The 57,671-nt window shown below is 45.2% G+C and carries 56 protein-coding genes and 1 CRISPR repeat array (1 of these 57 only partly in view); of the genes, 21 read left to right on the top strand and 35 right to left on the bottom strand.

Going from position 1 to position 57,671, the window contains the following annotated elements; all coding sequences use genetic code 11:
- Positions 1–200: 200 nt before the first annotated feature.
- Positions 201–635: a DNA-binding protein gene (locus QT998_RS07235; RefSeq protein ID WP_333092611.1), complete on the bottom strand. Its 435-nt coding sequence runs from the start codon at positions 633–635 to the stop codon at positions 201–203.
- A gap of 146 nt (positions 636–781) precedes the next feature.
- On the opposite strand from QT998_RS07235, the gene folD reads away from it, so the two are divergent.
- A complete protein-coding gene (folD, locus tag QT998_RS07240; RefSeq protein ID WP_333092612.1) occupies positions 782–1,657 on the top strand; it encodes a bifunctional methylenetetrahydrofolate dehydrogenase/methenyltetrahydrofolate cyclohydrolase FolD in 876 nt (291 codons plus the stop codon).
- Positions 1,658–1,855: 198 nt separating this feature from the next.
- On the opposite strand, the gene QT998_RS07245 is transcribed toward folD, so the two are convergent.
- Positions 1,856–2,620, bottom strand: a complete 765-nt coding sequence (locus QT998_RS07245; RefSeq protein WP_333116044.1) for a methyltransferase domain-containing protein — start codon at positions 2,618–2,620, stop codon at positions 1,856–1,858.
- A 69-nt stretch (positions 2,621–2,689) separates the two neighbouring features.
- Positions 2,690–3,178, bottom strand: a complete 489-nt coding sequence (locus tag QT998_RS07250; RefSeq protein ID WP_333116046.1) for a GNAT family N-acetyltransferase — start codon at positions 3,176–3,178, stop codon at positions 2,690–2,692.
- Between the two features lie 112 nt (positions 3,179–3,290).
- Between QT998_RS07250 and QT998_RS07255 the strand changes: the two genes are divergently transcribed.
- The 5 genes from QT998_RS07255 to QT998_RS07275 all read left to right on the top strand — a co-directional run bounded on the left by QT998_RS07255 (position 3,291) and on the right by QT998_RS07275 (position 7,077).
- A complete protein-coding gene (locus tag QT998_RS07255) occupies positions 3,291–4,178 on the top strand; it encodes a LysR family transcriptional regulator (protein ID WP_333116048.1) in 888 nt (295 codons plus the stop codon).
- Between the two features lie 189 nt (positions 4,179–4,367).
- Positions 4,368–5,294, top strand: coding sequence for a geranylgeranyl diphosphate synthase CrtE (crtE, locus tag QT998_RS07260; protein ID WP_333092619.1), 927 nt, complete (start codon positions 4,368–4,370; stop codon positions 5,292–5,294).
- A 14-nt stretch (positions 5,295–5,308) separates the two neighbouring features.
- Complete coding sequence (locus QT998_RS07265; RefSeq protein ID WP_194008601.1) at positions 5,309–5,767, top strand: divergent PAP2 family protein; 459 nt, start codon at positions 5,309–5,311, stop codon at positions 5,765–5,767.
- Positions 5,768–5,984: 217 nt separating this feature from the next.
- Positions 5,985–6,437: an AAA family ATPase gene (locus QT998_RS07270; RefSeq protein ID WP_333092615.1), complete on the top strand. Its 453-nt coding sequence runs from the start codon at positions 5,985–5,987 to the stop codon at positions 6,435–6,437.
- A gap of 160 nt (positions 6,438–6,597) precedes the next feature.
- Complete coding sequence (locus QT998_RS07275; protein ID WP_333092616.1) at positions 6,598–7,077, top strand: hypothetical protein; 480 nt, start codon at positions 6,598–6,600, stop codon at positions 7,075–7,077.
- Positions 7,078–7,165: 88 nt separating this feature from the next.
- Here QT998_RS07275 and QT998_RS07280 read toward each other — a convergent pair whose 3' ends face one another.
- The 4 genes from QT998_RS07280 to QT998_RS07295 form a co-directional block, all read right to left on the bottom strand.
- Complete coding sequence (locus QT998_RS07280; protein WP_194008600.1) at positions 7,166–7,669, bottom strand: YbjN domain-containing protein; 504 nt, start codon at positions 7,667–7,669, stop codon at positions 7,166–7,168.
- A gap of 271 nt (positions 7,670–7,940) precedes the next feature.
- Positions 7,941–8,936: a ferritin-like domain-containing protein gene (locus tag QT998_RS07285; RefSeq protein WP_333092223.1), complete on the bottom strand. Its 996-nt coding sequence runs from the start codon at positions 8,934–8,936 to the stop codon at positions 7,941–7,943.
- A gap of 36 nt (positions 8,937–8,972) precedes the next feature.
- Positions 8,973–9,197 carry a hypothetical protein gene (locus tag QT998_RS07290; RefSeq protein ID WP_194008599.1) on the bottom strand — a complete coding sequence of 75 codons (225 nt, stop codon included), beginning with the start codon at positions 9,195–9,197 and terminating at the stop codon, positions 8,973–8,975.
- Between the two features lie 2 nt (positions 9,198–9,199).
- Complete coding sequence (locus QT998_RS07295; protein WP_194066335.1) at positions 9,200–9,526, bottom strand: hypothetical protein; 327 nt, start codon at positions 9,524–9,526, stop codon at positions 9,200–9,202.
- Positions 9,527–9,602: 76 nt separating this feature from the next.
- On the opposite strand from QT998_RS07295, the gene QT998_RS07300 reads away from it, so the two are divergent.
- Entirely contained in the window at positions 9,603–10,043 is a 441-nt protein-coding gene (locus QT998_RS07300; RefSeq protein ID WP_333116055.1) for a hypothetical protein, read from the top strand.
- A gap of 282 nt (positions 10,044–10,325) precedes the next feature.
- Here the strand turns inward: QT998_RS07300 and glnA are convergent, their stop codons facing one another.
- Positions 10,326–11,747, bottom strand: coding sequence for a type I glutamate--ammonia ligase (glnA, locus tag QT998_RS07305; protein WP_194066336.1), 1,422 nt, complete (start codon positions 11,745–11,747; stop codon positions 10,326–10,328).
- A 359-nt stretch (positions 11,748–12,106) separates the two neighbouring features.
- Between glnA and apcB the strand changes: the two genes are divergently transcribed.
- Positions 12,107–12,616 (top strand): allophycocyanin subunit beta, encoded by a 510-nt coding sequence (gene apcB, locus QT998_RS07310; RefSeq protein WP_194008596.1) that lies wholly within the window; start codon positions 12,107–12,109, stop codon positions 12,614–12,616.
- 108 nt (positions 12,617–12,724) lie between these two features.
- Here apcB and QT998_RS07315 read toward each other — a convergent pair whose 3' ends face one another.
- Positions 12,725–12,913, bottom strand: a complete 189-nt coding sequence (locus tag QT998_RS07315; RefSeq protein WP_228049782.1) for a hypothetical protein — start codon at positions 12,911–12,913, stop codon at positions 12,725–12,727.
- 319 nt (positions 12,914–13,232) lie between these two features.
- On the opposite strand from QT998_RS07315, the gene QT998_RS07320 reads away from it, so the two are divergent.
- Together QT998_RS07320 and QT998_RS07325 are read left to right on the top strand one after the other, a co-directional pair.
- Complete coding sequence (locus tag QT998_RS07320; protein ID WP_333116060.1) at positions 13,233–14,075, top strand: TlyA family RNA methyltransferase; 843 nt, start codon at positions 13,233–13,235, stop codon at positions 14,073–14,075.
- A gap of 136 nt (positions 14,076–14,211) precedes the next feature.
- Positions 14,212–14,901: a hypothetical protein gene (locus QT998_RS07325; RefSeq protein WP_194066339.1), complete on the top strand. Its 690-nt coding sequence runs from the start codon at positions 14,212–14,214 to the stop codon at positions 14,899–14,901.
- 158 nt (positions 14,902–15,059) lie between these two features.
- Here QT998_RS07325 and QT998_RS07330 read toward each other — a convergent pair whose 3' ends face one another.
- The 6 genes from QT998_RS07330 to QT998_RS07355 all read right to left on the bottom strand — a co-directional run bounded on the left by QT998_RS07330 (position 15,060) and on the right by QT998_RS07355 (position 21,560).
- Entirely contained in the window at positions 15,060–15,719 is a 660-nt protein-coding gene (locus tag QT998_RS07330) for a type I restriction endonuclease subunit R (RefSeq protein ID WP_194066340.1), read from the bottom strand.
- Positions 15,716–17,260, bottom strand: coding sequence for a DUF697 domain-containing protein (locus tag QT998_RS07335; RefSeq protein WP_333116062.1), 1,545 nt, complete (start codon positions 17,258–17,260; stop codon positions 15,716–15,718). Before QT998_RS07335 ends, QT998_RS07330 begins: the two co-directional genes overlap by 4 nt.
- Positions 17,261–17,458: 198 nt before the next feature.
- On the bottom strand, positions 17,459–18,067 hold the full coding sequence (locus QT998_RS07340; protein WP_333116065.1) for a Uma2 family endonuclease: 609 nt from the start codon (positions 18,065–18,067) through the stop codon (positions 17,459–17,461).
- A gap of 129 nt (positions 18,068–18,196) precedes the next feature.
- Positions 18,197–19,645: a YcjF family protein gene (locus QT998_RS07345; protein WP_333116068.1), complete on the bottom strand. Its 1,449-nt coding sequence runs from the start codon at positions 19,643–19,645 to the stop codon at positions 18,197–18,199.
- A 459-nt stretch (positions 19,646–20,104) separates the two neighbouring features.
- Entirely contained in the window at positions 20,105–21,187 is a 1,083-nt protein-coding gene (locus QT998_RS07350) for an ATP-dependent 6-phosphofructokinase (protein ID WP_333116071.1), read from the bottom strand.
- A 130-nt stretch (positions 21,188–21,317) separates the two neighbouring features.
- The gene (locus tag QT998_RS07355) at positions 21,318–21,560 is read right to left on the bottom strand and encodes a hypothetical protein (RefSeq protein ID WP_194011923.1); all 243 of its coding nucleotides are present in this window, start codon (positions 21,558–21,560) and stop codon (positions 21,318–21,320) included.
- A gap of 386 nt (positions 21,561–21,946) precedes the next feature.
- On the opposite strand from QT998_RS07355, the gene QT998_RS07360 reads away from it, so the two are divergent.
- Both QT998_RS07360 and galT read left to right on the top strand, forming a co-directional pair.
- Complete coding sequence (locus QT998_RS07360; protein ID WP_333092235.1) at positions 21,947–22,453, top strand: hypothetical protein; 507 nt, start codon at positions 21,947–21,949, stop codon at positions 22,451–22,453.
- 289 nt (positions 22,454–22,742) lie between these two features.
- Positions 22,743–23,849, top strand: a complete 1,107-nt coding sequence (galT, locus tag QT998_RS07365) for a galactose-1-phosphate uridylyltransferase (protein WP_333116073.1) — start codon at positions 22,743–22,745, stop codon at positions 23,847–23,849.
- 334 nt (positions 23,850–24,183) lie between these two features.
- On the opposite strand, the gene QT998_RS07370 is transcribed toward galT, so the two are convergent.
- Positions 24,184–24,636, bottom strand: a complete 453-nt coding sequence (locus QT998_RS07370) for a clan AA aspartic protease (protein WP_333092237.1) — start codon at positions 24,634–24,636, stop codon at positions 24,184–24,186.
- A gap of 112 nt (positions 24,637–24,748) precedes the next feature.
- Entirely contained in the window at positions 24,749–25,783 is a 1,035-nt protein-coding gene (gene pdhA / locus QT998_RS07375) for a pyruvate dehydrogenase (acetyl-transferring) E1 component subunit alpha (protein WP_333092238.1), read from the bottom strand.
- Positions 25,784–26,044: 261 nt separating this feature from the next.
- Here pdhA and QT998_RS07380 point away from each other — a divergent pair, with 261 nt between their 5' ends.
- A complete protein-coding gene (locus QT998_RS07380) occupies positions 26,045–28,336 on the top strand; it encodes an IMS domain-containing protein (protein WP_333092239.1) in 2,292 nt (763 codons plus the stop codon).
- A 529-nt stretch (positions 28,337–28,865) separates the two neighbouring features.
- A complete protein-coding gene (locus QT998_RS07385) occupies positions 28,866–30,068 on the top strand; it encodes a glycosyltransferase family 4 protein (protein WP_333116075.1) in 1,203 nt (400 codons plus the stop codon).
- 7 nt (positions 30,069–30,075) lie between these two features.
- Positions 30,076–31,594: a CRISPR direct-repeat array (repeat unit 37 nt; unit sequence GTTTCAATCCCTAGAAGGGAGTGGAGTTTATTGCGGC).
- Positions 31,595–31,847: 253 nt separating this feature from the next.
- On the opposite strand, the gene cas2 is transcribed toward QT998_RS07385, so the two are convergent.
- The 9 genes from cas2 to cas3 all read right to left on the bottom strand — a co-directional run bounded on the left by cas2 (position 31,848) and on the right by cas3 (position 43,382).
- The gene (gene cas2 / locus QT998_RS07390) at positions 31,848–32,123 is read right to left on the bottom strand and encodes a CRISPR-associated endonuclease Cas2 (RefSeq protein ID WP_106150523.1); all 276 of its coding nucleotides are present in this window, start codon (positions 32,121–32,123) and stop codon (positions 31,848–31,850) included.
- A 2-nt stretch (positions 32,124–32,125) separates the two neighbouring features.
- A complete protein-coding gene (gene cas1d / locus QT998_RS07395; RefSeq protein WP_333092241.1) occupies positions 32,126–33,127 on the bottom strand; it encodes a type I-D CRISPR-associated endonuclease Cas1d in 1,002 nt (333 codons plus the stop codon).
- A 323-nt stretch (positions 33,128–33,450) separates the two neighbouring features.
- Positions 33,451–34,047: a CRISPR-associated protein Cas4 gene (cas4, locus tag QT998_RS07400; protein WP_333092242.1), complete on the bottom strand. Its 597-nt coding sequence runs from the start codon at positions 34,045–34,047 to the stop codon at positions 33,451–33,453.
- Between the two features lie 106 nt (positions 34,048–34,153).
- Positions 34,154–34,993: a CRISPR-associated endoribonuclease Cas6 gene (cas6, locus tag QT998_RS07405; protein ID WP_333116077.1), complete on the bottom strand. Its 840-nt coding sequence runs from the start codon at positions 34,991–34,993 to the stop codon at positions 34,154–34,156.
- 200 nt (positions 34,994–35,193) lie between these two features.
- Positions 35,194–35,898, bottom strand: a complete 705-nt coding sequence (gene cas5d, locus QT998_RS07410; protein WP_194070255.1) for a type I-D CRISPR-associated protein Cas5/Csc1 — start codon at positions 35,896–35,898, stop codon at positions 35,194–35,196.
- Between the two features lie 5 nt (positions 35,899–35,903).
- Positions 35,904–36,917: a type I-D CRISPR-associated protein Cas7/Csc2 gene (cas7d, locus tag QT998_RS07415; protein ID WP_333116082.1), complete on the bottom strand. Its 1,014-nt coding sequence runs from the start codon at positions 36,915–36,917 to the stop codon at positions 35,904–35,906.
- A 69-nt stretch (positions 36,918–36,986) separates the two neighbouring features.
- Positions 36,987–40,409, bottom strand: coding sequence for a type I-D CRISPR-associated protein Cas10d/Csc3 (cas10d, locus tag QT998_RS07420; protein WP_333116085.1), 3,423 nt, complete (start codon positions 40,407–40,409; stop codon positions 36,987–36,989).
- A gap of 270 nt (positions 40,410–40,679) precedes the next feature.
- Positions 40,680–40,877: a hypothetical protein gene (locus tag QT998_RS07425; protein WP_194070262.1), complete on the bottom strand. Its 198-nt coding sequence runs from the start codon at positions 40,875–40,877 to the stop codon at positions 40,680–40,682.
- Between the two features lie 324 nt (positions 40,878–41,201).
- Positions 41,202–43,382 carry a type I-D CRISPR-associated helicase Cas3' gene (gene cas3 / locus QT998_RS07430; RefSeq protein WP_333116088.1) on the bottom strand — a complete coding sequence of 727 codons (2,181 nt, stop codon included), beginning with the start codon at positions 43,380–43,382 and terminating at the stop codon, positions 41,202–41,204.
- 97 nt (positions 43,383–43,479) lie between these two features.
- Here cas3 and QT998_RS07435 point away from each other — a divergent pair, with 97 nt between their 5' ends.
- Positions 43,480–44,346: a WYL domain-containing protein gene (locus tag QT998_RS07435; protein ID WP_333116090.1), complete on the top strand. Its 867-nt coding sequence runs from the start codon at positions 43,480–43,482 to the stop codon at positions 44,344–44,346.
- 255 nt (positions 44,347–44,601) lie between these two features.
- Here QT998_RS07435 and QT998_RS07440 read toward each other — a convergent pair whose 3' ends face one another.
- Positions 44,602–44,817: a hypothetical protein gene (locus tag QT998_RS07440; RefSeq protein ID WP_194012571.1), complete on the bottom strand. Its 216-nt coding sequence runs from the start codon at positions 44,815–44,817 to the stop codon at positions 44,602–44,604.
- A gap of 260 nt (positions 44,818–45,077) precedes the next feature.
- Between QT998_RS07440 and grxC the strand changes: the two genes are divergently transcribed.
- Positions 45,078–45,392, top strand: a complete 315-nt coding sequence (gene grxC / locus QT998_RS07445) for a glutaredoxin 3 (protein WP_333092249.1) — start codon at positions 45,078–45,080, stop codon at positions 45,390–45,392.
- Here the strand turns inward: grxC and QT998_RS07450 are convergent.
- The 4 genes from QT998_RS07450 to QT998_RS07465 form a co-directional block, all read right to left on the bottom strand.
- Complete coding sequence (locus tag QT998_RS07450; RefSeq protein WP_333116094.1) at positions 45,372–45,506, bottom strand: hypothetical protein; 135 nt, start codon at positions 45,504–45,506, stop codon at positions 45,372–45,374. The genes grxC and QT998_RS07450 overlap by 21 nt on opposite strands.
- Positions 45,506–47,386: a 2-succinyl-5-enolpyruvyl-6-hydroxy-3-cyclohexene-1-carboxylic-acid synthase gene (menD, locus tag QT998_RS07455; RefSeq protein WP_333116096.1), complete on the bottom strand. Its 1,881-nt coding sequence runs from the start codon at positions 47,384–47,386 to the stop codon at positions 45,506–45,508. Before menD ends, QT998_RS07450 begins: the two co-directional genes overlap by 1 nt.
- Before the next feature lie 135 nt (positions 47,387–47,521).
- On the bottom strand, positions 47,522–48,955 hold the full coding sequence (locus QT998_RS07460; protein ID WP_333116098.1) for an isochorismate synthase: 1,434 nt from the start codon (positions 48,953–48,955) through the stop codon (positions 47,522–47,524).
- Positions 48,956–49,202: 247 nt separating this feature from the next.
- Complete coding sequence (locus QT998_RS07465; protein WP_333116101.1) at positions 49,203–49,493, bottom strand: hypothetical protein; 291 nt, start codon at positions 49,491–49,493, stop codon at positions 49,203–49,205.
- Between the two features lie 59 nt (positions 49,494–49,552).
- Here QT998_RS07465 and menA point away from each other — a divergent pair, with 59 nt between their 5' ends.
- From menA to QT998_RS07490, 5 genes are all read left to right on the top strand, one after another.
- Complete coding sequence (gene menA, locus QT998_RS07470) at positions 49,553–50,449, top strand: 2-carboxy-1,4-naphthoquinone phytyltransferase (protein WP_333092253.1); 897 nt, start codon at positions 49,553–49,555, stop codon at positions 50,447–50,449.
- 151 nt (positions 50,450–50,600) lie between these two features.
- On the top strand, positions 50,601–50,867 hold the full coding sequence (locus QT998_RS07475) for a hypothetical protein (RefSeq protein ID WP_333092254.1): 267 nt from the start codon (positions 50,601–50,603) through the stop codon (positions 50,865–50,867).
- Positions 50,868–51,057: 190 nt separating this feature from the next.
- Positions 51,058–51,858, top strand: a complete 801-nt coding sequence (menH, locus tag QT998_RS07480) for a 2-succinyl-6-hydroxy-2,4-cyclohexadiene-1-carboxylate synthase (RefSeq protein ID WP_333092256.1) — start codon at positions 51,058–51,060, stop codon at positions 51,856–51,858.
- Between the two features lie 149 nt (positions 51,859–52,007).
- Positions 52,008–53,030: an o-succinylbenzoate synthase gene (locus tag QT998_RS07485; protein WP_333116104.1), complete on the top strand. Its 1,023-nt coding sequence runs from the start codon at positions 52,008–52,010 to the stop codon at positions 53,028–53,030.
- Complete coding sequence (locus tag QT998_RS07490) at positions 53,009–54,508, top strand: 2-succinylbenzoate--CoA ligase (protein WP_333116106.1); 1,500 nt, start codon at positions 53,009–53,011, stop codon at positions 54,506–54,508. Before QT998_RS07485 ends, QT998_RS07490 begins: the two co-directional genes overlap by 22 nt.
- An 83-nt stretch (positions 54,509–54,591) precedes the next feature.
- Here QT998_RS07490 and QT998_RS07495 read toward each other — a convergent pair whose 3' ends face one another.
- The 4 genes from QT998_RS07495 to QT998_RS07510 form a co-directional block, all read right to left on the bottom strand.
- The gene (locus QT998_RS07495) at positions 54,592–55,563 is read right to left on the bottom strand and encodes a putative 2-dehydropantoate 2-reductase (RefSeq protein ID WP_333092259.1); all 972 of its coding nucleotides are present in this window, start codon (positions 55,561–55,563) and stop codon (positions 54,592–54,594) included.
- 334 nt (positions 55,564–55,897) lie between these two features.
- Entirely contained in the window at positions 55,898–56,311 is a 414-nt protein-coding gene (locus tag QT998_RS07500) for an acyl-CoA thioesterase (RefSeq protein WP_333092260.1), read from the bottom strand.
- Positions 56,312–56,496: 185 nt separating this feature from the next.
- Positions 56,497–56,943, bottom strand: a complete 447-nt coding sequence (locus tag QT998_RS07505; RefSeq protein ID WP_333092302.1) for a tellurite resistance TerB family protein — start codon at positions 56,941–56,943, stop codon at positions 56,497–56,499.
- A 237-nt stretch (positions 56,944–57,180) separates the two neighbouring features.
- Positions 57,181–57,671, bottom strand: partial view of an ATP-binding protein gene (locus QT998_RS07510; RefSeq protein WP_333092262.1) — the end only. The gene runs 814 nt beyond the window's last position; the window shows 491 of its 1,305 coding nt (coding positions 815–1,305); its start codon lies beyond the right edge, outside the window; it ends in the stop codon at positions 57,181–57,183.

Below are 57,671 nucleotides of genomic sequence, written 5' to 3' on the forward strand. Positions count from 1 at the left end.
CAACCGGATTTGATATCATTAGTCATTAATCATAAAGGTTTAGCGACTTAGGATATACGGAATCATTTATTGTCTATGGGGCGGTTTCACCAATAATATCGAACATCAACAAACAATTTTAATAAACCAGCACCCACCCCACAGACAATATCCCAACCACATCAAAATCAATCTTAATTAGCGAACAAATTCGCCTGTACCTATTGCGAAGCATCGGCCGCTGAAATGCGCTTTAATTGTTTCAGTTCCTCAACATAAACTTCACCTAAATCCTGTCCTGCCAATCCCTTTAGCGTAATACTTTTGTAGCGGACTTCTCCCTTCAGCAAAACTTCATCGCCAAGCTGGGGCAAAGCTTGCTTAGTTAAAATCCAAATCTTACCGGTACTGTCTTGGATTTGATAAGCCGCATTCCCCACAAAAGGAGCGCGATTTTCCACCTTTCCCCGGAGATAAACTTCACTATCGACTTGCCGCTTTTGTTGAATGTCCGCAATATTAGTAACATTAAAACCAAAATTGAGTTGAGACATCGGTAAATTGCCACAACTGAGCAAACCGCTGGTAAGTATTAGTAATAAAGAGCCAGTGGAGAATCTTTGAACCCAAACTTGCTTAATTGCATATGTAGTCATTAGGTCAACTGATTTGAGATTTGAGATACGACTTACTTTAACAGAATCTCCAGACTCGATCGCAAGAGGCGAAATTCCTCTAGTTTAGTCCGAGTCTGCGATTAAGGTAAAATCTAAAATCGTCAGCCCCTAACCCAGAGTCTACAATGGATTCCAAAACTGCTCAAATACTAGATGGCAAAGCTTTAGCGACAAAGATTCAAAGCGAGCTGAGCGATCGAGTCCGCGCCCTACAGCCCCAGATTGGGCGTCCTCCGGGACTTGCAGTGCTGATGGTGGGGGACAACCCAGCCAGCGCGGCTTACGTGCGTAACAAAGAGCGAGCCTGCGCTAAAGTTGGCATAGCTTCCTTTGGCCAGCATTACCCAGCAAATGCGACTCAAGCTGAGCTCGAACTTGCAATTAGGGCGCTCAACGAGGACGATCGAGTAGACGGCATTTTAGTACAACTCCCCCTACCAGAAAACTTAGATGCAATTGCGCTGCTGTACCAAATTGCCCCAGACAAAGACGCAGACGGATTGCACCCTATAAATTTAGGCCGCTTAGTGCGCGGGGAAGAAGGTTTACGCAGTTGTACTCCCGCCGGAGTGATGCGGTTATTGGAAGAATATCAGATTGATTTGAAAGGAAAAAATGCCGTTGTTTTGGGGCGCAGTATTTTGGTAGGTAAACCGATGGCGCTGATGCTGTTAGAAGCTGATTGTACTGTGACTGTAGCTCATTCGCGGACGAAAAACCTAGAATCAATTACCAGCCAAGCCGATATTTTGATAGCTGCAGTCGGGCGCACAGAAATGATTTCAGCTAATATGGTCAAACCGGGAGCAATAGTAATTGATGTAGGTATTAACCGCGTCGTAAATCCAGACGGTACTAGCCGTTTGGCCGGAGATGTAAATTTTGATGCTGTGAAAACAGTAGCCGAATTTATCACGCCAGTGCCGGGAGGAATCGGGCCGATGACTGTTGCTATGCTGTTGGAAAATACAGTTTCGAGTTATCAGAAAAAGATAGTTTAATGCGCCTGTAGCGGTAAGGTGCGCCTGCTGGACGCACCCTACATCATGCGGGTTATGCGATTGATTGTACCTCTTGCACTCACTCACAAATTATCTGCGTTTATTTGTGTTGATCTCTCTGACATCTACGGTTGCAGGATCGAGCATTTATGCAAAAAGTCTATTAAATACCGTACAGGCTAATTGTGGCTGCGGCGACTATTGTTTGACAGCAACAACGCGAATTCGTCGATAATCCGCAATCCAATTACCATCGCGGTAAAGAGTTGGCCGCAAACGTTCTTCAACTGCGTTAATTACGTGCGATCGCACTTCCGGCGACAAACCCGACAAAAACTCGCCTGCAAACATCTCAATCCAATTTACCATACCCGCGCTGCCGCCGGCTAGGGGAGTCGGGCGATCGAACAAAACCGCATAAACCACCTCAAAACCCTGCTTTTCCAAAAGTCCAGCATACTCGCCGACACTCGGAAAATACCAAGGATTAAGCGATTCAGGCTCCGACAAGCCAATTTCTGACAAAACACTCAAAAGCGTCCGGGCGATCGCCCCCACATTCCCCTTACCGCCAAACTCAGCAACAAAACGCCCTCCCGGCCTCAGCGCTTTTTCCACACAATCGATCGCAGCATCCGGCTGTTTAATCCAGTGCAAAACCGCATTAGAAAACACAGCATCTAACGGCTGTTCCACTTGAAAATCCCTAGCATCCGCCACCGCAAAATGAATGTGAGGATAGTTAACTTTTGCCGTAGAAATCATCGCCAAAGACGAATCAATACCTTGCACAAAAGCACCGCTTTCAGCAATCTTTCCAGTTAACTGTCCCGTACCGCATCCCAAATCCAGAATTTGTTCACCAGCCTTCGGAACCAGCAACTCCAAAAGCGATTCACCGTACTGCCAAACAAAAGCATGATTTCCCTCATAAAGAGCTGAATTCCAAAAAGCTTGTGCCATCTCATCTCTCCTCTTCTCTTCTTTTCTCTTCTCTTCGCGTTCTTCGCGCCTTCGCGGTTCGTTATTAAATCATTTCCCAGCAAGCAGATTAATTCCATCCCCCTCAATTCTGCAAACCCTAATATTTTCCAAAATGCGCGCACCCTGCTTTTCATAAAAAGCAATACCAGGCGCATTCCCAGTATTAACAGTCCATTCAATCCGCCCGCAATTTGTGGACTCAGCAATTTGTGCCAAATGTTTCAACAAAGCTGTACCCACTCCCATACCGCGCATAGGAGCTTGCACAAACAAATCATCAAGCCAGAGGCACGGCTGCGCCAACAAACTTGAATAGGAAGGATAAAACATCGCAAATCCTACCGCTTTTCCTGCAACTTCCGCCAACAAAACCCGCACTAGCGGACGATTGCCAAATAAAGTTTCCTGCAATTTATCTGTTGTTGCTGCTAACAGATGTCTGGCTCCATCAAACTCGCTTTTTTGCGAAATAAAAGCCAGAATGAGTTCCAAATTTGCTAGCTCTGCTTCTCTAATTTTGATATCCAAATTAGCCATTATTTGAATTCTCAATTTCACCTATTAATCACTGTATTAAATGCCCTCATAAATGTCCAATACTTGTTTAAACAACAACTTATACTTTTAAAATATTAATGATTTAAAATGTATGGAACTGCGACATTTGCGTTATTTCATTGCGGTTGCAGAAGAGTTGAATTTCACTCGCGCAGCCGAAAAACTGCACATGGCTCAACCTCCGCTGAGCCAACAAATTCAGCATTTGGAGGCAGAGTTGGGCTTTCAACTGTTTCGCCGCACCAAGCGGACGGTGCAGCTAACGGCTGCGGGACAGGTTTTTTTTGAGGAATCACAAAAAATTATGCAGCAAGTCGATCGCGCAATTCAACTCGGCAGACAAACCAGCCGCGGCGAACTCGGCCAACTAACTGTAGGCTTTGTGAGCTCTGCCGCGCACAATGTGGTTCCACCCATTTTGCAGGCGTTTCGCACTCGGTGTCGGGCCGTCAAACTCGAATTGCACGAACTCACAACTAACGAACAGTTGCAGCGGTTGCGGGAAGGGCGCATTGATATCGGCTTCGTGCGCCCTCCAGTCGAGGAAGACGGGATAAATTCCGAAATCGTGTTTCGAGAACCTCTGATGGTGGCGCTACCAGAAACGCATCCTTTGACCGATCGCCCTTACGTGGAATTGCGCGAACTCTCAGGCGAACCGTTCATCTTATTTGGGCGTTCCCAGGCTCCGGGATTGTACGATGCGATCGTCAGTCTTTGTCAACAAGCCGGTTTTAGCCCGATCGCCGGTCAAGAAGCAATTCAAATGCAGACAATTATCAGTTTGGTAGCCGCCGAGATGGGCGTGGCGATCGTCCCGGCATCGATGCAAAATTTCCAGCGCAGGGGGGTTGTTTACAAATCTTTGCCAGAATCAACCTGCATGGTGGCGATCGCCCTAATTTGGCGCAACCATCCTACGGCAGCGGTGCAGCGGTTTTTGGAAGTTGTCAGGCAAAGTGGCGGATTTGAGATTTGAGATTGTAGATTTTAGATAAACGGGTAATTTCACAAAGTTATCAAAACTCAAAGATTTTCTGTGCAACAACACCCTTAGAATGATTAATTGATACTCGGAGTGCGGATAACCACCGCCCTAAAAGTCGGCCAGATTCGACCTGAACAACTCAAAGTATCTCCATTCACATTCAGTACAAGAGAGCAAGGGATGGTATTGGCAACAGAAATGGATTCTTCCACACCGGAATCCGCTTTCGACTTATCTACTTACTTAGTCGAGCAAAAAAGGGCGATCGAGGTAGCTCTCGACAATGCACTACCGGTCATCTACCCAGAGAAAATTTACGAAGCCATGCGCTACTCGCTGCTAGCGGGCGGCAAGCGCTTGCGTCCGATCCTGTGTTTGGCTAGCTGCGAACTCGCCGGCGGCACTACCTCTATGGCAATTCCGACAGCTTGCGCTTTGGAAATGATCCATACAATGTCGCTAATTCACGACGATTTACCGGCAATGGACAATGACGACTACCGGCGCGGCAAACTGACAAACCACAAAGTCTATGGCGAAGATATCGCTATTTTGGCTGGGGATGGTTTGTTGACCTATGCTTTTGAATTTATAGCCAGTAAAACTCAGAACGTACCCCCCCAGCAGGTGTTGCAGACGATCGCCCATTTAGCGCGAGCTGCCGGGGCTGGTGGACTCATCGGCGGTCAGGTGGTTGACGTGGAGTCGGAAGGAAAGACAGATGTTTCTCTGGAAACTTTGAATTATATTCACGCTCACAAAACCGGCGCGCTGTTAGAAGCCTGCGTAGTTTGTGGGGGAATTTTGGGTGGGGCTTCGGCTGCTGATTTGCAGCGGATGTCTCGTTTTGCCAAGAATATTGGGCTGGCTTTCCAGATAATTGACGATATTCTGGATATTACGGCTACTCAAGAAGAATTGGGCAAAACTGCTGGGAAAGATGTTATAGCAGGGAAAGTGACTTATCCGAGTTTGTGGGGAATTGATGAGTCTCGGCGCCAAGCTTCGCAGCTTGTTGCTGATGCTAAGTCTCAACTGGCAGTGTTTGGGAGCAAAGCTCTACCGCTGCTGGGGATTGCTGATTTTATTACAAGCCGCAGTAACTAGAAATACCAAACAGTATGCAGGAAATTTGCAGCGGCATTTTAAACAATCATGTACTGATAGTGGCTTTGATCGCTTGTCTGGCGGCTCAAGTATTAAAGTTGCCGATCGAATTAGTCAAAAATCGTAAATTCAATCTTCGGAATTTAGTAACCACCGGCGGAATGCCCAGCGCTCATTCTTCCTTTGTCGGCGCTTTAGCGGCTGGTGTGGGACAAACGATGGGGTGGGAAAGTTCCGAGTTTGCGATCGCCACGATTTTTGCAATTATCGTTATGTATGATGCTGCTGGCGTCCGCCAAGCCGCCGGCAAACAAGCCCGCATTCTCAACCAACTAATTGACGAGTTTTTTGAGGAAGATCACAACCTAAATGAAGCTCGCCTGAAAGAGTTGCTGGGACACACTCCCTTTCAAGTGGTCGTCGGTTTGGGGCTGGGAATCGCGATTTCTTGGATTGCAGGGCCTGCCTATTAAGTTTTAAGTACGGAGTAGACTTGGATCAGTGGTGTTTTTTTGACAAGTTGGAGGTAAATGTCGGCTGCGGGAATTAATATTTCGGCAACTAATCTGTCTCAAGATCAGAAAAACACCCGAATTTTTGGGAATTTTATGGCAATACCTATTATTTAATTAAGCAGTTTAAAAGGTTCAAAAAGTTTTTTTAGTTACCGCTCCTTGGAGTAGTTTTGTTATGATCCAAAGACTATATATAAACAACTTCAGATGCCTAGAAAACTTTGAACTGAAGATACAGGGAATGCCATCGGCTCTTTTGATTGGAAAAAACGGTGCAGGTAAATCAACTATTGCTTCTGCATTAGAAGTCCTTCAGAAGATTAGTCGAGGCATCAATAGAATGCGCGAACTTGAAAAACTGAAGCTGATTAGCCCGAAAGATTTCGCTCGTGGGAGGTCTGATGTCCCGATCCGCTTTGAAATAGAAGTATTACTTGAAGATAAATTATACAAATATATCCTGGCGTTTGATTTGCCAGAAAAATTTAACTTGTGTTGGCTGCTAACAAATCCTATGGCCCTCTTTTTTGCTTCTGGGATGAACCTGACAACTATCTATCCTTATCGGAGGTTGGACATTTTGTCACATCACTGCGACGCTCATTTAAGAATAGCGGACAAATCTTAGTGACATCGCATAATCCTGAAGCAATCCGAAAGTTTTCAGATGAAAATACCTTTTTATTATATCGAAACAGCCACTTAGAGCCAACTTTAGTCAGACCGCTGAGTGAAATGTCTGTTAAAGGCGACCTGATAAATCGCTTGATTGCTGGCGACATAGAGCTATGAGTAATAATTATCTACCGCACATTCATGTGTTGGCCGAAGATGATCATAATCGCCAGATTGCCAACGGATTTCTTCTTGAGCTAAACGATAACCGTGCTGTTAAAGTCCTGCCACTTGCTGGTGGTTGGAAAAAAGCTGTGGAGGAATTAACTAATAAGTATGCGTCTGAAATGCGACAATTCCCAGAAAGAATGATGGTTTTGCTCATTGATTTCGACGATAGTAAAAATCGGTTGAGTTATGTAGAAAGTCATATTCCAGACGATCTAAAAGCAAGAGTATTCGTGTTGGGAGTGCTATCAGAACCCGAGAATCTAAGGACAGACATCAAAAAGACTTTTGAGGAGATTGGAGAAGCTCTTGCAAAGGATTGTTCTGACAATACAAATGAGTTATGGGGACATAATCTTCTCAAACACAACAAGCCAGAACTAGATCGTATGGCGAAGTTTGTCAAACCATTTTTGTTTAAATAAATAGCTAAAAGTCACGCACCCACTTAAATGTGAGGTACGCAACTGCCAATAATTTAGCGGAGTATCGATGGCTTAAAAGTCGTGCGCCCTATTGACCGAATTCTGCTTGTAGCAAGTCGTCGTTGTCATCGGCGATGGTGGCGACAATAGTAATAATTCTAGAAATTTCCCCGGCAGAGATTTCGGCGATCGTCCGAGTCGAGATTACTGCAACTTGATTGTCCACAATCGCAAAATGAGATTCCAAGGTAGACAGCCAATTCATTTCTAGAATTTTCCGCATTAATTGAGCTTCATTCTTTGCCGGCAACTGCAGTACAAAAGCCCAAACAGTCAAAGTATCATCTTCGGTTTCGCCGCTGAGTTGTACGAATACTTCGACGCTGCCGTACTTGAATTTCCAAAGATGCCCGCCAGCTTCATTTTTTCCCACCATGACTTTTTGGTCTACAGCCATGCTGGCAATCACAGTCTCAATTTCTTCTGCATAGGTTACTGCTGTGGCTTTTTCAACCTGGGCATCGGCGATCGCGCTTTCACTAGATTGGCTTTCTGCGGAAGCTGTTTGTATGTTCGGTTCGCTGTTAGTCATGATTAATATTTATAAGAAAAACTATTCCAACAATCAGTTTACTTCCTATTTAGGACTTACAAAAATACGACTCACTTACAAAAACCCTCATCAACCCGGTTTATTGACAAAAACCGCTCCCCAAAAGGCTTCTCCCAGACAAAACATCGGAGTCAGAGCCTCCCATGTTGCGTCACCAAGCTTTTCCTGGTAACGAGTAGAACGAGTCTATTACTGGTTCCCAGGCTCTGCCTGGGAACCCATATCACTCTTGCTTTGCCTCCCTAGATGTTTAAGCCTTGGGTTTAGCCGCCGGCTTCTTCTCAATGTTTTTCATCCCGTTGAGGAACATCGGCACAAATTTCTCCACAAATGCCTGCGGGTCGCGGTTCCAGGCGCGCTGAGCCACATCGACTCTAGTCATTTGCAAGTCGGGGGCCAACAGAGTTGCGGGCAAGCGCTCCATCAAATATTGCGGGCGTTCCCACATCGGCATCGTGTTGGCAATGTCTACCAAGCGGGTGACGCGGCGGAGTTCTGCCCCCAGCATAATATCCATTCCCGATTCAAATGCTGCTTGTTCGATCGCCACATACTTGCGTTTGGCCTGTTCCACCTTCTGGCGGTGTTCCGGGCTTTTAGCAGCAATTGCGCCCAACCAGCGATTCCCCCAGCGGACGTGGCCTGCTTCTTCGGGAAAAATCTTTTCGATGGTTTCGCGAATTTTGATGTTTTCGTCGGTTTCAGGAGCCTTTTTCAGGGCGTGGATGTGGGCTGAGAAATACTCGCATCCCCGCTTCTCGGTGACATTAATCGCCGCTAGGGAAGAAATTACAAAATCTTCGCGGTCTTTGGTAGGGTCTTGTTTCTCGCTGTCGAACAACCTTTCAAACTCGTCAATGTAGGATACTCCCGGCGGCTTGCCCACATTCTGGCCCAAGTCTACCAGCAAATCTGTCAGCCACATGGCGTGCCGCGCTTCGTCGGAGATGTGCCGGGAAAGATCGCGCACAAGTTCGGCCGGTTCGCCGTCTAGCTGCTCGATCAAGTCGGTGAGGTCTTTGCAACTGCGCTGTTCGCTAAACCGATAGCGGTTGAGGGTGATCAGGTGAATTTCGCGATCGCGCACCACTTGAGCTAAAATTTCGCGTGCTCCCATTGCGTTGCGGAGCTTGCGGGGATAGGCAACAGTCATGATTTTATGTTGTTTTGTAAAGATACCTATATAAGTGTAACGCAATTTTTCGGCTTGCTCATTCAATAAAGCAATGCAGAAGTTGGTTGTCAATCCCCAATTCCCAATGCCCTATTCCCAAAATTGATATCAAGTCTCAGTTGAGTCTGAAACCAGAACCGAAGCCGACTCTTGTTGAAATTTTTGTGCTTCCTCCACTTCCAATCTGGCCAGCGTACTCGCCGCATCCGCCAACTGCAAAGCCAAATTCATTCGACCAACTGGGTTTTTTTCCTTCCAAAGGTCTTTTGCCAAGAAATGCACTCGATAGCGAAACATTTTAATTGATTGTGATGGAATAACATTAGCTGTCATGGTTATAGTCTATCTTCAACAGTAGCTAGAATGCGAAGGAGTACCCGTTCCGGTTCTAGATAAACAAATATCAGTATGATGACTCGATCTTTTTTGCCAATCGTGACATCCCATTTTGCAGATTGTGGTTCAACCTGTTCGTGCCTAACTATTACAGTATATTGTCCTGGTGCCAAGTCATCAAATCCCGCATCTGCCTCCATCAAAGCAACCGTTTCCTCGGCCAGTACCCGTCCGTCCTGATTCAGTAAAGTAATGAAGGCAATGCCATCAACTGAAGTCATGGCGACGTTATTTTGATTGCGAACCATCACAAAAATATCAGACATCGTTTGGTAATTGCTAATCGCTAATTGCTACTTTATACTGACAGCAGCATTTAACACACAAACAAGGATAATTACTGTGAATAATTTTAAGATTTTGTTAATTTTTACAGCTTTTGCAGCGGTTCTCGGTTTAGAAAAAAGTGGGGCGCTAGCTGCTGTCTCAAATATCTCTGAGACAAAGCCTTGCGTCCAGCTTCACAGTCTACAAATATCAGAAAAGAGCGATCGCAATTTAAGTAACTCGAAAGGTACATTAAAAGAAGGCAGTGCCCTCTCTGTCGATCCTGATGAAGTTACGGGGATACCAAAAGCTGAGGCGCGACAGCGTTTCATTTTGAATAAGATATATCGGGTTCAAGAAGGCACTACCGCTGACGATTTGTTTATTGTCGATGAGAAAGCAAATAAATGGGCTGTAGAGGATGTCTCGGACGCTACTATGGGGCCTACCACTCACAGCGTAGCCCTGATGGTTTCCGGTAACGGCAAAGTTTGGGGGCTAATACAGATGTTCTAAAATTTGGGAATTGGGAATGGGTAATTGCGAATTGGGAATTGGAGTTCGGATTGATTTAATATAAAAAAAAATCGCCTGCAACGGCGACCTTTTTTAGAATCGTATCATGTTCGGTCGATCGCCCAAAATAAAAGTGGTTTGTAGTGAGGACTGTAGTCCTTCGATTGTCAAGACTAAATTCCTCACCACAAACTCATCCGATCGCGATCGTTCGATTGCACATGATATCACACCTCAAAAAATGATAATTTTAATTTTTTTGAGGTGTGATTTTTAACTTATCTAACAGTCGTAGTAGAGAGCAAACTCGTAGGGGTGAGGACGCAAGCGCATCGGGTTGACTTCGTTGTCGAGTTTGTAGGAAATCCAGGTTTGGATGAATTCTTCGGTAAATACGCCGGTTTCAGTTAAGAAACTATGGTCTTTTTCCAAAGCTTCTAAAGCACCTTCCAAGGAACCGGGAGTCGAAGGAATCTTGTTCAATTCTTCCGGCGAAAGGTCGTAGATATCCACGTCCAAAGGTTCACCTGGATCGATTTGATTTTTGATGCCGTCTATGCCGGCGCACAGCATGGCTGCAAATGCTAAATAGGGGTTGGATGTGGCATCGGGACAGCGGAATTCTAACCGCTTGGCTTTAGGGTTGGTTCCCGATAACGGAATCCGTACTGATGCCGATCGATTTCCTTGAGAGTAAGCTAGGTTTACAGGCGCTTCAAAGCCTGGAACTAAACGCTTGTAGGAATTAGTCGTCGGGTTGGTGAGTGCCAAAAGTGCCGGGGCGTGCTTGAGAATGCCACCGATGTAATGCAGTCCCATTTGACTGAAACCTGCATATTGATCGCCTGCAAATAGAGGTTTGCCGTCTTTCCAAATCGACTGGTGAACGTGCATCCCGGAACCGTTGTCGTTAAACAGCGGTTTGGGCATGAAGGTGATGGTTTTGCCGTATTTTTTGCCGACGTTTTTGATGACGTATTTGTATGTCATCAAGTAGTCGGCGGCTTGTACTAATGTGGCAAAGCGGAAACCGAGTTCGCATTGCCCGCCGGTGGCGACTTCGTGGTGGTGTTTTTCGATGGGTACGCCGCATTTTGCCATTGTCAGCAGCATTTCCGTTCTCATGTCTTGAGAGGTATCGGTTGGTGCTACTGGGAAATAACCTTCTTTGTAACGCGGTTTGTAGCCGAGGTTGCCGCCTGGTTCTTCTTTGCCAGAATTCCAGCGACCTTCGATCGAATCTACGTAATAGTAGCCGGAATTTTGGGTTTGGTCGAAGCGAACGTCGTCAAAAATAAAAAATTCTGCTTCCGGGCCGAAGAATGCTGTATCGCCGAGACCGGTTGTCAGTAAGTAGTCTATGGCTTTTTGAGCTATGGTGCGGGGACAGCGATTGTACGGTTCGCCGGTGCGGGGCTCTTTGATGCTGCAAATGAAGCTGATGGTGGGTTCTGCCATGAACGGGTCGATCCAAGCGGTGGTCGGATCGATGACCATCGTCATGTCTGATTCGTTGATGGCTTTCCAGCCCCGAATGCTGGAACCGTCGAAGGGTATGCCGTCTGTGAAGGCGGTTTCGTCGATTTGGTCGTGGTACAGGGAAAGGTGTTGCCAGATCCCCGGCATATCGATGAATTTTAGGTCAACGATCTGGATTTTATTTTCTTTTATGTAGTTTAGGGCTTCTTGGGGTGTCTGGAACATCACTTACTCCTGATATTGGTGTGGTTGCGGGCGATTCTCTTCTGCAAGCTTCGCTAACGGCAGATTTCAGACTGTTTGGGCGATCGTAGGCCTTCAGCTATCAATTTTTTGTAGCAAAAGATACAATAATTCAAAATTGAGCCGATCGCGGTTGGGTAGTTTGTGATTCTTATTTGGTCTGTGTTTCGGCTGTTTATACAAAACGAACGGCAGAATTTTGCGGCTATTGGTCGGGGATTGACTGCCGATCGTGCAAATCCTATCTCAAATCTTAATCAAAGGCCGATTTGTAGTAGTCTACAATAGGCGGTCTATCTCAGATAGCAAAGTATTGATAAAGATTTTTGGGAGACAAACTAATGCGCGATGCAGTGACGAGTCTGATTGAAAATTATGATGTTGCTGGCAGGTATTTAGACCGGGATGGTATCGATCGGTTGAAATCTTATTTTGCAACCGGCACAGCACGGGTACAGGCTGCAGCGGCAATCAACAGCAATGCTGCGTCAATTGTCAAGCAAGCTGGTATCCAGCTATTTGCCGAACAGCCGGAACTGATCCGTCCCGGTGGAAATGCCTACACGACTCGCCGTTACGCGGCTTGTCTGCGGGACATGGACTATTACTTGCGCTATGCTACTTACGCCCTGGTTGCGGGAAGTACGGATGTGCTCGACGAGCGCGTGCTGCAAGGTTTGCGGGAAACTTACAATTCTCTAAGCGTGCCCATTGGCCCTACGGTGATGGGGATTGGCATTATGAAGGAGATGGTTAAGGCTGAGGTGGAAGCTGCAGGCTTGTCTGTGGGGCCTTTTCTGGAGCAACCTTTTGATTACATGATTCGCGAATTGAGCGAACAAGATATTTAAGTCAAGCAAGCTCTTTCTTGTAACAGAAAATTGCATCTGTAGCTTGCAGGTAGCACTATCTCGATCGCTTTTTTGGCATCACAGCCTCTAAGCGATCTTTTTTATTGGTTAAAAATCGCCAACACATCCCCAGACGAGGCATTTGTCGAGGGGATTTTTGGTTTGGCGGCGATCGATTTGCTCGGTTGTTGTTACTTCTACTTCGCCGTTGGGATAAAGAATGTGGATGATGTTACCGCTGACGAAGGCTAAGGGATTTTCTTGACAAATAGTCGGATTTTTGATAGGAAAGTTCATTGTTTTCATGCTCGATCGCCCTGATTGTGTGTGTGGCGCATTCCCCTGTATTTACATAATCCGCTACTAGCCCAAGTTTTTGTGTGATTCTAAGAATGTTTATTTGTGATCGAACTATCCACAAAAAGCGCTCTGTGTCACATCATGCAAGATAAGGGGTCTCACCCCGCAGCTATCTCAAGCACGGAAAAAATGACAGCGGGCTCGTGGCGGTACTTCTGCTGGAAAAGCAAAATAATCGCCAAAAATCCGCAGTCGGGTTTTTGCGTAAGTGGTAATCTGGTTACTGTCAACAACCGTGGCGTACAGATTAAAAACCTTGGCTAAACAACGAATAGACACTTTATTAGTAGACCTAAATTTGTGCGCTTCCCGACAGCAAGCTCAGGCATTGATTCGGACGGGGAAAGTCTCGATCGACCAACAGGTAGTTGACAAACCGGGCACTGAGGTTGACATTGCAGCAAAAATTAAGATTAAAGAGCGATCGCGCTACGTTTCCAGAGGCGGCGACAAACTAGCCAAAGCTTTAGAAGTGTTTGCGATTCCCGTAGCGGGCAGAATTTGTCTTGACGGTGGCATTTCCACAGGCGGCTTTACCGACTGTCTGCTGCAAGCCGGTGCAGCCCTCGTCTACGGCATAGATGTTGGCTACGGTCAAGCTGACTGGGGCTTGCGTAACGATCCGAGGGTAATTTTGAAAGAACGCACCAATTTGCGCTACATGACTGCTGCTGAGCTTTATGGGGAGTCACCGCGAGCCGATTTGGCGGTAGTCGATGTGTCGTTTATTTCCCTAGATAAGGTTTTACCGGCGCTGTGGGAATTGTTGGCACCGCCGCGAGAAGCGGTATTGTTGGTAAAGCCGCAGTTTGAAGTTGGGCGCGATCGTGTCGGGAAAAAAGGCGTAGTGCGAGACTCAGCAACTCAAGCCGATGCGATTTTTCAAGTGTGGAAAGCAGCGACAGCTTTAGGATGGCAGCAACGGGGTTTAACGTGGTCGCCTTTACTTGGCCCGGCCGGTAATATCGAGTATCTTTTATGGTTGGGGATCGATCGCCAAGAGGAACCAGAGCCGGGGGCGATCGAAGAAAGTGTTGTCAAGGAAAGCATCGCACAAATAGCAAAAGCGGCAGCGCGGGAACTTGTCAATCGATTTTAGATTTTAGATTTGAGATTGACTTCAACCCATCGAGCTAATCAATTTTAAAAGTCAAATTTGGAGAGCAAAACTTATCTAAAATTTGAAATTGTTTTGTCAATCAGACTCCTAAACTTTCACAAGAGTGAATAATTTCATGCAGCCATTAAAACAAGCCGGTTCAATTTTTCTGTACATTCTAGGGGGCATCGGGTATTTAGCGATTGCAGCTACTATTGTAGGCGTTTCAATTCTGATCAAATTCGCAGCCCTGCTGCTAGCGGACAAATTATTATATACAATTCTGATTATCGGTGATTTGTTGAGAGGCATCGAAATTATTGAACTGTTAAATATTTTAATATTTGCTTTTATCGGCATGGGATTTGGGGTAGCTACAAAACTTTTGATTCCTCAATACGGACGCAAAATTAGTGCAGCATTATTAATAGTTGTAGTTCCCTTAGTTTTCATGATTACGCCAGTAATTAGATATAATTCTTGGTTAGAAAAAGTCGGAGAATCGGATAACTTATTGCCTGCAGAAACAGCAACATTAACTAACTCTTTTTTGCAGAGAAAAGTAGGATTGCAAGGTTTTCTCGGTTATTACGTATATACTGGTCAGTTTCCAGTAATTCCGACCAAACAATCGGAGATGAAAGACTTAGACAGCTTTGAAAAAAAAGTTAATTCCAGATTTGTGCAGTTAACAGGTGTGGCTCCTACCATTGTTACCTGGTCAATGCGGATTTGTTTTTGGCTGATCAGACTGTTTTACTTTTCAATAGCGGTAATTGCCACGATCGCCCATTTTAGGGAAGGTGTGAGAATCGCCGGAAGGTAATACGATTTTAGATTTTAGATTAAAGAATTGAAGAATTGGGAATCATATCAAATCAGGTAGCATCGGAATTAATATTACCCACAATCAGGACACGGCAATGCCGTGTCCCTACAATTAATCCGGGTAGGGAAACGGCACTGCCGTGTCCTCCGTTTATATCATTCCGGTGCCACCGGAATTAATATCAGTTGACCAATTTTTCTCAAGACTTGAAGAACCGTATAAAGTTCGTTGGTTAGAGGAAGCGGTGAAAATATTCTTGATAAGTCATATTGAGGTGGATTCTGAAAGTCTAGCTTGACGAATACAATTTCACTGCCATTTGTCATCGCAGCAAAACTCGGTCTATCCTTCCGGGGATTGGCTGTCATGTATGCTAGTGTTTGGGGAAGTGCAGACCTTACTGAGATGGTGGTGCGCTTCGACTCTAAAAGTGTCACCCAAAACTGATTTTGCATCACTAAAACATCAATCCTTCCTTGGATAGTTTCTATTTCTTCATCTTCCTCATCTAAAACAATTTGTACAGATTTTTCACCAGTCATTTTAAAAGGTGAATCGTAAAAACCCGCTCGTTCCAAGAGAGGTGAACCCATGATTAGCGTGACGGTTCCTTCTGTCAGACTTCCATCATTTAAATGATAGAGATATCTGCGCCGGAGCGAATTAAGACCGGCTCGATCCGCTTCTGTAATTTCGGGCAAATCTGTATACCATTCTGGGAAAAATCCCTCGGCTTCTGTTCGTGTAATATTGAATCGAGATTCAACATCTGCTAAAGTTTGGATGATTTCAGTAATGGCTGTTGTTTGTGTCATATTTTAAATTCTTGCTGGAGGCGATCGATAATTGTATTGCGCTCGATAGTGGCGAGAATTTCTTGAATTACCGTATCTTGTCCCAGAGGGCCCCAAGTGCAGCCTTTTTCTAAATAAACTTGAGCCGCCCGACCGACAGCGTAGGTTCCGTAAGCTGCTAAACTAGCTTGAGTGACAGCGACTCCGGCAAAAGTAGAAAAGCCAATTTGTGGAGCAGCAGCAGCGGCACTTTTGCCAAATCCCAAGAGGAAACTGCTACCTAATTCTCCCAAAAGTACGCCGCCTGCGCTGGAGAAAATAGTCTGCCAAAGTTTCCCCGCTTCGTAACCAGTCATGGGTAAACCGTAAAGTCTGGATAAGGAGCGAATTAAGGCTAAATCTGCGACAGTTGCTCCCATGACATCTAGGAAAGCAATGGGATTTATCCCCACAGCCAAAGCTTTGTATTTGGCAAATTGCCAGATTAAATCGTCGGCTTCTGTTTGCCGCAATTTGAGAACTTGACGAGCAATGTTTGCTTCGGCATCTCTAGCTTCTACTAAAGCATTGAGAGCGAGGAGCGATCGCCCTTCTCTGTTAAGAATTGTCAAAATTTTGTGCTTGAGTTGGTCTATCTGGGGGGGAGGCGACTCCCATTCGTGGGTGACACTTCCATCTGACCATTCGACGCGCACTTGCACCGGTGCGGGTTCGGCGGCTACCATGACTATTTCTAAAGATTTAGCAATTTTAGGAGCGGATTTTGGTGTAGATTGATCGGAAGTGTTGTTTGGTCGATCGCCCGAAATTTCCGTATCTGTGGCATCTGCTACCGAATCTGCTGCTAAGCCTTCAGAATTTCCCAGTGATTGCAAACTTTGGTAAATAGCTTTTCTGTCTAATTCTGGATACAGGTCAATTTTATTAAAAACTAAAATCAGCGGTTTTTGAGCTGTTTGCAATTCGCACAAAGCTTGATATTCAGTGCGGGTGATATCGCCAGCCACGACAAACAGAATTAAGTCAGCTTGGCGAGTGACTTGTTTTGCCATATCGCCGCGCACTTCGCCGCCAACTTCATCAATTCCGGGAGTATCAATTAACTCTACTTGAATCCCCCCTTGTCCCCCCTTACTGAGGGGTGGTTCCACAGGCACGCCCTGACCAAGGGGCGGTTCCATAAGCCCCCCCTTACCAAGGGGGAGTTGGGGGGGTTCTACACTGTCAAGGAGGGGCAAAGGCACGCTCCAGCGCACGGAACGCGGCCACTGAGTAACGCCGTTGAGAGGGCCTGTTTGCAAGATTTTTTGACCCAGAAGCGCGTTTAATACCGCTGATTTGCCGCGGCTGACCATGCCGAAAGTGGCAATGCGAATCACATTGCGATCGAGCTTTTCTGAGGTGTAACTTAAGATATCTAACTGAGCTTGCAGCGCCGCTTCTAATTCTGTGTTGTTCGAGTTTTTTTTGCCTTGGCGCAAGTGAGAATACCGCGCGAGGGCTTCGCGCAAACTGGCACGGGCTAGGGACAAGCGATTTTCTTGGATGGAATTGTCAGCCATTGGCGATCGGCTTTTTTAAGCAATGTAATTGAGCGTCGAAATATAACATTCTATTTCTTATTTTAATACAATTTTTGATAAAAATCTAGTTTTTTATTGGGGAGTTTTTCAAAAAATATTGAACGGGTTCTCCGGCCCGTTCCACAATAACAAAAAAAAATGTGGCACAGGCCGGAGAGCTTGTTCTTTTCCCTAACACTAGGCTCCGCCTCTGAAAATTGTATCGACGTTGAGCTCCATATTAGGAAATGTAGGTGAAATAATGCGATCGCTCCCTCTGAATTGTGTAATCCTATACTCTCCGTCCACAAGCTGGCAAACCGAGAGGGTGGGTTGTTTGGGGTCGCCAATATGACGTATTCCGCCGAATGCAGCATAATCCGCAATCCAATATTCGAGGATTCCCATCATTTCGTAATCTGCCAACTTTTTGAGATAATCGTCGCGCCAGTTGGTACTGACGACTTCAACAAGCAGCGGGATAGATGTTCCTTGGGTGATTGTTGCTGACTTCAACCATAAGGGTTCGGAGGCTAAAGCCTGACGGTTTAATAGCAAAACATCAGGGATATATCCTGTATCTTTAGCTGGTGGCTTAACTAGCGCTTTCGAGGGAATGCGGTATGGGAGTTGCAGTTGGGTGTAGAGCAGCGTAAATTCTTGAACAAGGTATGCTGTGATATCTTCGTGTTCTCCTGTGGGCTGCATTTCAACCATTACCCCATCGTGAAGTTCGTAGGATTTGTTATCGGGTTTGTCTTCTATAAATTGTTCAAAGGTTAGTATTTTGGGTTGAGTTTGTATCATCGTGCCAACCTTATTTAGGAATAACAAAAAAGGAAAATATTAGCTGGTTCCGTAACGGGAAAGATGCCCGTTCCACAATAAAAAAAAATTCTTGTGGAACAGGCATATTGCCTGTTGCTTTATTTCAACTTAATTGACGGCTGAATTTACTGCCTCGGACTGAGACATTTGAGGCGCGAGACGACTTGCGATTTGGTTGATGAAACCTTGCAAGAAGGAAACTTGCTGATTTTGCATAAATACTGCTTGCAAAGTTTTCGTCAGTTCCGTAAGATTGAAGATGCCTTTAGCATTTTCCAATTCTTGAGTTGAGAAATATTCAATCAAACTCAGTCCGGCTATTCTGGTAAAGTAGGCTGCACTAATTCCCTGCACCGCGCCTCCTGCTGCATAGGTGACGGCATTGCTTTTCAGCAGTCCAGTAATAGTTTGGGTAGACAGTTCTACTAATCCGAGTTTGAACATTTGGGTTGCTAAGGTTCCCGCTACTGTTTTAGCTTGGTCTAAAGAAAACTTTTGCTGGTAGATAGCGCCGAGGTCGATGACGAGTTGGGTGCTGATGGCGGTTGTTGCTAGCAAGTCTAAGGCGGGAACTGGGTTAGCAAAAACGGCGGCGGCGGCGATGTACTGATATTGTTCGATGATGGGAATTGCCCGATCGCGCCTGACTGCATTTAACAAAGTTTTTGCTTCTAATTTAATAGTTGCAGCTTCGCGCACCGCACTCGCCCAGACCAACTGTTGCCGTTCTTCGGTTACGATTTGAGTCAATCTTGCTGTCAGCGGTTCGAGTTGAGAGACTTGATTTTCGATCCGTTCTTTAACAGTGCCGTCTGCTTGGTGCTGCCGCACTTTAATAGAATTTGGGGAAGCTGCGATCGCAATTATATCTTCTGTTCCCAATATTCCTTGCATTCTTTGGTGCAACTGCTGCAAAACTTGCGACTGCTGCGTTGGCAAATATTGGTCTAGTTTGTTCCAGACTAGCAGCACGCGCTGACCTGCTGAAATTAGCTGAGATAATGTTTTAAATTCAGAATCCGTAATGTCGCCCGCTGTCACAAACAACACTAAATCACCGCTGATTTTAGCATCGACATTTGTGGTATTGGTAAACAGCGGTGCTGTTTCTGAGAAAATCTGTTTTGACGGTTGTTGGGATGCCCAATTAGAATTTAAAACTTGAATTAAGGCAGTTTTGCCGACAGCTTTGCCGCCGCTTACGGTAATCCGCAAGTCTTGTCTGTCTAATTCCGCTTTGAGCCGATCGAGCTTTGCTGTTAGATTAGCCGGATTTGCCGAGTTTTGAGCTTCCTGAGCTAGCAAATTAATCGCGGCGGATGCCGTGGCGATCGCTTTTTCGGCTGCTTCGCGGTTGACCAGGGGTTCCGCGAGTGCGAGTTCGAGTTTGGGGGATTGTTGCTTCCACCACCAATAACCCGCACCAGCGGCCGCCAAGCCGATGAGTGCCGTTTCGCCCATTTCTGAACCCGAATGCTGTAAAGTTTCCAGCAGCCACAGCGCCGCTGAAAGTCCTATTCCGCCTATCAAAATCGGTCGCCGCAAGTTAAGTGTCATTGTTACCTTCCTGTGGGTATTATTGCCAAGCTTAACCTTAACGGGCTTGGTCTTTGTCCCTATATTCCATCGTACCTCTGGGACATCGAAACTGGCAGGCGGGCTACCCGTGCGGATTACACCCTCAAGTTTTTGGACAAGTGCCAAATCTACTTTCAGCATAAATCACAGGATCGATCGCAGTTGTCAAGTCTATCGACACAGATACACACCGATGGTTTTCTGATGGGAAAGTGAAAAACATGGGGCCAGAAACCGGGTTTTTTAACTAATACCAATTTCAAAAAATAATGCAACAGTATTCTTGTCCCCCCCCTTGCTAAGGGGGGGCTAGGGGGGGTCGGAGAGTATTGCATGATTTTAGAGAAATGGTATAAATACTAGCCAAAAACCCTCTATTGCCAAAAAACCCGGTTTCTTGATTTTTGCTACTGTTTGAGAACTAAGACAAATAATTGTCTAATCTCCCAAACAAATTCCCAAACCGCGGGCCGTTTTAACCAAAGTACCGTTGAAGTCTACCGGTCTATATTTGGAAATCGCATCTTCCAACGGAACGCTGACAACTTCTCGCTGCTGCCAAGATACCATGCAGTCGTATTTCTCTTCGGCAATTAAATCAACTGCTGCGACGCCAAAAGCAGAAGCAATTAATCTTTCTAGCGAAGAAGGTGTTCCCCCGCGTTGAGTGTGTCCCAAAACCGTGACGCGGGTTTCTGCACCGCTACATTCCGAAATTGTATCAGCTAAATACTGACCGATTCCGCCTAATCGACTTTGACCTAAGCGATTTGTGTGCATTACTAATTCGCCTGCTTCTGTGCGAACTGCCTCCGCTACTACAACTAAACAGTAGTTTTTTCCGCGTTGTTGGCGTTCTTGAATTTTGGCACAGATTTCGGAAATTTTGTAAGGAATTTCGGGAATCAAAATGATATCAGCTCCCCCAGCAATTCCGGCACTAATTGCAATATGTCCGGCGTCGCGTCCCATGACTTCAACAATTATCACGCGGCTGTGACTTGCCGCAGTAAAATGCAATCTGTCTAGTGCTTCTGTAGCAATATTGACAGCAGTATCAAAACCGATCGAACGCTCGGTAACTCCGACATCATTATCAATAGTTTTAGGAATAGCAACTAAATTCAAATTACCTTCGAGAGCAATCTTCCTGAGAATGGCGAGACTACCATCGCCACCTATGCCAATTAAGGCATCCAGACCGAGTTGATGATAGCCTTGAATAATATCATCGGAGCGATCGCGCACAGTTCCGTCAGCCATCGGGAAAGCAAAAGGGTTGCCCTTATTTGTCGTGCCCAGCATTGTACCGCCAATGGTGAGCCAAGAGTCTACTTTCTCAATATTCAAAGGAATTGCTTCCGGGGGACGACTCATCAATCCGTTGGTGGCTTGACGAATTCCCATTACTTTCCAATTGTAAGTTCCCGTTGCGCGGTAAACAACGGCTCGTATCACGGCATTTAAACCTGCACAGTCACCTCCGCTAGTGAGAATGCCGATACACTTTTGTTCTCCCATAATTTATGCCAGACTTTTGTTACTCAGAACATGGGTTGATTTTTTGAGATCCCGATCGTCCAATCCTTATTTGCGACGTAATTTAGCGGCTCTAGCCTCCCAAATCACCGTCTCAAATACAATATAAATTTTACTTGGGATTGAGGCGTTTAGAAACTTGGTTAATGATACCGCTGAGAATTGCACCGCCCATGAGAATTCCGAGGGCGGGATTGAATACGGGCTGCCAGAGACTGTACCACAAATCGAAACCGAGATTCACTCCGGTCGATCGCCCAACTACGGCGATCGCAAACCACCCAAAAATAGCAAAGACGAAAAACACATCAGCTACTAAAATCAAGTTGATAAAGTTAAGAATTTTATCTTTCATGGTCAATAGTTCCTTTTGAGTGTATATGTGTCAACTGTTGACTGTTGACTGTTGGCTGTTGACTGATGACTGTTGGCTGTTGACTGTTGATTGTTGACTGTTAACTTTTGACTCGATTTTATGATTCCGATGCAACCGGAAACGATGTCAGTCGATTTTAGATTGGGGCGTTGAAGATTTAAGATTTGCTCTCCCGCTGAATCTGGAATCTTCAAGCTGGAGCGAAAAATTTTCTTTCTCCATGACTTAAATTGGGGGCTTGCATCCATTTTAAGGGCGTCAAATTTTGGCCAGCGGTGGGGAATGGAGCGGAACGATCGCTGCAACAGGCGATCGAATAAAGATAAAATATCATTCAATTGTTGTCGCACACTTGTGGTCAAAATATGGTTCGCTATACACTCCCTCAAAGCCCCGAAATTATTTTAACTGTCAGAGGGAAAGATTCAGTCAAAGCCCGCGAACAAGCGATGGATAAGCTGATGCTGCTGATGGATGAAGGTCAGCTACCTACAGAGCTCGCAGAAGGATTTGGGCCCAAGCAGTTTGTTGAAGTTAAGGAGATCGAAGATGCCGCGTCGGATGGCGAAGACGCAATTACTGAAGCGGTGCAGATTTTGAGCAATTTGGCAAGTCTCAAATTGAAAGTCATGGAATCCCGCGAAGAAGCACTCAAAATCCGGGAGGCGATCGACATTTTGTTTACAGATGAGTCTGTGACGGCAGAAGAAATTGGTCGTCTCAAAGACGGTTTCAAAGTTCTCAAAACCTTCGCTCAAGCTAACGTCCGCTATCGAGAAGCTAGGAGCCAAGCTGAGGAAGCGCGGACAATTCTCGACGGAGCTTTGCAATCAGTAGAACCCGAAAACAAGGCGCAAAAATCGACAAAATAAAAGTACAAAGAAAGCAGTTTTTACAGGGCATATCGCAGAGATATAGCCTTTCGATCTCTCATCTGAGGTACTATCCGGGATAGGGGATAGGGGATAGGGCATAGGGCATAGGGCATACCTCACCACGCGATCGAACCGCTATACCGCCCTCTGAATACTAGCCATATCCCATTAATTAACAGTCATCAAAAGTTCGGACAGTTTTTTTAACGGGCCTGTAAGCCGATCGCGAGCAAGCCCGGTCATTTTTAACACATTTGAGGAAACTTAGGAATAAAATATATTAAAAATGCTCGATCGCCCACAAAAAATGTACCGCCAAACATTGCGAAAACCCGACGGCCGCCCGATCGCACTGTACAGCCGCCACCCAATTCCAAAAGGCATCGCCGCCGTAAGTCCCAGCAATGAACCTGTAAAAGCCAACCCGCACTTTCGCTGGCATCCCTTGCGGGGGGAATGGGTAGCATATGCCAGCCACCGTCAGGAAAGAACTTTCATGCCACCGCCGGAATATAACCCGCTGGCTGCTACAATTAATCCCAGATTTCCGACAGAATTGCCACGAGGAAATTACGATATAGCTGTTTTTGACAACCGCTTTCCATCGATGAGTTTCCAGGCAAATAATGCGCCTACACATATTGTGGAAACTGCGCCGGCTAACGGCGTTTGTGAAGTTGTCGTTTTTACTCAAGATCCGCTGGCTTCGTTGGGTTCTTTGGAATTAAGCCACTTAGAATTGTTGTTAGAAGTGTGGGCAGATCGCACTTCAGTTATCAGCAGCAATCCCGAAATTCAATATGTCTTGCCTTTTGAAAATCGCGGCGTAGAAGTTGGAGTAACTTTGCACCACCCCCACGGTCAAATTTATGCTTATCCGTTCGTGCCACCGGTGCCGGCGCGGATGTTAGAATGTCAGTCGGTTTACTATCAAAAAAACAGCAGCGGTTTGCTGCAAGATTTGATTCAAAAGGAAATTTCAGACAAACAGCGAATTCTGTATTTAGATGAATATGCGATCGCCTTTGTGCCCGCTTGCGCCCGCTACCCTTACGAAGTGTGGATTGCGCCGATCGCACCGGTTGCCACATTTATCGATCTTAGCGAAAAACAGCGTCAAGGACTTGCCAAGGCCTTAAAAACAGTCGCCCTTAAATATGATGGTTTGTGGCACCGCCCATTTCCTTATTTGATGGCTTGGTTTCAAGCGCCCACAGACGGAAAGCCTCACCCAGAGGCACATTTGCACGCTGAGTTTTATCCACCCTATCGATCGCGCGATCGGCTCAAATACCTAGCGGGAACCGAACTCGCAGCGGGAATGTTTGTTAACGATGCTTTACCGGAAGAAAAAGCTCAAGAATTGCAAGCCGTATCTGTCAATCTCTATTAATAACCTCGCTCAATTTAGTTTGTAGTGATGACTTTAGTTCTTCTTTATTAAACACTTTTTTAAGAAAAACTAAAGTCCCAGGGGGAACCTTGCTCGTTACTTTCGCTCTGCCTAGTAATGCAGGTGCGGAGGCTCTGCCTCCTTTGAGGAAGGCAACTTACAGTAGAGAGAACTGTAGGAGGTATTTAAGTTATTAAGTTGTCGATCCTAAAATCCTTACTACGAACCTTTTTTCAGAAGAAGTGAAGTCCTCACGACGAACCAATACGGTTCACTTAAGATTGTCATATATCTATGAAAAAACCGGGTTTATGAGGTGTCATGAATATGGTTTTTATACTCTCAACACAGCTCTTTCGGGATTTTCGGGATTTGGAACTAAACGCTGATTTTTGCAATCTACCAGCAAGTCTAAAGTTTCTAAGACAGTTTGACCTATCAGCACGATATCGCCTAAAACCATTGCGGCCTCGATCGTCTCCCGCCCTGCCATTTCAATAATCATAGGCCCAGTCAATCCTACTGTTTCTTGTCTGCCATCAGCATATTTTGCTATTTCCTGACTCCGAATTCTCAAACCAAGGTGTTCGCAAACTTCTACAGGAATTGCTGTGCGTACTGCACCAGTATCTATCAGTGCTTCTGCTTCGTACACTCGCACAAGATTTGGTTTGAGTAATCCTCGACTCACTAAGCCTTCATCAATGGCATTCGTTAGCTTGACCTTGACTCGAACTGCACCCATATTTTTGGTTATTTGACTCCAATTGCGATCGATATTTATCATAGCGCCTCTCTTTTTCTACAGAAAGTCTACCTTCGATTATAGCTTGAAATGCGGGCAGCCACAGGTTAACACCTGCGGCTGCAATTCAACGCAAATTATCGCGAACTAACTACTAATCTTCAGCATAGATATACCGATACAATTCGCTCGGGTCGGGTTCGGGACTCTTCTCGGCAAAATCTACCGCATCATCAATTACAGCTTCGATCTTTTTGTCGATCGCTTTTAATTCTTCAGCAGTAGCCAAAGTGCGATCGATCAAATCAGCAGCCAACTTCTTAATCGGATCGCGGGGGAACCAATATTCCTTCTCTTCCTTAGAGCGCAACTCATCAGGATCGGCCAAGGAATGACCCCGAAAGCGATAAGTCAAAGCCTCGATCAAAGTCGGGCCTTCGCCAGCCCGCGCCCGCGCTACAGCTTCCTTGGCGACTTCCCGCACCGCCAAAACATCCATCCCGTCAACCTCGAATCCAGCCATGCCAAAAGCATGAGCTTTTTTGTAAATCAAGGGGTCAGAAGTGGCTCGCTCGTGGGCCATACCGATCGCCCATTTGTTGTTTTCCACAACATAAAGAATCGGCAACTTCCACAAAGCAGCCATATTCAAACATTCAAAAAATTGCCCGTTATTTGCAGCACCATCACCAAAAAAACAAGCAGTCACGCCATCGGAACTCTCATCGCCCAAAGCTTCGCGCCGGTACTTCGATTGAAAAGCCGCCCCCGTAGCTACCGGAATTCCCTCAGCCACAAAAGCATAGCCTCCCAACAGCCGATGTTCGGCCGAAAACATATGCATCGAACCGCCCCGGCCCTTCGAGCAACCGGTTTCCTTCCCGAACAACTCCGCCATCACTTCCCGCGCTGGTACGCCCGCGCTCAAAGCGTGAACGTGATCGCGGTAGGTGCTGCTGACGTAATCCGTACTATCGCGGCGCATCGATCGAATCACGCCAGTAGACACCGCTTCCTGGCCGTTGTACAAGTGGACAAAACCAAACATTTTGCCCCGGTAGTACATCTCAGCACACTTGTCTTCAAACAAACGCCCCAAAACCATATCCTCGTAGAGCATCAAGCCCTCTTCGCGAGAAATAGTTACGCTCTGTGCGTCAAAAACTGGTAAAATCCGTTCCTCAGCCATAAAAAATTAATACCCGATCGCCTACTTAAACATTTAAATGTAAACCGACAGAGGACACAACCCAGCAGAAAATGGTCGAAAATTTTCTCGCCCTGCTGTTGGGAAGTTGTTAAAATCAGGGAAGCAGGGGGCTGGCGTGCCGCTCCGACAGCACGGACTCTTGCAGAAACCCGACTAAGTTGTCACTAATGCTTTTGTTAAAAACCAACCTTAGCTAAGATAGGCTAATTTAGTTGCTAGCGCTTTGGGGAAGTGGACGTAGTGTTAATTCCACTAGATTACTACCGGATTTTGGGTCTACCGATTCAAGCTACTGCCGAACAGTTGCAGCAGGCTCACCGCGATCGAACTTTACAGCTTCCGCGTCGGGAGTATTCCGAAGTTGCGATCGTCGCCCGCAAACAATTGATCGATGAAGCCTGCGCCGTTCTGTCAGACTCAGACGCGCGCAAAGCTTATGATGCGAGTTTTTTAGCCAAAACATACGATCGAGAGTCGGAAGCAGCAATTGCAGCCAAGCAGAGGTTAAAAACCTCAAATGGGCCGGCCACTGTTTTGCAAGATGCAGGAGAAACTGCTCCGGCAGAATCTAAGGCTTTAGACGCCGCTCCCGACCCCCACACTCCAAGTATTGAAATCGATGACAACCAATTCGTAGGAGCCCTGCTCGTACTGCAAGAACTGGGAGAATACGAACTCGTACAGAAACTGGGTCGCCCGTATCTCAACAATGGCAGCATCGCGATCGAGGAAGGCCGCTTCGGCGAGCCCCAGCTCGTGCGGCCGGATATAGTTTTAACAGTAAGTCTTGCGTGTCTAGAACTCGGTCGCGAACAGTGGCAGCAAGGTCAATACCAAAATGCCGCCAAATCATTAGAAGCAGGTCAAGAACTGCTGCTGCGCGAAAGCCTATTTCCAAGCGTGAGGGGTGAAATGCAAGCCGATATATACAAACTCCGTCCGTACAACATTTTAGAATTACTCTCGCTCCCGGAAGAAAAAGTCGCCGAGCGCCGTCAGGGACTGCAAATCCTGCGGGAAATGCTCGAAGAACGGGAGGGCATCGACGGCTCGGGGGACGATCGCTCCGGTTTAGGCATAGAAGACTTCCTCCGCTTCGTCCAGCAACTGCGGAAACACCTAACCAGCAGCGAACAGCAGACTCTATTTGAAGCCGAAGCCGGTCGCCCTTCAGCAGTCGCTACTTACCTGTCGGTTTACACCCTGTTAGCCCAAGGATTTGCCACCAGAGCACCTGCGATGATCCGCCGCGCTAAGCTGATGCTGATGCAGCTCGGCCGTCGCCAAGACGTTCACCTCGAAAAAGCCGTGTGTTCGCTGCTGCTGGGCCAAACAGAAGAAGCCAGCAGAGCCCTAGAACTCAGTTCCGAAAAAGAACCCCTCGCTTTTATTCGCGAACATTCCCAAGATTCTCCCGATTTGTTGCCGGGACTGTGCTTGTACGCTGAACACTGGCTGCAAGAAGAAGTGTTTCCACACTTCCGCGACTTGGCAAATCAGCCAGTCTCCTTGAAAGATTACTTTGCTGACCCGAAAGTCCAAGCTTATCTAGAAGCTTTGCCTTCGGATGCAGAAACGGCCAACGAATGGGTTGTGGTGCAGCCCCGATCGGGCAAACCCCAGGGACGACTGCAACCAACGGGCGATCGCCGATCCGCACCCCCACAGCCCCCAGCAGCCCAACAGGGAGCCAGTAGCGTTACCTTGACCCCCGTACCGGCAGACAGCTCTACCGCAGCCTCAGCCCCGAAAGACCACGCAACGGCAGCAGCACTAGGCGCGGTCTCCGCCGTCTCTCTCCCGACAACTACAGCGCCACGACCCACAGCCTCGACCTCCACCCGGAGGCGCACAGGTTCCAGCGGGCGCAGCGGAGCGACTGGCCAGGGTCTAGCAGGCGATTTAGTCGATCGGACACGCACCAAAGCAGCACAAATTTCCGCCCAAGTCAAGTCCATGCCTCCAAACAGGCTAGCTCTGTTTGTCGCCGGAGGTGTCCTGAGCCTCTTAATCCTGTGGTTAATACTCAGTTTGTTGGCGAATGCCCTACAATCCGTGCGAGAAGAGCAACCCTTGCTCAGCCTAGAAGCACCGCCCATCGAAATCCCGGCGGCTTCCCCGGCTCCTGAGGCGAACGCGGCAGTGTCGGGAGTAGTCACTGAGGCAGCAGCCAAACAAATAGTTGAAAGCTGGCTGTCGGCGAAAGCGGCGGCTTTGGGCCCTAACCACGCTGTCGAAGAATTAAAGCAAGTTCTCACAGAACCTGCTTTGTCTCGCTGGCAACTGATGGCAGACGCTCAACAGAAAAACAACGCCTACCAGAGTTACCAGCACAGCCTGCAAGTTAAAGGGGTTACGACAAATCCGACTAATCCCGATCGCGCGCAAGTAGAAGCCCAAGTAACAGAAAAAGCTAAAGTGTTCGATGGCGATCGGCTAGTTAGTTCTCGCAACGAAGACCTGCGCGTGCGCTACGACTTAATCCGTCAAGATGGACAGTGGCGGATTATGGATTGGCAAGTGATGAAGTAGGGAATTGGGAATTGGGAATTGGGAATTGGTGTCAAATTAAGCCTAAAACCTTTGTAGTTATCGTTTACAGCCGAGCCTCGATCCCCCTAAATCCCCCTTAAAAAGGGGGACTTTGAAAAGGCTCCTGTACCCCCTTTTTTCAAGGGATCGAAACTTAACTAAAAGCGAGATTTTTCAAAGGTTTTAGCCTCAAGCGGACACAAATTAGTAAATAGGTAAAGATAAAAAACATAGGATATTGTAGGGGCGGCTTTAGCGAAGAATATCTGATACAAGCTAGAAGATGAATGCAAAACTCGCCCTCCCCATCGAATGTGTATTTGTAACTACTTACTTGATTTATATAGCAATCCTAAATCATTATCACGTGTGGCGAACATAAATGTGATTTCCCCAAAATCCATCTGTAGGGACACGGCACTGCCGTGTCCCTACAGACAATCATTTAGGATTGCTATACTTGATAATGGCTAATTACCAATTGGTGATAATTATTTAAAATTTTAATTCTAAAAGCGGGAGTTGTAAAGTGCAGATTATTGTTGAAGGCTGGCGTTTTATATATCATTCCTACTGCATAGCAAATCAATTTCAACTGCTAGAAATGCTGGCTCGCCCGCGAAAAGAAATAGAACTTTTCCACCGCGATATGCCCTACATAGACGCAGCTTGGGAAACAAAAATTAGTTTGTTCGATCGCCCAAATGAAACATTACTCCGCAGCATTCCGAGCCCTGCGGTAAATCAGTCAGCCGACGTGACGCTGCGAATGCACTGTCCGTGGGACTTTTCAGTATCCAGCAGCGCCGAAACTTGGGTATTTGCAGCGACAGAATGGGGGATTGTTACCCGCAGTGTATTGGATGCGATGGGGGTAAGGTCGATCGCCCAAACTCCGGTTAATTCACAAGTAAAAATTATTACACCTTCGGCGTGGTCAAAGGCGGGCTTAATTCGCAGCGGGGTTGAGGCCGATCGCATTGCTGTTGTACCTTTGGGAGTCGATCCTCAGATTTATTATCCGGCAAAGGGCGATCGGCGTCAATCGCTCAGGGACAATTTGGGCTGGTCAAACTATTTTATATTTTTAAACATCGGCGGACAAACGGATCGCAAAGGTATTCGCCCTTTATTAAAAGCTTTTGCTGCGGTGGTTGACAAATATCCCCATGCGAGATTGGTTTTAAAAGGTTCTGAACTGCTTTATCCTTCCAGAGATGAGATTGCGGAAGCCTGTCGAGTGGTGCTCGACGATGCCGAAAGAGCGAGGGTTTTACCGAGGTTGATTTATACTGGGACGCAGCTATCTTTTGCTCAAGTCGCTGAGTTGTACCAAGCTGCGGATGTTTATGTTTCTCCCTATTTGGCGGAAGGTTTTAATCTGCCGGTGTTGGAGGCTGCGGCTTGCGGTTTGCTGGTCATCTGCACTGCTGGCGGCCCTACGGATGATTTTACGCGATCGGATTTTGCGCTGCGGATAGAGAGTAAATTTACGGCTGTGGTTGTTGATGGGGAAACCTTATTTATGTTAGCTCCTGAGTGGGAACATTTGACTGATTTGATGCTCCGGGCGATCGAACAGCCTGGAATAGCTGCCAAAGCTAGGGTTGCGGGGCCTGGTTTTGTGGCTGAACATTTTTCTTGGCGCTGTGGAGTCGATCGATTGTTTGAGGTTATTGGAGGGGATAAACAGGGTGAGGATCGATCTATTTTTGAGCCAATAATTTTATAGTTTGGCAGTTTCAATCCCTAGAAGGGAGTGGAGTTTATTGCGGCATCACTGCTATCACTGCTATCACTGCTATCACTGCTAACAACGTTTCAATCCCTAGAAGGGAGTGGAGTTTATTGCGGCAGGAGGTTTCGCAAGTTTCAAGGAAACTAAAATTTCATTAAGTTTCAATCCCTAGAAGGGAGTGGAGTTTATTGCGGCGCGATTAAAGAATGAGAAAATAAATGAGAGCTTAAGTTTCAATCCCTAGAAGGGAGTGGAGTTTATTGCGGCTTTTAACGCTCAAGCAGGAGCTTCCAACTCCGGCTTGGTTTCAATCCCTAGAAGGGAGTGGAGTTTATTGCGGCTTATATGTGCTGGCTTGCAATCAATCATGCTATGAGATATTGCAGTTTCAATCCCTAGAAGGGAGTGGAGTTTATTGCGGCTTTTGACTTTGACTCAACGCAATCGACCTTTGAATGGTTTCAATCCCTAGAAGGGAGTGGAGTTTATTGCGGCTACTATTACTGGCCAAACATTTCAGCTTTGCTATATAAATAGTTTCAATCCCTAGAAGGGAGTGGAGTTTATTGCGGCGTTCGACGACGAGATAACCTATCCCAACCTTCAGTTTCAATCCCTAGAAGGGAGTGGAGTTTATTGCGGCCCTTAACAAAAGAATTTACATAGTTCACCATCAGTTTCAATCCCTAGAAGGGAGTGGAGTTTATTGCGGCTAAATGAAAATCTGAAGTTAGCTAATGCTCAATTAGTTTCAATCCCTAGAAGGGAGTGGAGTTTATTGCGGCGAAACCCAGTCACCACAACAGTTAGAGTCTTATGTTTCAATCCCTAGAAGGGAGTGGAGTTTATTGCGGCAAAATTGGCGATCGTGTGAGCTTTAGGCAATGAATTTGTTTCAATCCCTAGAAGGGAGTGGAGTTTATTGCGGCTCCCGAGAAACTGATAGACGCTAATAAATTTTTAAGTTTCAATCCCTAGAAGGGAGTGGAGTTTATTGCGGCGCTATCGTTTTGAGATCGAGCAAGCTGTAGTCGTCTGGGTTTCAATCCCTAGAAGGGAGTGGAGTTTATTGCGGCTTGAAAAAATGGATCTAAAAAATTGCTGTTGTTAAAAGTTTCAATCCCTAGAAGGGAGTGGAGTTTATTGCGGCATGCCAACAGCATAAAAAGCAGACCAGCAATAATGTTGTTTCAATCCCTAGAAGGGAGTGGAGTTTATTGCGGCTGTACACATAATACTAACTGGTAAGTTTACGAACGTTTCAATCCCTAGAAGGGAGTGGAGTTTATTGCGGCTAGAGACGTTGAAAATTTTCTCGTGATTCGATCAGTGTTTCAATCCCTAGAAGGGAGTGGAGTTTATTGCGGCTAATTTTGTCAGCAGCCCAAAACCCAAATATTCAGGTTTCAATCCCTAGAAGGGAGTGGAGTTTATTGCGGCAGGAAAACTTACCAATCCCCGACCCATTAGAGCGGCCAGAATTGTTTCAATCCCTAGAAGGGAGTGGAGTTTATTGCGGCCGCCGGTGTGTGAAACCATTGCTCTATTTGGTTTTCAAGGTTCAGTTTCGCCAACCTCCTCAGAGAATACCATTTCAGCTTTCGCTCTGTCAATACCATAGATCGCACCTCAACTTAAAATCCTTATCCAGCAACAGTCCTAGCGATTTCGCCAACCTATTTTTCGGAGAGGGAGCATCAAACCCTTACTCTATATAGATTAGAGCCTACAAATTTGACCCCCCAAATTTTACACCTACAGGTTGGCGAATTTTTATGCAAAGAAAATAGTTCGATCGATCGGAACTACCCCACCAATGCGCTCAATTTTACCTTGACAGCAAGCGCACAACGGAAAAAATAGGATACTGTCCTCTGGAGGCTTGATGAATTTAGCCAAGCGCGATCGCAACTTAGCATACTGCGTTTCGCTCAAATCCGCACACTCAAACACACTGTACTGCATCCACTGCCCGTAGGATTTGAGAATTTTGTGAACTTTAGTCCGCCGCTTATCTTCCGGGATATCGTAAGAAATCAGAATGTGCATAATTATTTCAAAACTAAAGGTGGATATTGGTCGATTTCGCCCATCAGATATTTCGCCAACAGTCGCGCTTGAATTTCAAAAGCTTCGCGATAAGTGCACTTGCGCCCCACAACAGGATGCTTGAACTCTGACTGTTTTTTCTTTTCATACAGCTTCAGAAATTCTTTGCGCCCACCTTCTGAGAGTCGCACCACATTGCTCAGAGGTTCTACAGTAAAATCATTGGGAGTCAATATCCGATTGTTGATAGCATTTAAAATCACGCTATCGACAACTAAAGCCCGAAATTCCTCCATCAAATCAAAAGCCAGTCCAACGCGGCCGTAGCGCTGAACGTGGAGGTATCCTAAATAAGGATCGAAACCAACAATATTGATCGCACTTTGCACATCGCGACGCAAGAGAGTGTAACCGAAATTCATCAAAGAATTTACTGAATCTATCGCGGGTCTGTGTCGGGGTTTAAAAACAAATCCCTCAGCGCGAATTAGTTGATTGAAAACTCCAAAATAAGCTGCACTTCCCGCACCTTCCAGCCCGCGCAGAGAATTTATATTATCAACCTTGTTCAGCTTGTTGATAACATGCTGAATTACAGTCATCGCTGGTTGCAAATTTAGTTCCGAATAATGACCTTGAGTTTTGTACAAACTGTAGCGGTAATTTTTCAGTTTACCTCGAATAAATCCGCGAACAGCGTGAATAGCTTGAGGAGTTTCTCCCGCAGCTTTCCATTGAGCATCGCGGACGAAAATGTTTTTGGTTAATTCCGGTTCTAGCGTGCCGAGATATTCGCCCATCTCCGAGATAAAAGTCAAGGAAACTTTGTGTTTGAGAAGTTCTGCAATCGCCGCTGGGGAAACAGTAGCCCGTCCCAAAATAACAATTGCATCTAAATGAATTAAAGGCACTTCTTGCAATATTTTATTATTGCATTTTACCACAATGCGTTCGTCAACTTTGCCGATAAAAGCGTCTTCTTGATTGATGTAAAGTGTTCCCATCTTTGAGTCCTCAAGTTATATATTAGTTGTCTTTTGATTTGTGAGCCAGTCCGCCAGGGGATGCTTGGCTAGTCCGCAAGTCCGCCAGGGGTTTCATATCGTTTCCGTTTGGATTGGAATGATTTAACCGCAGAGTACACAGAGTCCGAGAATATATATCTGAGTCATTCCGATGCTACCGGATTTGATATCAACCCCAGTTTCATAGATCGAGTCGGTTCTAACACTCGCCAACAATTGAAATAAACCCGGCATTCCCCACCCGAAATACCCAATTAAAATCGATCCAACTTTTCAGTTAAAACAAACTGCAATTTATCAACTTAGCTGGCTTCTTGATAGCGAAGAATCTTGTTACTCACCTGCGGCAAACATTGAGCGTACAAACTGCATCCCTGACAGCGTTTACTGTAATTTGCAGGCGGCATTTTGCCAGTTCCCAACAAAATTTGAATAGCCGAAATAGTCACCACAGCCTCCTGTCTCAAATCCTCAGAAATCTCGACTTTTTGCCGCTGGTGCGACTGCGCGTAATAGACGTATCCGGTTTGAATTGTTTTCCCCGTCATCTCTTCCAAACACAAAGCTTGCGCGCACACTTGCAACTCGTCATTATCCCATTCCCCCTTCTTACCGCGCTTGTATTCAACCGGATAAATCTCGCCATTCTCCGATTCAATCAAATCCGACTTACCAATCAGCCTGTAGCGTTCCGACTTCAGCCAAATCGCCCGAACTTGCCAAGTTTCATCGCGATTAAGTTCTCCCATAGTGTGAACCCGCTCGTGCAAACTCGTCCCTTCTACGGTATACTGATTTTCCGCAAATTCCCCCGCGCAAAACATCCGCCAGCAGCGGTGGGCGCAGTAGGAGTATTGGTTCAAAGATGCGATCGAAATGTAATCATCAGTATCATTCATAATCTCAATAATTTGTGCTTAAAATTCTTATTTGTCATTGCGATCGTCCTCGCAAAGCAAGGACGAACCTAACTAAAACGTTGACTTCACCCTATTGGTTTCTGCTTCAATCTTGAGAATTCTTAACAAAAATTCGGCGCGTCATACCCATGCCCATCGGTGTTTTTCTCCCCAACCCGCAGTACAAGGAAAAATCAGCCAAAGCATTAATTTGTTTAATAGCCAACGGTTCCACATCTCCCAAGATTCGATAAGTAACTTCCCCAACAACTCCGATAAAATTGCTGTGATAATTACTCGTAACTTCTGTTTTGATATTGACAAAACTCGGAAAAAGTGCATCGAGCGACAGCGGAGAAATCTCAATACCGCTGTACTTGTTCCAGCGAGTGAGAAGCCTGTTAAAAACGCATTCTCTCGTGGGCAAAACTGAATCAAATTTCCCTTGACGAAAAGATGTTGGAGTAGCGAGGCTAAAGGCGATCGCTCGATTAGTGTCAGAAGCGCGATCGTACAATTGAGAGTAATCGCAAGCATTAGCCCAAGGCATATCTACTTGTGGCGTTCCCAAAATCTTAGTAATCATCAAATCAGTAGGGCCCAGATGCCACGGTTTCGAGGGATTAAGATTCAGCCAAAGTTGAGTTAATTTACCAAATAGAGAGTCATCGAGAAGAGTAATTCGCCACCAACAAAGGGTATGTTCGGGAATGGGTTGTGAGTGTTCCCATTGCAAGGTATGGTGTTTTTTGAAAGGGCATTTTTTAGTTTGTAAAGGGCTGAGGGTGAAAGCCTTATCTGCTGCTGCTTCGTGCAGGTAGTTGCCAAGTTCTTTGTCAACGGAGCTCACGAGAGTGAGAAAGAGGGCGTGGAGGTGTCTTCCCGTTAGGTATCCGGGGGATATTGGGGAGAGGGGGAGGAGGTTGAGGATCAGGCTGTGCGGCATAGTTTGCTAGCTCATTTGTTGGTATGGAAAAAAGAAAATTTACAGGATTTGTGCAAGGCCAAAGAAACCGGGTTTTTTACCTAATCTGCAGGTAACAACGAAGGATTTTCATAAAAACCCGGTTTCTGCCCCGTGCGTAAGTCCTAACTCAGTAAGTTTATAGTGAAAATTTTAGTTCTCACTGCGAACCTTTTTGAAATTTAACTCGCCCGAAAGCGATATTCCATACAAGCTGGAATTCTGAGGTTTTCAAACTGGTAATGTTGACCGCGAATTTTGATATTTTGAATCAAACTTACGGGCGGCATATTCACCACGTCGTAGCTGAGGACTTGATGGGAAAACATCACATCTAAGGGATTGAGCAAATAAGGAAAAATAAAATCGCCATTTTTGCGATTATCGCCATTGCCCATTTCTTCAGTCGTTAACTCAGCTTTGCTCATCCACTTTCCCAGACGAATCCATTTCGCCAGTTTCAGAGACTTTTCTGAGATTATGAAAAACTCAAATTTGCTTTCCGGTGCAATTTCTTTAGTTCTGCCAAAACTGGGGATATTTTTCTGGGTTTTCTCCATCTCAACGTGATAGTTGTTGTTGGCGTATTTCCATGTATTGAGAGTGGATGCGTGAGAGATCGATCGCGCCGGAGTTACATAAATCCCCTGTTGGTTGAGCGCCGTTAAATGCTGCTCGTATTTAGGAATTTGTTCGGGACAAAAATAGCGATAGGAATCTTCTTCAGCCACGGTGGTAGAATAGATGGCGCTATCCACCAAACCGAGGGCGTAACAAAGTGCGTAATTGTGAATTACTGGCTCTGTTTCGTAAAGTCTCCCGATCTCGCGAGTTGCAAAATAAAGGCTATCGTGCAACTCGATTTGACAGCGATATATAATAGCCATTGTTTTTATTCCGCTGCTGCTATAGATCCTGCCTTACCCTTGATATGCTTCTTCGCGTAAGCTTTAGCTTCATCATCAGCTTTTTTCAACATCTTTTTGAGTTCATCTTCATGGCCAATAATAGCTTTAACTTCTGTAATTAATGGCGTAAACTTATCCCCAATAAAGTCTTGATGCACGATAAATTCCTCAGACATTAATGTTTCGATAGCAGCGCTAGCAGCGGCAATTACATCATCTTCATTGAGAGGGTTGTTGGAATTAAGTTTATCTTCAACCTGCAATTTGTCGTAAATTGCTTGCGTCCAGCGGAGGTTACTGGTAATTTCGCCGTCGGCAAATACAACACCAATTAACTGATTTCTGACTCTACCTGTGCGGGTGGTTTGAGCGCCATAGTGCCTTGTTCTGAGAATGTTGTTAAAAACATACAAAAAACTAGCTTCTGTAGGGTCTTTTAGGGTGACAATGCTAGGAAAGAAAATCTGCGGTTTGATGTGGTCTTGCTGATTGATGCGACTGGTTACTTCTCCGACTTTTGAACCAGATTCACCTTTGGATGCCATTGTGCCATTCTCAAAGGGAGCGTTGAGGGTAAAAGTCTCGTGAGATTCGTCAAAAGCGGTAATTGAAAATGCTGTGTCAACTACGACTTTTGATTTTTCTGAACCAGAGTCACCGATCGCAAATCCGTAGATAATGCAATCAGGATTATTCATGGCAAACTTGACATTGTATTCGCAGTCTTCAGCGGTCATAAAACCGTAGTTACGCAGCAACTCGCGACCGACTAAACGTTCTGGTGTAGATTGCTTGCGCTTAAACATGGTCAAGCGGCTAATCGGTTTTTGGTCTTGAATTCCTGACCTCACCCGCGCTTTATTCAGTTCTCCATCTGTCTGAAATAGGGGATAAGATTCTGTGACTCGCACAGTCAGGAAATGTACATATTTACCCATTGGTTTGTAGGGGATATTAGCGTGGAAGAATTTAGAGTCAACTGTTTTCAAGAAAGGCATGATTTGTGTCCTATGTAAAAATGTTAGTTTTGTAGTTGTCGTGTAGCCGATCGCACAAAAGATTGAGCTTTAATCGTCACCTTCTTCCTGAGATTTCTCAGGAGATTTGTCATCTCTATCACGATTGTCTTTGTCATTCTCTAAACGGTAAAGGAATTCGCAGGTATCTCGGATTAGGTTGATTTGGCGACCTGCTAAACGAGCACGATCGCCTGCAAATGATTTCTCAAATACCTCCTCAACAAAGTAGCGAGCAAACTCTAAAATCGCCTCTCGTTCTAGATCACGTTGTTGAGCATTAAATACCCAGCGTCCATTAGCAGTTTTAGCATGAACTCGATCCATCAGCTTGCATATTTCCCCAGTAACAGTAGCAATTAATGCTTTACTTTGAAAACTTGGATTTTCCTCAATAACAGTAGGTAATATGACATCACCTTCAAAACTTGGATCGGCATCAAGGACAACTTTAGCTGCAATATCAATCGGTTTTAACACAGAATTTGCTTTGGGATTATACCACTTGTCAGCCTTATAGAACTTGCGATATAATCCTGTCAAATTGACAGGGTGATTTAGGCTTGATTGTTCTCTCACGATCCATTCCTCTGATATAAAATTATATTGGGCATAAGCGTCAAAGCAAGGGTAAAAATGATAAGCATAAAGCTTAATCTTTTGAATTGACGCCGTTTCATTTTTCTGTTTCCGAACCCACTTATTTAGGTAGCTAAACACATAAAGCGGGCTGGTTTCAAAATCAGTGGCGAGTTCAGTTAACTTTCCCCAGTTGGAGTCATAACCGGACTTCCCTTGTTTTGCATTAACATCAAGATGAATGGCATAAGCAGCAGTTAAGACATTTAAAGGTGCAGGATAAGATTTGCCGTTTTCCTCCCATCCTTCTAGGATGTAGTCGAGGCGGAAGCGATCGCGCTTCGTCAACACCCTAAAAGCTTGGGGTACACTGTCCAGAAATACGCTTTCTTCAAATTCCGCACCGTCGTTAAAAGGCGGAATTGGCGACTCTGAAACTACGGTTTTAACATCTAGAATCATGGGAAAAGCAAAAGCTAGCCAAGTTGGCATTACCCAAGATTCGGTATCAGTTGCATCTCGGCCGGGCGGAAGCGCCATGAAGTAAAATGTTAGGGGTTGGTCTTCGGGATAGGAAAGTTTGAAGGTGCGGTCTTTTCCTGGTTCGATGTTTTCATCGATTAGGAAACTATCGATGCTTTGGTAGCGTTCGCGCCCAAAATCGGCTTGCAAATCCTTGCTGATAAAATGATTGCGAATGCTGGTATCAAAGCGGGTTTGGGCAATGCTAGTGTAGGCTTTTTGCAGAAACTTATTTGTCTCTGGGGTGAAGTAATATGTGGGATAAAAATAGAGATAGCGATATTTGCCATCTTCAAATTTTTTGCCCACAGCTTGAGTTTGATTCATTAAAATTTGCCTCATCATCATTTCCAAACCTGCAATACTAGAAATATTGCGTTTAGCGTTAGAACCTCCCAACATTTGTTTGTTAGTGTAAACTTGAGGCGTGAACAAAACGGCTGATTCCATTTGTTCTGTCACCGTGTAAGCTGAATGGGAAATTGAACAGATTAACTGTCTTCCTCTACCCTGTTTCTTAGCGAGTTGGTAGCGTTCCAACTCATCTAAAAATACGTCACTGGATGCTGTGTCCAATGGTGTATTTCCGGGTAACATGACAACCCGCGTTACCCACAGTCGCAAATCGTCCCAACCGTCGGGCAATTTGTACTGTGAAAGAATGGGCTTCATCATTTTGGAAACGTGGGCGATCGCCTGTTCGCAAACCTGCCGCACATCCTCAATTCCTGGGTAATGTTCTAGGTACTTTGCTGCTAAATAGTACCATTCGTAAGGAACGCCTCCTGTATTGCCTTTTAGCTTAAGTTCTTTCAGGCGTTCATTAATTCGTTGAATTTCTCTCAGGGCTGGCAGATAGTCGGACAGGTTCCAAAACTTAGCAATTTCATCGACAATATCTAGATGAGGTAATGCGGGTAGTTTTTTGTCTTTCTTGCGTGCAGCTTCGATAGTATTAACCTGTTCTCCCCAAATCTTACGGCTCACTAAGTCGCCAAGTTCAGCAATTTGGTCAATCCTCAGATCGTCGTCAAAATTGAAGTTGTAATCGGCCGACAAAACATCCTGTTTTTGAAATTTTATCAGATTATCGCTGCGACTTTTTGCAACAGAGTTTTTCCCTATTTTGAGAATGCGTAACGTAGCAGCGATGGCAACTAGCATCAAATCTGACGCATCAAAAAACAGGTTATAATACTCGGCATATTTCATGCCTTTACCATCTCTGCCAAAGCCAGTTTGTCGCCGTTGTAGTTGTCCGGCGCAGAGTTGTTTAATCTTGCTAACTACTCGTTCGGGTAAGTCGGCAATTGAAATAGCAGGAGCATCCCGCCGTGCTAGGTAAATTACACCAGTTGGTAGGTAAAGCAGTGGTTCATAGTAGGTGCAAGCGTCGGTATTCAGCGCCGTATGCACTTCCATTAAAGCGTTATTGACGACGTTAGTAAGTACGCCTCTGTTTTCAGCGATGCTGTGATAAGTAAATTTTAATTGCCCGTCGCTGAGGCTGTGGATTAACTCATTGAGCCTGGTATTTTCTGCATCTTGGGGATGTTTGATAATAGATGCTAGGGAATCTGCTAAACAGGTTAAGTCTGAGAGGCTGCGGAGTGTGCGATCGCGCAACACTGGATTTAACCCAAATTCGGAAAAATTCCAGTTAGTATCCCAACGCCGCTGAGCGTTATAAGCAAGGCAGAGCAAATCGTCAATATATTCTCCATAAGCCTCTGGATCGTCGGGATTGATGAAGCTATCTATTCCTAACTGTCGAACTTTTTCATCAATAATTTGACGGTGCTGTTCTAGCGGTAACTTGCGACAATCGTTGGGGACATCGGGGAATTTTTCAAAGTCGTGGAGAATAAATCCAGCAATTACTAACCGCCGTTCTTTTTCTCCTACGGAGCGCCGCACGGTGGTATCGAGTTTTTCTAACCGCTGTTCTATTAAATTAGCGGGAAATAATCCATTTAGCAGGTGAGTATTTAGGGACTGATCGCCTGCATTATGCCGTCTAACATTCTCTTTTCCTTGCTTTTTATCGAGTTCGTCAAAAAATTTGCCGCCTTTGGCTGTAACGCCAATGGCAACTCGCAGCAGATTTGGCAAGACATATTCTGCGAAGTCTGCCATGACGCGATCGCCTGGATTTTCACTCTGAATGGCTTCTCGCAAGAGTTTGAGGGTTAGCAAGTCGCGAGTTTGAGGTTCGATTGTGCGATCGGATGTTTCAAAGCTCGAAGCTAATTTTTCATCTTGCAACCAGTCATCATCTGCATCATCCGATTGTTCTGAGTTCAAATTAACTGGAATATCAAATAATGAGAGTTGTTGATACTCTTCATCGGGTTTTTGACGTTTTTTAGCCATTTTATGCCTCTAGGGAGTCTATGTAAGCTGTGACTTGCTAGATGTAGATCGGAGATTAGGAGAGGGAAGCCTTGGTAGAACTAGCTGCTTTAGCATGGTTTTTGTTAAGTGACTTAACCAGCGATCTGCAAAAAAGTTTTGCTTTCTAACAGAGCGGGGTTGAGATTACCTACGCCTGACCTTAATGCCGCAAGCTAATGATGAGCTTCCCTCCCTTACGGGAGATTCTCTGGTTGAGTCAGAGAAATCCCCCAAGAGCGACGAGATAGTTTAGGCTTGCAACATCCGATATTCAAATTGGTTGTGAGCAACCTTTAACTTTTCAATCGAGTAGCCTTTCTTGCGAGCTTCGTGGACTGTGTGTCCAAATCGCCAGCTAACCTTGGTGGCTAGCTCGTCGCCAGAATGCCACTTACCGTCTTTTAGGACTCCGATCAAACGATCGAGATTAGTTAATTTGACACGCATGGTTATTTTCACCTTCTAGTTTGTTTCAAGCGACTGTATAAGCCCAAATTATTGCTAGTTATGGGCTTCAGCAATTTGCTTATTCCCAACCTAGTAGTTGCGATAGCTGCTGTCAAGCAGTTGATAAGCTGAGAATTATTCAACTATTTACTAGCGCTGACATATTCAACCCCTTGTGTTATGCTTGCATTGAAAAGAAGTATTGCGGTGTACAGGATGTAACGAGCTTAAATTCCCTATCAGGGATTGAAAAGAATAGGTCTGTGCTTAATGCCGTAAGCTTCTTCATTTGCTCAACCAAAACCCCTATCAGGGCTTTATCTTCTACGCAATCCATATTTCGTCCCCCTTGCTCTTGAGCCAGTGGGCCAGCGTATCTACCAACAGGGCCGACTGCCCAAAAGCGATCGAATAAGGTGCAGTCGCATCGTGGAAACTGTACCGATCGCAAATCGGATAAATCTGAAAGTGCATCGGCAGTCGCAGGCGCGATCGTACTTCAGCCACCGGATAGCGCAGCACATAACAAACCAATGCTTGCTTCTTCAAACGCTTGTTGATTTCCCCGATCCAATAATTCTCAGGTTGCACAACCTCAATCCCCGTTAAAACCTGAACTTTCCAAGCAGCAGCATTTTCCTCTAATTTTCCCGAATAAGTAAATTTCCAATTCAGTCTTTCCTCCCGATAAGTACGCAATTTCAAAAAAGCCAGACAGTGTTTAAATCGACCTTTGGCAATTGGTTGCCCAAGGCGTTCCGATGTCTCGTTCAACATTCGCATAAATGCAGATTCCGTCATCGGTTCGATTTCTAAGTTGCTCAAAATTCCTGGTAAATCGTAAGTTTTGAATTTGTCTGCCTCGTGGGAATCGGTTAAATCGCAGATGCCGCATTGTAGGGGACTAGAACCTCGAAAACTGCTAGCATCTTCAACGATCGGATTTCCTGTCTTATTTCCCGATCGCTCTTGCCACTCTTTGCCCCACTGTTTAATATTACCTGCCACTTTCCCCAAGCTAGTTTTAAATACTTTTTGAGCAGCTTCCTGAAAAGCTTTCTGACTTGATGCGTACTGCTGTTTAATTGTCCTGTGCCCTAATTCCCAACAAATTTGAACAGACTGCACCGCACCCCACCGCGAATAATATCCCTCAAAATTGTTGATTTGGCGGTAGTTTTCGCGAATTTGTTGATAGAAAAAAGGACGATCGTAAATTCCGCTAGACTCTAAAGTGGCAGTATCACCGACAAACAAGCGTTCAGCTAAGAAATTAGGGATGAGTGCTATGGCTGTGAAATTTTGAAATTGAATAAATTCTCCATTGCGATCGCAGCCATCGTGTCGCCCCAACCTTCCCAATCTTTGGATGAAGTTGCCCGCATCGGCGGATTCAAAAATCAGCAAATTGATTTTGAAGTCTACCCCGACATCAATTGTGCTAGTACCGAGAACTAAGTCTGAGGAGAGCGATCGCTCTTTTTCCGTCTTTCCCGACAACCCGGTGTTTTCGCCAACAACTAAACCGTAAGGCTGGAACAATTCCCGAAAAAATGGTGTCAGCCGCTTGACGGCAGCAATCGAATTCAGGATAATAGCTCCTTTACTTCCCGGATTGTGTTTAAAGTGAGTCAGGATGAGATTTGCGCTGTCCTTCAGCCAAGTTTCAGAAGCTTTTGAAGTTGGTTCTAGGGAAATAAAAGTCAGCCTACTTTCCCTCAATATCTGCCGCCAGGAGTCTGCTTTCAACTGTTCGATTTCAGCAGGGCGATCGGGAAACTGATATTTGCCTGCTTTTAAAGAGTCGATAGTTTGACAGCGAAAACCTGCTATTTCTAGTCTGCCAATTAATTGGTCGTCAGGAGTTGCTGACAGAAATACAAACTTTTTGCGGCGATTTGTATTGCGAATTAACAACATAGTATTGATGACGCCGGCAATCTGGGGAGCCGCAAAAACATGAAATTCATCAAAAATAAACAGCTCAAAATCTTTGTCAATTCGACCCCACAGTTTATCGGGGCTATCTTCAGAGCTTAAATACGCTCCTCGGTGCAGATAGTGCAAGATATCAGGGTTAGTTAATAAAATCTCTGATTGACCTGTGCGAGATGCGATCGCGGCTGCTTTTCTCAGTTTTTCATTTTCTGCATAGATTTCTAATTCCGAGCCGCTGAGTCGGACAACGCGGGGTTGATGATCGGGTTGGAATTGTTCGATATAGCGCTGAATTTGAGTCTCCTGATCTCGCGCCAGTTCATTCGTCGGATATAGCGCCACTGCACAACAAAATGTCTGCAATGTTTCTAAAAAAGCCGCTAAACTTTTGCCATCACCAGTCATCGCCGTATTGATAATGACATCAATATTCGGATCGCGAATTGCCTTTAAAGTTTCGAGTTGATGCCAAGAAAGCGCCCAGCCTTCCGGTAATTTGACTCCCTGGGAAATCTCCGCAGCGGGACAGGAATAAACGGATTTGAGGGTAATTTGGTAGTCGGACATATGCTGAAACTGTGTCCGTAGAAAGTGGATATTCCCCATATTGACACCGACAATAGAGATAATCAACCCTGTACCAAGATAAAGTGTCCGTACATTTATGAGTCGCAAAGGTCAATCGATCACCCTATCGGTTTCTGAACGAGATAAAACTGAGTTGGAAGCCTTGGCCCAAGAATTCGGGAAGACGTGGGGCGATCGCCCGAACATATCGAAACTGATAGAAGCGATCGCCCGCCGCCAACTGACGATCGCCCCGAACCACGACTGGCCGCAAACCCGCATCAAAGCCCTAGACATCGCCCGACAGCAATTGCTTGACTTGGGCAAAATTGATGAAGCGCTGGCAATTGCCGAATTGTTGAGTTCTCGCAGCGAACTCACTCTCCCTTTCCGGGCTGAAATCGATCGATTTTTGAGCAACCCCTTACCTGTTTGGCGACAAAAAATCGACCATTTTATTCACAGACAGCAACCTTTTCGCCTGTCTTACCGGGATGCAAGCGATCGCCTTTGGCATTACACGATCTTGCACGCTCGGATTGTCCCCATTGAAAAGCGACAATATTTAATGTGTCGCTGCGAAGAATCTGAGGGAAATCAAGACGTACCCGGACTCAAACACAACTGGACGCTGCTGCTCGATCGCATTGAAGATGCTGCGGTGATTTCGGTCGATCGACCTTGGCTGCCAGATTTAGCCAGGATTCCCGTAGAATTTCATCTATCCGGCAGACTAGCCTTTAATTACAGACGCAAGCAGGAAGATGAGGAAGTCGGCGAAGCAGAAGGCGATCCGCCTATCAGGCGAGTGATTCGGAATATCTCAAATACTTTCTGGTTTTTTCGCGAAATCTCTCCTTATTGGGAAGATTGCGTCATTGTCTCTCCCGACAGTGTGCGCCATCGCTTCCAACAAAAACTGGTCGCCCTCTGCCGCCAGTACGACATCAAAATCGGCGATTAGAGGACTAGGAAGTACCGAAAAACGCACAGGGACTTAAGAAACCGGGTTTTTTCGGAAAAACCCGGTTTCTGACAACCCGCCCACCAATCCAAAAAAAAGCAGCCCGTTATAGGCTGCACATCGAAAAAACCGTTGTTTTGTTAGAGGAGAAAACTTTAAATCGAATTCAAGTCGCCGTTATATCAAGTCTCAGGGACTCCGGCGGGCGATCGGCTGCCAACCAATTTCGCCATCTTTATCTACCGCTGACTCACCTTACATTGCTGCTGAAAGTTCATTCACCATTCTTACCCTGCCTCTGAGCACTGCCCGCAGCAGGCGGTTGACACAGCCTCTATCTTCGTCATTGAGGGACTCGTCCAAAGTAGCGGCCATCAAACCGTAGCGATCGGCTAAAGTTAAAACGCCCGTGTCGCTGACAGAAGCGATGATTTCAGAGATAGCGCCGGGGAGGAGTTGTAAGCAGTTCATGGCAGTGCGGTTGAATTCGATATATTAATCATGCTCTGGTTTCCTCAAAAGATCAGTGATATTAATTAGGTTCCGAAGGTGATTATTTGGGGTGTACGTAAGTGATCCGAGTTTAGTCAATGTGTGACGCGAATCACAGCGCCAAAGATGCTGCGGGCAATTCCATAGCAGGCTAACCTTTGGTAGGACGCGGGAGCGATGGCGTTTCGCTAAAATGATTTAATCTGTCAATCAGTTTAATTTTTACCCCAGTACCGAAAATGCTTGATTTTCTCAATCCCATTTTGGGCCGATCGCCCGATCGTATCAAAGCCAATGTAGAAATTTACACTTGGCAAACCTGTCCCTACTGCATCCGGGCAAAAACCTTGCTGTGGTGGAAAGGCGTAAATTACACCGAATACAAAATAGACGGCGACGAAGCAGCCAGAAATGCAATGGCCCTACGCGCTAACGGAAAGCGCAGCGTGCCCCAAATCTTTGTTAACAACCAACACCTCGGCGGCTGCGATGACATTCACAAACTTGATAGAGATGGAGAATTAGATCCGCTGCTAGCTCAACCAGCAGTCTAAACTCAGATATTGCAGCATTTCCAAGAACAGGTAAGATGCCTGTTCCACAAAGAGTAAATTTTCTGCTTGTAGGGCGGGCAAGATGCCCGCCCGCTGATTAACTCCAGTCCTCATTACAAACCTTTGGCAAATTTACTTAGATTAACTTGCCGCCATTTAGCATCTGTACGCCTGTTTGTGAGCAATTCTAAGACCCGAATCCCGTTATTTGGCAGAAAATTTAATTTTTGTTTTAACTGCTCCCAATCGTCGATTATCTCGTGTTCCACGCCGTAAGTTGCACACAACTGAGCAAAATTGATATCCTGCGGCGTGGCAAAAAACTCTTCAAAGGGCGGGTCAAATTTGGCAACTGGCAACATTTCAAAAATTCCGCCACCGTTGTTATTAATTAAAACAATTGTCAGATGACCGACAAATTTATTTTGAATCAAAAAACCGTTTGTATCGTGCAAAAGTGCTAAATCGCCTGTTAGCAATATACTGCTTTGATTGCGGTGGGCTACTCCCAAAGCTGTTGACAGTGTGCCGTCGATGCCGTTAGCGCCGCGATTGACAAATGGTTTTATTTCTAAGTTGTTCGGCTTCCAGAAAAATTCGACATCTCGCACCGGCATACTGTTAGCAATAAATATTGGTGTTGCTGGGGGCAAAATTTGGGAAAGCAGCCAGGAAACTTTGGGTTCGATTATGTTGTTAATTGCTGCCATTTTCTGGTCAATTGCTTGTCTGGTTTTGGTTTCGGTGTTGTGCCAATGTTGGAGATATTCGTGGGATGGCGAGGTTTGAACCCCCCCTAACCCCCCCTTGGTAAGGGGGGGGACTGGAGAGTATGGAGGGGAGTTTTTGCCTGTTCGATCCCCCCCTAACCCCCCCTTGGTAAGGGGGGGGACTGGAGTTAATTTAGTTGCGAGATTAGTTGCTAGGTTTTCTACGGAGGTTCGCAGGTGAATTGTTTGGCCGTGTAGGGGATCGAAGTTGTGGTGGGCTGGGTCGATTATGTAGCGTTTGGGTTGGGTTTTGTCTAGCCAGTTTCGCAGTTCTTTGCTTGTGGGTAAGTCTCCGATTTGAATGGCGATTTCTGGTCTTAATTTTTCTGCTAGTTCGCGGTTTCGCAGGATTGTATCGTAGGTGGAAATTAGATGGGGGTTGAGTTGGGCGCGGTTTCTTAAGGGCGATAATCCTTCTGCTAAAACTGGCCAGTTTAATAGTTGGGAAATTCGGCCGATCGCACTACAATACTTTTCTGCATCTTGAGGCTGGGCTACCCCTGCAATAATTATCCCTTTCTCGGATTCCTGCCATTTTCTGAATATACCTCCTTCTTCTCCCCTTAACAACGACTGGCTGGGGGGATTAGAGGTTTCTCCTGCAACAATTAATCCTACTCCGGCAAAGAATTCTTCGGGATTAAATTGTGTTTCTAAGGATTGTACCGCCGGATCTGGAACGGGTACCAGCGGATCGCGCAGGGGGATGTTGAGGTGGACGGGGCCGGGAGTTGGAAATTGCGATCGCTCGATCGCATACATTACTGTCTGTCGCAGATAGCCTAGCATCCCTAATTCTGCTGAAGGGATTGCTAATTCGGCTTGCCAATTGGGATAATTGCCGTAAATTTTAACTTGATCTATGGCTTGTCCGGCGTGACAGTCGCGGAGTTCGGGAGGTCTGTCTGCTGTGAAAATTAGCAGCGGAATTCGGCTTTCTCTTGCTTCTATTATCGCAGGGAAAAAGTTGGCTGCAGCGGTTCCCGAGGTACAAATTAGTGCGGTTGGTACACCGGATTTTTTGGCTATTCCTAATGCAAAAAAACTTGCCGATCGCTCGTCGAGTATGGGGATAGTTTCTATTTGATTATTTTGGGCGAAGGCTATTGTTAGCGGTGCCGATCGCGAACCAGGACAAATTACGGCTGTTGTTAGTTTCAGTCGCTGCAAAGTCTCGGCTATTATGGAAGCCCAGAGGGTGTTTGTGTTCCGAAAGTCAAGCATTTTGTTGTTTTGGCGATCGATGGTATTTTTATGAGATATAGCCTTTCTCAAGCGCGGTGAGGTATGCCCTATGCCCTATGCCCTATGCCCTATGCCGGATAGTACCTCATACCAGAGCACAGAAAGGCTATATTCCTAAACTAAAGCGTTTAAAAGTGCTTGTAATTTCAGTTGAATTTCTGCTAGTTCTTTTTCGGGTTCCGAACCTGCTACAATACCAGCGCCAGCATAGAGTATAGCGCGAGATCCGTCGATTAATGCCGATCGGATGCCCACGGCAAATTCACCGTTGCCGCTGCGATCGATCCAGCCCAGCGCTGCTGCATACAAAGAGCGATCGTAGCTTTCGCAAGCGCGAATTTGCTGTAGGGCAATATCCCTCGGTAAGCCGGCCACCGCTGGTGTTGGATGCAGTTGTGCTAAAATTTTTAACAAGTGAATATCTACGGGAATTCGAGCAGTAATTGGTGTCCACAAATGCTGAATATTTGACAGTTTCAGCAGTTTAGGCAGCGGGGAAAAGTCTGGATTTATACCTAGAGTCAAAAAGCGATCGACTATAAAATCAATCACAACTTGATGTTCTCTAATATCTTTTTCGCTGTTCAGTAAACCTTTGCCTAAATCCACATCTTCCGTCTCTGTTTTTCCCCTTGGCGCAGAACCTGCTAAGGCATATGTTACTAACTGATTGTTGTAAATGCTGATTAACCGTTCGGGACTGGCACCGATAAATTGCTGACCTTTGCCGTTACTGGTGGAAAATACGTAGCAACCTGGATAGGAAAGGCGCAAGTTGTTTAAGGAATCTATTAAATTAAAAGGTGTTAGAGAAATGACATTTATGGCTTGAGACAACACAAGTTTACTGAAATATTTAGAATCGATCGATTCTAAGGCAGATTTTACAGATGTTTTGAATTGAGCCGCATCATTTACAGGGATTTGTTTGAAAGATATTGGAATGTTGCTATTGCTAGTTTTTTTAATATATTTTAAAGAGGCAATTTTGTTAATTTCTAACCAAATATTTTCGGCAATATCTTTAATATTTATATCTCGGCTGATGAGGGTATTCGCGACTAGCGTACAGCTATCTTTTAGGCTAGTAATTTGCCATTTTGGTAAAAATATGGTGGCCGGTGGAAAGTAAGAATTGGTGGCGAAATTTTCATCGAAAAAAGCAAAGCTACAAAAAAAGTGAGGCCCGCTGAAGGGCAAGCATTCTGTACCGATGGTAATTGTTCGAGCAAGACAAGATTGAATAAAATTTTGAGTGAGGGTAAATCGATCGCTTCCCGCTGCTGTGAAATGGATGGTGGAATCTAGGGCGGCGATGGCAAAACTATTGTCTCCAAGAGGGTCTCTTTTTTCAAAATAAAAATGTCTGCCGTCGGGTGCGGCAATTTCTTGCAGTACCGCTAGCGGATCGACGGGGGAAATCTCCTGAGAAATACTAACTATTTTTGTTCGATCTTTTTCTGTTAAAGACTGCTGACAATCTAACAGAAACTTATGCAGTTGATTGCGGTCTTGCAAAATATTAGGGCGGTGCGGTATTACTGTCATGAAATCGAGAATAGCAGATTTGTCAGAAAGAGTGCGGTTTTGTCCCGCTAGAACCCAATGCGCGATTGATAAGTCGGCGGTTGAAACCGCTTCTTGTCAAATCAAACGAAGTCCGCCTCCGCGAACTGAAGAAGATAGCGTAATTTTAACCGCCCACTCTTCAACCCCTCTGAGCTGGGGTTTTGTTTGTATAGACGCGGTTTCAAGCGCCCGGTCTTCTGAGCCCAAGCGTAGGGCGCTAGAAACCCTATTTCGATCTAACCACGGTCTGGGTCGATCGCAAAACATGACCTTTCGAGTTTCCCGACAGTTGGGACAGGCTGCGGGCAAAAAACAGACGATCCTGTTCTAGGTCTGCGCCAAAGCGCGATCGACCGAAACATTTAGACATAAAACTTAAGATTGAGCGGCTAAGTCTGGGCTTCGCCTGCGATCGACCCCGCAGAGGTTGACTGGCGGGCATTCTCGGGCGCGCCAGAACCCACAAAGGCGATCGACGGATGCCGGAGGCGCACTCAAGCGGATGGGGAGCAGACATTCTTCACCAATAAAATTGTAAAATTACCAAGCTGCTATCAATTGCATCAAGTTTGTGTAATGACAACAAAGATAATTGAACGTCCAAATAGTAAATTGTGGCTGGCCGCAATCAAGCCGCCTATGTACAGTGTTGCGGTGATTCCTATTTCAGTAGGAACTGCAATAGCTTTTGCCGAAACTAAAACGATTAATTCGTCAATCTTTTCGACATTTTTAATGTCAGCCATTTTAATTATAGCATGGCTGAATCTCAGTAATGATGTATTTGACTCGGAAACAGGCATCGATAAAAATAAAGCGCATTCCGTAGTTAACTTAACCGGAAATAAAGCTTTAGTTTTCTGGATTGCCAATTTATTTTTAGCCGTTGGAGTGTCGGGAATCTGCGCTATTTCCTGGTGGCAAAAAGACCCAACAGTAATTTTGCTAATTGTTTTGTCTTGCGCCCTCGGCTATACCTATCAAGGGCCTCCGTTTCGTTTGGGCTATCAGGGTTTAGGCGAAATAATTTGCTTTTTTACCTTCGGGCCTCTAGCTTTAGCTGCTGCTTATTACAGTCAAACTCAAACTTGGTCTGCGACTAATTTTGCTGCTTCGATAATCGTGGGAATTACTACGAGTATCATCTTATTTTGTTCGCATTTTCATCAAGTTGATGACGATTTGGCGGCGGGGAAAAAATCACCGATTGTCCGGTTGGGTACGAAAAAAGGTGCGCTGTTGTTGCAGTGGTCGTGCGGCAGCATTTATGCTTTGACTGTGCTGTTTGTGGCGTTGCAAATGTTTCCAATTTGGACGCTGTTGATTTTTGGGAGTTTGTTTTTTGCGATCGACCTTTCTGGCCATGTCGCAGAGTATCACGACCAACCGGCAAAGGTCAGCAACTGTAAGTTTATTGCAGTCGCGCTGCATTTTTCGAGCGGATTGCTGCTGGCGCTGGGGTTTGTGTTGTAGTTCGGGCGATCGAGAATTCCGGTAAAATGGAGGTATGGTTTGCTAAGTTGAGGGAGTTGGCGGAGTTGGTAAAGTTGGGCGACTTCTCAAAATCTTCTTTAGTTTAGCAATCCTTACCTCACATTACATCGTAAAAAAAGAGAATTAAATCATGAGTACGCAAACAGAAATTAGCAAAATATTGAGCTTAGAAGAAATTTTTCGCCTATATCCTGATGAGTGGGTGCTCATTGTCAATCCTGAATTAGATGAAGAATTAAACGTGATTCGAGGGGAAGTTTTAGCCCATGCAACAGAACGCGATGAAATTTACAGCAAGCTTTCATTAAGGAATGGAAAATCTGTCGCAATAGAGTATACTGGCTCGATACCTGATAACATAGCAGTAATAAGGAATAATCTATGTTCCTGTAATTAACGTATCTTGGTTTAATTGCGTGGGTCAAGTAATAGAAAATCTTGACGTAGTTGCCCACGATATACCGCCAAATATCCGCATAGACGGTCTTCTTGGTATGGAGTTTCTCACTCGTTTTCAGGCAGTCATCTCTGTTGGCACTGCGGAAATTAGATGTCAGTAAATCCGGTAATTATAGTAAAAATTGTATATGGAAAGATTTAAAAACTATCAATTTTACTATTCCTTAACTGGCAATAAAAATCAGTTAACAATTTTATTATTGCACGGATTTACGGGCAACAATCAAGATTTTAGCAGCGTCATTTCCTTGCTATCTCAAAATTATTGCTGTCTGGCCGTAGACCTTCCCGGTCACGGAAAAACCAGAGTCAGCGGCGACGAAAGTTGCTACAATATGTCAAATACAGCCCAAGCTTTGATAGACTTATTAGATGATTTACAAATAGACAAATGTTTGTTGTTGGGCTATTCAATGGGCGGGCGATTGGCGCTGTACATGACATTACATTTTCCTGAAAGATTCGAGAAAGTCGTGTTAGAGTCAGCTTCTCCGGGATTGAAGAGTGAAAAAGAGCGATCGCACAGACTGCAATCCGATTTACAACTAGCACAAAAACTGGAAAATAGCAACATTAAAGATTTTATTTTAAACTGGTACGATCGCCCTTTATTCAAATCCTTAAAAAAATTTCCCAAATTCGACCAACTCATCGAAAGCCGCTTAGCAAACAATCCCTTAGAAGTAGCCAAATCCCTCCGCAACCTGGGAATCGGCAACCAACCATCTCTTTGGGAAAAACTAACACAAAATCAAATCCCCATCCTCTTGCTAGCGGGAGAATATGATGAAAAATTTCAAGCTATCAATGCAGAAATTGCCAGCTTTTGTCCGGCCGCTAGTCTCAACATTATACCAAACGCTGGTCACAATATCCATTTTGAAAACATTGATAAGTTTGTGGAAGTTGTGAGACAATTTTATGATTAATAAAAGTTGCGCACATTCTTCTCGTAGGGTGCGCACTGCGCACATTCTTTAGATGTATGTAACAACCTGCACATTTTGTGATTCTCTGGTGCGCAATGCACACCCTACAATTGATAAATCGAGACGATTTTATGATTAACTAAAAGTAAATGCTATATAAATTCGAGTTTCGCACCTATCAGCGAAAATTTAAGCGCCCGCTGCGAACAAGTCACGGCATTTGGGATATTCGAGAAGGAATTATTCTGCGACTTATTGATGAAAAAAATCGCATTGGTTGGGGAGAAATTGCCCCTTTAAGTTGGTTTGGTTCGGAAAGTGTTGAGCAAGCTTTAGATTTTTGTCACCAGTTACCTGCTAATATTTCATCAGAGATGATTTTTGCGATTTCTGCTGAATTACCAGCTTGTCAATTTGGCTTTGAGTCAGCACTATCAAACGAGCAAAATCCACCCCCCCCAACCCCCCCTTGCCAAGGGGGGGAGAAAAGCGAAGATTTAAGTCGGTACAGCGGTTTATTGCCTGCTGGTGACACAGCTTTGCAGGTTTTACCGATGCTTTGGTTGGAGGGACATCGCACGTTTAAATGGAAAATTGGTGTTGCTGCAATTGAACAAGAATTAAAGATTTTTCAGCAGCTAATTGCATCAATGCACGATTTGGCCGATCGCCAAACAGCACTTTTACGCTTAGATGCTAATGGGGGACTCACCTATTCCGAGGCCCAAAAATGGCTGGAAGCTTGCGACAAAGTAAAAGCAACTCCCGACTTGGCGGCAGATATTGAATTTTTGGAACAGCCGCTGCCGATCGCCCAGTTTCAGGAAATGGTAGAATTGAATGCTATTTATGCCACGGATCTCGCCCTAGACGAATCCGCAGCCAACCTCGATCGCATCCAAGAATGCTACAGCCAAGGTTGGCGGGGAATTTTCGTCATTAAACCTGCGATTTGCGGTTTTCCATCCCAACTGCGAAACTTTTGTCAAACTCACAATATAGACGCAGTTTTCTCATCAGTATTTGAAACCAAAATGGGGAGACAAGCCGCCTTAAATTTAGCAACAGAATTGTCTATAAATAATAGAGCCCTAGGCTTCGGTACCGATAGCTGGTTCGACGACAATCAAGACACTTGGTTAAAGCATCTATGGCAAAAAAATTCACAGTAAATATCCTGAATCTACCCTTTGAATTGCCAAATAATTGGCTTGTCGGTTGTGACAGCGGCGAATTTGCCCGAATAGTCGATCGGCAATTTCAACAAATCACCAAAAATCCCGCCCCAAAAATACCCCCAAAAATTTGCATCGCAGAATCAGAACCCCTGCAATTTCTTGCCAGTTTCATCAGCGCCCGCGCCGCCAAATGCCCAATTTTTCTCTGCAATCCCAACTGGGTAAAACAAGAATGGGAACAAGTCTTTGATTTAGTCGAACCCGACCTAATTTTAGGACAAAATGCTGAGTTAAAAAAAATATTTCCCTCTCTTACAGTCCGCGAAGGCGGACTTCGTTTGTATAGCCGCGAATTCCATTCGCCGGGATTCAATTCACCCGAATTCCATTCACCCGAATTCCATTCACCCGAATTCCATTCGCCCGGATTCAATTCACCGACTAAAAACGGTTTTGATAACATCATGATTCCCACCGGCGGTTCATCGGGAAAAATTCGTTTTGCCATCCACACTTGGGAAACACTAACCGCATCAGTCCAAGGTTTTCAAGAATATTTTCAACTTGACAAAATTAACTCGTTCTGCGTTTTGCCATTATACCACGTCAGCGGTTTCATGCAATTTGTGCGATCGTTCACCACAGGCGGCCAACTGGTAATCCAGCCGTTCAAAGCACTAGAATCCGGCAAAAAAGCCGATATTGAACCCGAAGAATTTTTCATTTCCTTAGTTCCAACTCAACTGCAACGGCTGCTGCAAAACCCAGATACAGCTAATTGGTTGTCTCGGTTTCGTGCCGTACTTTTGGGCGGTGCTCCCGCTTGGCCGGAACTTTTAGCAACAGCTAGAAACCATCAAATCAAACTAGCACCCTGTTACGGCATGACAGAAACCGCTTCACAAATTGCTACACTCAAACCCGAAGATTTTCTCGCGGGCAATAACAGTTCCGGTCAAGTTTTACCCCACGCCAAAATAACTATTCGCACTCCCCAAGGTGAGATTTTGTGTTCCAATCAAATTGGAAATATTGCAGTTAATGCTAAATCCTTAGCCTTGGGTTATTATCCTGAAAAATTTGGCGATTTGCCATATTTTCAATTAGACGATTTAGGATTTATCGATCGCAATAACTGTTTAAATATTGTCGGACGCAGCAGCGACAAGATTATCAGCGGCGGAGAAAACGTATTTCCGGCCCAAGTCGAAGCCGCAATTAAGAATACTAATTTAGTTGCCGATGTTGCTGTAATTGGCTTGCCAGACAAAGATTGGGGTCAAGTCGTGACAGCGATTTATGTTCCCGCTAATTCCGAAGTTACTGTCAAAAATCTGCAAGTGGCAATAGAAGATAAGTTGAGCAAGTTTAAGCGACCGAAATATTGGGTAATCGTCGAACAATTGCCGCGCAATTCTCAAGGCAAAATCAATCGAGAACAATTGCAAGAAATTGGGCTCAAATATCAATAATTATTAGGCGCAATCAATGCAGAAGGCAGAATTTTCCATGCTTATTTCTGACTCCTGACAACAGTCAACAGTCAACTGACTAATTACGACAAATCTAACAGCCTTCTCTTCCTCTCAGCTTCCTGCCTTTGAACATCCACAAACTTCAACATTCGGTAAAGTACCTCTATTTGTGGCAACTTAACACCTGTTTTTTCGGCTACCCGTATCGGATTGCCAAAAATCGCCTCTACTTCCAGCGGCCGCGATTCATCGTAATCGATTTTCATGCTGGTGCGGTAAGGCTTCATTTTGTGAGTATATTCCAGCATATTTGGGATAAAATTATCGGGAATAATACGATCGCAACTTTTAGCCGCCGCTATCACTTCCGCCATAATTTTCTCAACCAAAATTAAAGTATCGGGATTAGCCATTAGTTCGTCAGTTCTCGCATTTAAAATCACAGAAAGCCCGTTATAAGGAATATTCCAAACCAGCTTTTTCCACCTTGACAATAGTAAATCTTCGCTCATTTCTATGGGAATCTCAGCCCGTTGAAAATCCTCAGCAATTTGGTGCAATCTGTCAGTAATACCGATGGCTTTGTAGTCTTGGGCATATTCGCCCAAGGTAATAGTACCGTAATCTAGGTGGGAGACATGACCGGGCCCAATTTTATAAGAACACAGGAAACACAGCCCGCCAATCACTCTTTCTGCACCGACAATTTTAGCAATTTGTGGTTCCGCATTTAGTCCGTTTTGTAATACTAAAACAACGCCGTCATCCTTTAATAAAAGAGGCAATATTTTAGACAACAAGTGATTTTGAGTTGTTTTCAGCGCTACAATTACTACGTCGCACTGAGGCATTTTGCGCGCGTCGTGGTAGGCGCGGACTTGCGGGAGGGTGAAGTCGCCTTCGGGAGACTCGATTATCAAACCCTGTTTTTTGACTGTCTGGTAATCGCTACGCAGCAAAAAATTCACTTCTAAACCTGCTTTTTGCAGTTTAGCACCGTAGAATCCGCCTAAAGCTCCCGTACCGATGATGGCATAATTGCGATTTGTCATAAGAAGAAGTCATTAGTCATTGGTCATTAGTCATTAGTCATTTTAGCCGCTCGCGAAGCCGAAGGCTAGTCATCAGTCATCAGGAAGAATGCTTAGAGCTTCTCGTTTTTGATTCGTCTGTATTTCACGTTTAATTAAGTGGAACTATAGCGGTTATCAAGCGTGGTGAGGTATGCCCTATGCCCGGTTTGGCCTATGCCCTATGCCGCATAGTACCTCATCTTTCTGAAAAAGGCTATACTTAATATAAACAAGTTAGAAGAACTTTTAAACTAAACAGAAATTTGACTGTCATTTCCTGCTATTATATAAAATATTGAACTCAAGTAAAATCTTAACTCTCAAATTGCCTCAACCACTGGATTAAGTCTTCATATAGCTGTTTTCTAGTTCGCGTTACTGCATCGATGCAGACGTGCTTAGTAAGAGCTTTAGCCGCGCTTTTTCCTGCAACTTCCCCAGAAAATACTTGATAGGCAATTTCAAATTCATCGCCAGCTATTTGTTTGGGCGTTAGTTGAATTATCAGCCGATCGCCCGCAAACATAGGACGATAAAAATCTACAGTAGCATGAATTACGGGCAAAGCTGCTTCCCGATTGCTAAAAAACGCTTTGAGATTGATGCCCGATGCTGCTAGAGATTCCTCGTAAGCTTCGTGGCACATCGCCAAAACGTTGGCAAAGTAAACGACTCCAGCAGCATCGGTATCTTGGAAGCGAACAGTGCGGTTGTAAGTGAAAGGCATTTCAAGCTGTTTTGAGTTGTGAGTTTTGATGAAAAAATCTTGTCTTTTTTGAACAAAACTTAACCAGGGCTGGTCGAAACCCGGTTTCTACGAAAAATACACGAAGAAACCGGGTTTTTCAAGTCAGGATGCATCCCGGATTGTTTAAGTCAAAACTCCTAAGTTTTTGATCTTTTCCTTCTTTCTTAACCTTTGTTCTTAATCAACATCACGTCTATAATCTTGAGTGCAATTTCTTCGGAAAGCCCCAAGGAACTGTAAAGAGCGTTTAACAGTTGTTCTTCTTCTTCCGACACTTCGCCATCTGCTAAAGCGATGTCAGTTGTTACAGCAAAAACTGTTTCTTTAAGTTCGTCGGGAAGTGTTACCAAAGCCGCATTAAACAGTACCTCGACTCCTTGTCGTTGCAGGATCATCAGCAGCCGTTCCAGCATTTTTCTCATCACGTCATCGGGATAGCTGCGGAACAGTTGCATCCGAGATAGCGTCATGCTAATCGCTTTACTTTCGCTGTCATTGATGTAACCGTCGGCTGCTACAGCAATTAGGGCGATCGCCGCAAATGCTTCGGCAGGCCCTAACGTTACGTCCGTTTGTTGGCGAGTCTGCGATATTTTGTCAAATAAACCCATGAGATTTTCCTCATTATTTAGTGGTGGATTCATGGAGTCCCGACGGGTTCGGACTCTGGAGCTTTTTGCGGAAGTTTAGCCAATCATATCAAATTTTGTCAGTTATTTATTATCAAGAAAATTATGAAAAAATTAAGATTTTTAATTTCACCAGGCGGCGCTCGTCGGGCGGGTTGATTCAGAGCCTGAATTGCCTCGTATATCTCAGCAACAACCCGCCCTTCGAGTACAGACGATCTACTTGTCAAACAGCGCTAAATCTGCTTTCAGGAAATCAACAAACTGCCGCGCACTCCTGCCCGATCGCCCGTTGCGACGAGTTGCCCATTCCTTAGCGCGGTGCTCCAAATCTTCAGCAGCGAGCTTGATTCCAGCAAGTTTTGCCAGATGTCGGACAATGCTTAAATAAGTGTTTTGATCCGCCGGTTCAAAAGTTAAAGTCAAGCCAAAGCGATCGCTAAATGAGAGTTTTTCCTGCACCGTATCCCAAGCGTGAACTTCATCTCCGTCGCGGGGGCGAGGCCTGTCATCAAAAAACTCTCGAATTAAATGCCTGCGGTTAGATGTGGCATAAACTACCACATTTTGAGAGCGGGCGGTGACATTTCCTTCCAAAACCACTTTCAAGGATTTAAAAGCATCATCATCTTCCTCAAAAGAAAGGTCATCGACAAAAATAATAAACTTTTGAGGAACTCCCCGCAACTTTTCAACAATTAGCGGCAAAT

The organism is Microcoleus sp. S1D4 (assembly GCF_036700765.1).
Lineage (GTDB): Bacteria > Cyanobacteriota > Cyanobacteriia > Cyanobacteriales > Microcoleaceae > Microcoleus.

Bases quoted from the DNA above. Each gene is read 5' to 3' on its own strand.
- menH (WP_333092256.1), top strand. From the start codon at position 51,058: ATGGAAAGATTTAAAAACTATCAATTTTACTATTCCTTAACTGGCAAT.
- QT998_RS07315 (WP_228049782.1), bottom strand. From the start codon at position 12,913: ATGAACTTTCCTATCAAAAATCCGACTATTTGTCAAGAAAATCCCTTA.
- cas5d (WP_194070255.1), bottom strand. From the start codon at position 35,898: ATGGCTATTATATATCGCTGTCAAATCGAGTTGCACGATAGCCTTTAT.
- QT998_RS07355 (WP_194011923.1), bottom strand. From the start codon at position 21,560: ATGAAAGATAAAATTCTTAACTTTATCAACTTGATTTTAGTAGCTGAT.
- QT998_RS07265 (WP_194008601.1), top strand. From the start codon at position 5,309: ATGCAGGAAATTTGCAGCGGCATTTTAAACAATCATGTACTGATAGTG.
- cas4 (WP_333092242.1), bottom strand. From the start codon at position 34,047: ATGAATGATACTGATGATTACATTTCGATCGCATCTTTGAACCAATAC.
- cas10d (WP_333116085.1), bottom strand. From the start codon at position 40,409: ATGGCTAAAAAACGTCAAAAACCCGATGAAGAGTATCAACAACTCTCA.
- QT998_RS07330 (WP_194066340.1), bottom strand. From the start codon at position 15,719: ATGACACAAACAACAGCCATTACTGAAATCATCCAAACTTTAGCAGAT.
- QT998_RS07500 (WP_333092260.1), bottom strand. From the start codon at position 56,311: ATGCCTTTCACTTACAACCGCACTGTTCGCTTCCAAGATACCGATGCT.
- QT998_RS07290 (WP_194008599.1), bottom strand. From the start codon at position 9,197: ATGACAGCTAATGTTATTCCATCACAATCAATTAAAATGTTTCGCTAT.
- QT998_RS07325 (WP_194066339.1), top strand. From the start codon at position 14,212: ATGCAGCCATTAAAACAAGCCGGTTCAATTTTTCTGTACATTCTAGGG.
- QT998_RS07280 (WP_194008600.1), bottom strand. From the start codon at position 7,669: ATGACTAACAGCGAACCGAACATACAAACAGCTTCCGCAGAAAGCCAA.
- QT998_RS07435 (WP_333116090.1), top strand. From the start codon at position 43,480: ATGAGTCGCAAAGGTCAATCGATCACCCTATCGGTTTCTGAACGAGAT.
- QT998_RS07255 (WP_333116048.1), top strand. From the start codon at position 3,291: ATGGAACTGCGACATTTGCGTTATTTCATTGCGGTTGCAGAAGAGTTG.
- grxC (WP_333092249.1), top strand. From the start codon at position 45,078: ATGCTTGATTTTCTCAATCCCATTTTGGGCCGATCGCCCGATCGTATC.
- QT998_RS07250 (WP_333116046.1), bottom strand. From the start codon at position 3,178: ATGGCTAATTTGGATATCAAAATTAGAGAAGCAGAGCTAGCAAATTTG.
- QT998_RS07495 (WP_333092259.1), bottom strand. From the start codon at position 55,563: ATGACAAATCGCAATTATGCCATCATCGGTACGGGAGCTTTAGGCGGA.
- QT998_RS07340 (WP_333116065.1), bottom strand. From the start codon at position 18,067: ATGATACAAACTCAACCCAAAATACTAACCTTTGAACAATTTATAGAA.
- QT998_RS07505 (WP_333092302.1), bottom strand. From the start codon at position 56,943: ATGGGTTTATTTGACAAAATATCGCAGACTCGCCAACAAACGGACGTA.
- glnA (WP_194066336.1), bottom strand. From the start codon at position 11,747: ATGTTCCAGACACCCCAAGAAGCCCTAAACTACATAAAAGAAAATAAA.
- QT998_RS07360 (WP_333092235.1), top strand. From the start codon at position 21,947: ATGGTTCGCTATACACTCCCTCAAAGCCCCGAAATTATTTTAACTGTC.
- QT998_RS07245 (WP_333116044.1), bottom strand. From the start codon at position 2,620: ATGGCACAAGCTTTTTGGAATTCAGCTCTTTATGAGGGAAATCATGCT.
- QT998_RS07450 (WP_333116094.1), bottom strand. From the start codon at position 45,506: ATGAGGACTGGAGTTAATCAGCGGGCGGGCATCTTGCCCGCCCTACAA.
- folD (WP_333092612.1), top strand. From the start codon at position 782: ATGGATTCCAAAACTGCTCAAATACTAGATGGCAAAGCTTTAGCGACA.
- QT998_RS07460 (WP_333116098.1), bottom strand. From the start codon at position 48,955: ATGACAGTAATACCGCACCGCCCTAATATTTTGCAAGACCGCAATCAA.
- QT998_RS07490 (WP_333116106.1), top strand. From the start codon at position 53,009: ATGGCAAAAAAATTCACAGTAAATATCCTGAATCTACCCTTTGAATTG.
- QT998_RS07295 (WP_194066335.1), bottom strand. From the start codon at position 9,526: ATGTCTGATATTTTTGTGATGGTTCGCAATCAAAATAACGTCGCCATG.
- QT998_RS07275 (WP_333092616.1), top strand. From the start codon at position 6,598: ATGAGTAATAATTATCTACCGCACATTCATGTGTTGGCCGAAGATGAT.
- menA (WP_333092253.1), top strand. From the start codon at position 49,553: ATGACAACAAAGATAATTGAACGTCCAAATAGTAAATTGTGGCTGGCC.
- cas2 (WP_106150523.1), bottom strand. From the start codon at position 32,123: ATGCACATTCTGATTTCTTACGATATCCCGGAAGATAAGCGGCGGACT.
- QT998_RS07235 (WP_333092611.1), bottom strand. From the start codon at position 635: ATGACTACATATGCAATTAAGCAAGTTTGGGTTCAAAGATTCTCCACT.
- QT998_RS07465 (WP_333116101.1), bottom strand. From the start codon at position 49,493: ATGTCTGCTCCCCATCCGCTTGAGTGCGCCTCCGGCATCCGTCGATCG.
- QT998_RS07350 (WP_333116071.1), bottom strand. From the start codon at position 21,187: ATGGGAGAACAAAAGTGTATCGGCATTCTCACTAGCGGAGGTGACTGT.
- QT998_RS07485 (WP_333116104.1), top strand. From the start codon at position 52,008: ATGCTATATAAATTCGAGTTTCGCACCTATCAGCGAAAATTTAAGCGC.
- QT998_RS07370 (WP_333092237.1), bottom strand. From the start codon at position 24,636: ATGATAAATATCGATCGCAATTGGAGTCAAATAACCAAAAATATGGGT.
- cas7d (WP_333116082.1), bottom strand. From the start codon at position 36,917: ATGCCTTTCTTGAAAACAGTTGACTCTAAATTCTTCCACGCTAATATC.
- QT998_RS07425 (WP_194070262.1), bottom strand. From the start codon at position 40,877: ATGCGTGTCAAATTAACTAATCTCGATCGTTTGATCGGAGTCCTAAAA.
- QT998_RS07440 (WP_194012571.1), bottom strand. From the start codon at position 44,817: ATGAACTGCTTACAACTCCTCCCCGGCGCTATCTCTGAAATCATCGCT.
- QT998_RS07270 (WP_333092615.1), top strand. From the start codon at position 5,985: ATGATCCAAAGACTATATATAAACAACTTCAGATGCCTAGAAAACTTT.
- cas6 (WP_333116077.1), bottom strand. From the start codon at position 34,993: ATGCCGCACAGCCTGATCCTCAACCTCCTCCCCCTCTCCCCAATATCC.
- apcB (WP_194008596.1), top strand. From the start codon at position 12,107: ATGCGCGATGCAGTGACGAGTCTGATTGAAAATTATGATGTTGCTGGC.
- galT (WP_333116073.1), top strand. From the start codon at position 22,743: ATGCTCGATCGCCCACAAAAAATGTACCGCCAAACATTGCGAAAACCC.
- QT998_RS07345 (WP_333116068.1), bottom strand. From the start codon at position 19,645: ATGACACTTAACTTGCGGCGACCGATTTTGATAGGCGGAATAGGACTT.
- pdhA (WP_333092238.1), bottom strand. From the start codon at position 25,783: ATGGCTGAGGAACGGATTTTACCAGTTTTTGACGCACAGAGCGTAACT.
- cas3 (WP_333116088.1), bottom strand. From the start codon at position 43,382: ATGTCCGACTACCAAATTACCCTCAAATCCGTTTATTCCTGTCCCGCT.
- QT998_RS07335 (WP_333116062.1), bottom strand. From the start codon at position 17,260: ATGGCTGACAATTCCATCCAAGAAAATCGCTTGTCCCTAGCCCGTGCC.
- menD (WP_333116096.1), bottom strand. From the start codon at position 47,386: ATGCTTGACTTTCGGAACACAAACACCCTCTGGGCTTCCATAATAGCC.
- crtE (WP_333092619.1), top strand. From the start codon at position 4,368: ATGGTATTGGCAACAGAAATGGATTCTTCCACACCGGAATCCGCTTTC.
- QT998_RS07475 (WP_333092254.1), top strand. From the start codon at position 50,601: ATGAGTACGCAAACAGAAATTAGCAAAATATTGAGCTTAGAAGAAATT.
- cas1d (WP_333092241.1), bottom strand. From the start codon at position 33,127: ATGGGAACACTTTACATCAATCAAGAAGACGCTTTTATCGGCAAAGTT.